Annotated in this window: 53 protein-coding genes, 1 tRNA gene and 2 pseudogenes (2 of these 56 only partly in view); 30 read left to right on the top strand and 26 right to left on the bottom strand. The window is 66.6% G+C overall.

Annotated features, from left to right (window positions below):
- The 6 genes from miaB to A3OM_RS0103540 all read left to right on the top strand — a co-directional run.
- Positions 1-534, top strand: the end of a protein-coding gene (miaB, locus tag A3OM_RS0103565) for a tRNA (N6-isopentenyl adenosine(37)-C2)-methylthiotransferase MiaB (RefSeq protein WP_018042349.1). The gene continues 807 nt to the left of window position 1, outside the view; only the last 534 of its 1,341 coding nucleotides appear in the window; its start codon lies beyond the left edge, outside the window; it ends in the stop codon at positions 532-534.
- 150 nt (positions 535-684) lie between these two features.
- Positions 685-1,755, top strand: coding sequence for a PhoH family protein (locus tag A3OM_RS0103560; RefSeq protein ID WP_085984207.1), 1,071 nt, complete (start codon positions 685-687; stop codon positions 1,753-1,755).
- A gap of 5 nt (positions 1,756-1,760) precedes the next feature.
- On the top strand, positions 1,761-2,252 hold the full coding sequence (gene ybeY / locus A3OM_RS0103555; protein WP_018042347.1) for an rRNA maturation RNase YbeY: 492 nt from the start codon (positions 1,761-1,763) through the stop codon (positions 2,250-2,252).
- A gap of 36 nt (positions 2,253-2,288) precedes the next feature.
- Positions 2,289-3,413, top strand: a complete 1,125-nt coding sequence (locus A3OM_RS0103550) for a hemolysin family protein (RefSeq protein ID WP_018042346.1) — start codon at positions 2,289-2,291, stop codon at positions 3,411-3,413.
- Positions 3,414-3,530: 117 nt separating this feature from the next.
- Entirely contained in the window at positions 3,531-5,222 is a 1,692-nt protein-coding gene (gene lnt / locus A3OM_RS0103545) for an apolipoprotein N-acyltransferase (protein WP_018042345.1), read from the top strand.
- On the top strand, positions 5,219-6,406 hold the full coding sequence (locus A3OM_RS0103540; protein WP_043764295.1) for an MFS transporter: 1,188 nt from the start codon (positions 5,219-5,221) through the stop codon (positions 6,404-6,406). The genes lnt and A3OM_RS0103540 overlap by 4 nt, the downstream gene beginning before the upstream one ends.
- A gap of 68 nt (positions 6,407-6,474) precedes the next feature.
- Here A3OM_RS0103540 and A3OM_RS0103535 read toward each other — a convergent pair whose 3' ends face one another.
- A complete protein-coding gene (locus A3OM_RS0103535; protein WP_018042343.1) occupies positions 6,475-8,064 on the bottom strand; it encodes a catalase in 1,590 nt (529 codons plus the stop codon).
- A gap of 148 nt (positions 8,065-8,212) precedes the next feature.
- Between A3OM_RS0103535 and A3OM_RS0103530 the strand changes: the two genes are divergently transcribed.
- From A3OM_RS0103530 to A3OM_RS0103480, 11 genes are all read left to right on the top strand, one after another.
- Entirely contained in the window at positions 8,213-9,172 is a 960-nt protein-coding gene (locus A3OM_RS0103530) for a LysR substrate-binding domain-containing protein (protein WP_018042342.1), read from the top strand.
- Between the two features lie 30 nt (positions 9,173-9,202).
- A complete protein-coding gene (locus A3OM_RS0103525) occupies positions 9,203-10,252 on the top strand; it encodes an AbrB family transcriptional regulator (RefSeq protein WP_018042341.1) in 1,050 nt (349 codons plus the stop codon).
- Between the two features lie 4 nt (positions 10,253-10,256).
- Positions 10,257-10,604, top strand: coding sequence for a diacylglycerol kinase (locus tag A3OM_RS0103520; protein WP_018042340.1), 348 nt, complete (start codon positions 10,257-10,259; stop codon positions 10,602-10,604).
- 145 nt (positions 10,605-10,749) lie between these two features.
- Positions 10,750-12,315 carry a threonine ammonia-lyase, biosynthetic gene (gene ilvA / locus A3OM_RS0103515; protein ID WP_018042339.1) on the top strand — a complete coding sequence of 522 codons (1,566 nt, stop codon included), beginning with the start codon at positions 10,750-10,752 and terminating at the stop codon, positions 12,313-12,315.
- A 163-nt stretch (positions 12,316-12,478) separates the two neighbouring features.
- A complete protein-coding gene (locus tag A3OM_RS0103510; RefSeq protein WP_026175677.1) occupies positions 12,479-14,629 on the top strand; it encodes a methyl-accepting chemotaxis protein in 2,151 nt (716 codons plus the stop codon).
- An 86-nt stretch (positions 14,630-14,715) separates the two neighbouring features.
- Positions 14,716-15,600 carry a prolipoprotein diacylglyceryl transferase gene (gene lgt, locus A3OM_RS0103505; RefSeq protein ID WP_018042337.1) on the top strand — a complete coding sequence of 295 codons (885 nt, stop codon included), beginning with the start codon at positions 14,716-14,718 and terminating at the stop codon, positions 15,598-15,600.
- Complete coding sequence (locus A3OM_RS0103500; protein ID WP_018042336.1) at positions 15,597-16,673, top strand: SAM-dependent methyltransferase; 1,077 nt, start codon at positions 15,597-15,599, stop codon at positions 16,671-16,673. The genes lgt and A3OM_RS0103500 overlap by 4 nt, the downstream gene beginning before the upstream one ends.
- 304 nt (positions 16,674-16,977) lie before the next feature.
- A complete protein-coding gene (locus A3OM_RS0103495) occupies positions 16,978-17,301 on the top strand; it encodes a rhodanese-like domain-containing protein (protein WP_018042335.1) in 324 nt (107 codons plus the stop codon).
- A gap of 101 nt (positions 17,302-17,402) precedes the next feature.
- Complete coding sequence (locus A3OM_RS0103490; protein ID WP_018042334.1) at positions 17,403-18,551, top strand: efflux RND transporter periplasmic adaptor subunit; 1,149 nt, start codon at positions 17,403-17,405, stop codon at positions 18,549-18,551.
- Between the two features lie 141 nt (positions 18,552-18,692).
- Complete coding sequence (locus tag A3OM_RS0103485) at positions 18,693-21,902, top strand: multidrug efflux RND transporter permease subunit (protein WP_018042333.1); 3,210 nt, start codon at positions 18,693-18,695, stop codon at positions 21,900-21,902.
- A gap of 195 nt (positions 21,903-22,097) precedes the next feature.
- A tRNA-Pro gene (locus A3OM_RS0103480) sits at positions 22,098-22,174 on the top strand.
- 139 nt (positions 22,175-22,313) lie between these two features.
- On the opposite strand, the gene A3OM_RS0103475 is transcribed toward A3OM_RS0103480, so the two are convergent.
- From A3OM_RS0103475 to A3OM_RS0103420, 11 genes are all read right to left on the bottom strand, one after another.
- On the bottom strand, positions 22,314-22,568 hold the full coding sequence (locus A3OM_RS0103475) for a PilZ domain-containing protein (protein ID WP_018042332.1): 255 nt from the start codon (positions 22,566-22,568) through the stop codon (positions 22,314-22,316).
- 112 nt (positions 22,569-22,680) lie between these two features.
- Positions 22,681-24,255, bottom strand: coding sequence for a SpoVR family protein (locus A3OM_RS0103470; protein ID WP_018042331.1), 1,575 nt, complete (start codon positions 24,253-24,255; stop codon positions 22,681-22,683).
- 126 nt (positions 24,256-24,381) lie between these two features.
- Positions 24,382-25,683: a YeaH/YhbH family protein gene (locus A3OM_RS0103460; RefSeq protein ID WP_018042330.1), complete on the bottom strand. Its 1,302-nt coding sequence runs from the start codon at positions 25,681-25,683 to the stop codon at positions 24,382-24,384.
- A gap of 224 nt (positions 25,684-25,907) precedes the next feature.
- Positions 25,908-27,860, bottom strand: coding sequence for a PrkA family serine protein kinase (locus A3OM_RS0103455; RefSeq protein WP_026175676.1), 1,953 nt, complete (start codon positions 27,858-27,860; stop codon positions 25,908-25,910).
- A gap of 182 nt (positions 27,861-28,042) precedes the next feature.
- Positions 28,043-28,492 carry a hypothetical protein gene (locus A3OM_RS0103450; protein ID WP_018042328.1) on the bottom strand — a complete coding sequence of 150 codons (450 nt, stop codon included), beginning with the start codon at positions 28,490-28,492 and terminating at the stop codon, positions 28,043-28,045.
- Positions 28,493-28,635: 143 nt separating this feature from the next.
- Positions 28,636-29,112 carry a MerR family transcriptional regulator gene (locus tag A3OM_RS0103445; protein ID WP_043764437.1) on the bottom strand — a complete coding sequence of 159 codons (477 nt, stop codon included), beginning with the start codon at positions 29,110-29,112 and terminating at the stop codon, positions 28,636-28,638.
- Between the two features lie 104 nt (positions 29,113-29,216).
- Positions 29,217-29,537: an integration host factor subunit alpha gene (locus A3OM_RS0103440; RefSeq protein WP_018042326.1), complete on the bottom strand. Its 321-nt coding sequence runs from the start codon at positions 29,535-29,537 to the stop codon at positions 29,217-29,219.
- A 130-nt stretch (positions 29,538-29,667) separates the two neighbouring features.
- Entirely contained in the window at positions 29,668-30,645 is a 978-nt protein-coding gene (locus A3OM_RS0103435) for a beta-ketoacyl-ACP synthase III (protein ID WP_026175674.1), read from the bottom strand.
- A 27-nt stretch (positions 30,646-30,672) separates the two neighbouring features.
- Entirely contained in the window at positions 30,673-31,707 is a 1,035-nt protein-coding gene (gene plsX / locus A3OM_RS0103430; RefSeq protein ID WP_026175673.1) for a phosphate acyltransferase PlsX, read from the bottom strand.
- 240 nt (positions 31,708-31,947) lie between these two features.
- Complete coding sequence (locus A3OM_RS0103425) at positions 31,948-32,454, bottom strand: DUF177 domain-containing protein (protein WP_018042323.1); 507 nt, start codon at positions 32,452-32,454, stop codon at positions 31,948-31,950.
- A gap of 1 nt (position 32,455) precedes the next feature.
- Entirely contained in the window at positions 32,456-33,010 is a 555-nt protein-coding gene (locus A3OM_RS0103420; protein ID WP_026175672.1) for a ubiquinol-cytochrome C chaperone family protein, read from the bottom strand.
- Between the two features lie 173 nt (positions 33,011-33,183).
- Between A3OM_RS0103420 and A3OM_RS0103415 the strand changes: the two genes are divergently transcribed.
- Entirely contained in the window at positions 33,184-33,681 is a 498-nt protein-coding gene (locus A3OM_RS0103415; RefSeq protein ID WP_018042321.1) for an outer membrane protein assembly factor BamE, read from the top strand.
- Positions 33,682-33,786: 105 nt separating this feature from the next.
- Here A3OM_RS0103415 and hisA read toward each other — a convergent pair whose 3' ends face one another.
- The 10 genes from hisA to A3OM_RS0103365 form a co-directional block, all read right to left on the bottom strand.
- Entirely contained in the window at positions 33,787-34,524 is a 738-nt protein-coding gene (gene hisA / locus A3OM_RS0103410; protein ID WP_018042320.1) for a 1-(5-phosphoribosyl)-5-[(5-phosphoribosylamino)methylideneamino]imidazole-4-carboxamide isomerase, read from the bottom strand.
- A gap of 42 nt (positions 34,525-34,566) precedes the next feature.
- The gene (hisH, locus tag A3OM_RS0103405; RefSeq protein ID WP_018042319.1) at positions 34,567-35,229 is read right to left on the bottom strand and encodes an imidazole glycerol phosphate synthase subunit HisH; all 663 of its coding nucleotides are present in this window, start codon (positions 35,227-35,229) and stop codon (positions 34,567-34,569) included.
- Positions 35,226-35,714 (bottom strand): DUF2628 domain-containing protein, encoded by a 489-nt coding sequence (locus tag A3OM_RS0103400; RefSeq protein ID WP_018042318.1) that lies wholly within the window; start codon positions 35,712-35,714, stop codon positions 35,226-35,228. Before A3OM_RS0103400 ends, hisH begins: the two co-directional genes overlap by 4 nt.
- Positions 35,715-35,747: 33 nt before the next feature.
- Positions 35,748-36,335, bottom strand: coding sequence for an imidazoleglycerol-phosphate dehydratase HisB (gene hisB / locus A3OM_RS0103395; protein WP_018042317.1), 588 nt, complete (start codon positions 36,333-36,335; stop codon positions 35,748-35,750).
- Between the two features lie 197 nt (positions 36,336-36,532).
- Entirely contained in the window at positions 36,533-37,408 is an 876-nt protein-coding gene (locus tag A3OM_RS0103390; RefSeq protein ID WP_018042316.1) for an S-methyl-5'-thioadenosine phosphorylase, read from the bottom strand.
- 110 nt (positions 37,409-37,518) lie between these two features.
- Entirely contained in the window at positions 37,519-38,418 is a 900-nt protein-coding gene (locus tag A3OM_RS0103385) for a cytochrome c1 (protein ID WP_026175671.1), read from the bottom strand.
- Positions 38,419-38,437: 19 nt separating this feature from the next.
- Positions 38,438-39,721 carry a cytochrome b N-terminal domain-containing protein gene (locus A3OM_RS0103380; RefSeq protein ID WP_018042314.1) on the bottom strand — a complete coding sequence of 428 codons (1,284 nt, stop codon included), beginning with the start codon at positions 39,719-39,721 and terminating at the stop codon, positions 38,438-38,440.
- A gap of 97 nt (positions 39,722-39,818) precedes the next feature.
- Positions 39,819-40,379 carry a ubiquinol-cytochrome c reductase iron-sulfur subunit gene (gene petA / locus A3OM_RS0103375; RefSeq protein ID WP_026175670.1) on the bottom strand — a complete coding sequence of 187 codons (561 nt, stop codon included), beginning with the start codon at positions 40,377-40,379 and terminating at the stop codon, positions 39,819-39,821.
- A gap of 240 nt (positions 40,380-40,619) precedes the next feature.
- Positions 40,620-42,032: an MATE family efflux transporter gene (locus A3OM_RS0103370; protein WP_018042312.1), complete on the bottom strand. Its 1,413-nt coding sequence runs from the start codon at positions 42,030-42,032 to the stop codon at positions 40,620-40,622.
- Positions 42,029-43,897, bottom strand: coding sequence for an ABC transporter ATP-binding protein (locus A3OM_RS0103365; protein WP_018042311.1), 1,869 nt, complete (start codon positions 43,895-43,897; stop codon positions 42,029-42,031). The genes A3OM_RS0103370 and A3OM_RS0103365 overlap by 4 nt, the downstream gene beginning before the upstream one ends.
- Before the next feature lie 98 nt (positions 43,898-43,995).
- Between A3OM_RS0103365 and A3OM_RS0103360 the strand changes: the two genes are divergently transcribed.
- The 8 genes from A3OM_RS0103360 to hslU all read left to right on the top strand — a co-directional run bounded on the left by A3OM_RS0103360 (position 43,996) and on the right by hslU (position 51,830).
- Complete coding sequence (locus tag A3OM_RS0103360; RefSeq protein WP_026175669.1) at positions 43,996-44,454, top strand: tRNA (cytidine(34)-2'-O)-methyltransferase; 459 nt, start codon at positions 43,996-43,998, stop codon at positions 44,452-44,454.
- 96 nt (positions 44,455-44,550) lie between these two features.
- Positions 44,551-45,231, top strand: coding sequence for a PspA/IM30 family protein (locus A3OM_RS0103355; protein ID WP_018042309.1), 681 nt, complete (start codon positions 44,551-44,553; stop codon positions 45,229-45,231).
- 312 nt (positions 45,232-45,543) lie between these two features.
- A complete protein-coding gene (locus tag A3OM_RS0103350; RefSeq protein WP_018042308.1) occupies positions 45,544-45,816 on the top strand; it encodes a YiaA/YiaB family inner membrane protein in 273 nt (90 codons plus the stop codon).
- 54 nt (positions 45,817-45,870) lie between these two features.
- Entirely contained in the window at positions 45,871-46,791 is a 921-nt protein-coding gene (hemF, locus tag A3OM_RS0103345) for an oxygen-dependent coproporphyrinogen oxidase (RefSeq protein ID WP_026175668.1), read from the top strand.
- Positions 46,788-47,906, top strand: coding sequence for an AAA family ATPase (locus A3OM_RS0103340; protein WP_018042306.1), 1,119 nt, complete (start codon positions 46,788-46,790; stop codon positions 47,904-47,906). The genes hemF and A3OM_RS0103340 overlap by 4 nt, the downstream gene beginning before the upstream one ends.
- A 111-nt stretch (positions 47,907-48,017) precedes the next feature.
- Positions 48,018-48,554 carry an ATP-dependent protease subunit HslV gene (gene hslV, locus A3OM_RS0103335; protein WP_018042305.1) on the top strand — a complete coding sequence of 179 codons (537 nt, stop codon included), beginning with the start codon at positions 48,018-48,020 and terminating at the stop codon, positions 48,552-48,554.
- A gap of 131 nt (positions 48,555-48,685) precedes the next feature.
- Complete coding sequence (locus A3OM_RS0103330; protein ID WP_018042304.1) at positions 48,686-50,311, top strand: methyl-accepting chemotaxis protein; 1,626 nt, start codon at positions 48,686-48,688, stop codon at positions 50,309-50,311.
- Positions 50,312-50,516: 205 nt separating this feature from the next.
- Positions 50,517-51,830 carry an ATP-dependent protease ATPase subunit HslU gene (gene hslU / locus A3OM_RS0103325; RefSeq protein ID WP_018042303.1) on the top strand — a complete coding sequence of 438 codons (1,314 nt, stop codon included), beginning with the start codon at positions 50,517-50,519 and terminating at the stop codon, positions 51,828-51,830.
- Positions 51,831-51,850: 20 nt separating this feature from the next.
- Here hslU and A3OM_RS0103320 read toward each other — a convergent pair whose 3' ends face one another.
- The 3 genes from A3OM_RS0103320 to A3OM_RS0103310 all read right to left on the bottom strand — a co-directional run bounded on the left by A3OM_RS0103320 (position 51,851) and on the right by A3OM_RS0103310 (position 54,338).
- The gene (locus A3OM_RS0103320; protein WP_018042302.1) at positions 51,851-52,915 is read right to left on the bottom strand and encodes an MBL fold metallo-hydrolase; all 1,065 of its coding nucleotides are present in this window, start codon (positions 52,913-52,915) and stop codon (positions 51,851-51,853) included.
- A 45-nt stretch (positions 52,916-52,960) separates the two neighbouring features.
- The gene (locus tag A3OM_RS25685) at positions 52,961-53,161 is read right to left on the bottom strand and encodes a hypothetical protein (RefSeq protein ID WP_147833033.1); all 201 of its coding nucleotides are present in this window, start codon (positions 53,159-53,161) and stop codon (positions 52,961-52,963) included.
- 67 nt (positions 53,162-53,228) lie between these two features.
- Complete coding sequence (locus A3OM_RS0103310; protein ID WP_018042300.1) at positions 53,229-54,338, bottom strand: aromatic ring-hydroxylating dioxygenase subunit alpha; 1,110 nt, start codon at positions 54,336-54,338, stop codon at positions 53,229-53,231.
- 285 nt (positions 54,339-54,623) lie between these two features.
- Here A3OM_RS0103310 and A3OM_RS23415 point away from each other — a divergent pair.
- The 3 genes and pseudogenes from A3OM_RS23415 to A3OM_RS25680 all read left to right on the top strand — a co-directional run bounded on the left by A3OM_RS23415 (position 54,624) and on the right by A3OM_RS25680 (position 56,458).
- Positions 54,624-55,831 (top strand): annotated as a pseudogene (locus A3OM_RS23415) (IS3 family transposase).
- A gap of 41 nt (positions 55,832-55,872) precedes the next feature.
- Positions 55,873-56,010: pseudogene (locus A3OM_RS25000) on the top strand (DUF4113 domain-containing protein); the annotation flags it as partial.
- A 154-nt stretch (positions 56,011-56,164) separates the two neighbouring features.
- A complete protein-coding gene (locus A3OM_RS25680; RefSeq protein ID WP_156465739.1) occupies positions 56,165-56,458 on the top strand; it encodes a hypothetical protein in 294 nt (97 codons plus the stop codon).
- A 121-nt stretch (positions 56,459-56,579) separates the two neighbouring features.
- Here A3OM_RS25680 and A3OM_RS0103295 read toward each other — a convergent pair whose 3' ends face one another.
- Positions 56,580-56,882 (bottom strand): hypothetical protein, encoded by a 303-nt coding sequence (locus tag A3OM_RS0103295; protein WP_018042297.1) that lies wholly within the window; start codon positions 56,880-56,882, stop codon positions 56,580-56,582.
- Between the two features lie 98 nt (positions 56,883-56,980).
- Between A3OM_RS0103295 and A3OM_RS25675 the strand changes: the two genes are divergently transcribed.
- Positions 56,981-57,158, top strand: the 5' portion of a protein-coding gene (locus A3OM_RS25675) for a hypothetical protein (protein WP_157196428.1). Its footprint extends 260 nt past the window's final position; only the first 178 of its 438 coding nucleotides appear in the window; it begins with the start codon at positions 56,981-56,983; its stop codon lies beyond the right edge, outside the window.

Raw genomic sequence — 57,158 nt, 5'->3', positions numbered from 1 at the left:
TCCACCCGCGTACTGCAGGCGATGAACCGCAAGCATACGGGCGACGAGTATCGCCGGCTCATCGAGCGCGTGCGCCGGGTCCGGCCGGATATCGCCCTGTCCTCCGACTTCATCGTCGGGTTTCCCGGTGAGACCGACGTGGAGTTCGACGAGACGATGCGCCTCGTGGCCGAGATCGGCTTCGCGTCGGCCTATTCGTTCAAGTACAGCCCGCGCCCCGGTACGCCGGCCGCCGAGCGCGAGGACGCCGTGCCCGAGGCCGTGAAGTCCGAGCGCCTCGCAGCCCTCCAGGCCTTGCTCGATGACCAGCGCCACGCCTTCAACGCGTCCGCCGTGGGCCATGTCGTCGAGGTGCTGGTGGAGAAGGCCGGCCGCCATCCGGGGCAGGTGGCCGGCAAGACGCCGCATCTTCTGCCCGTCCAATTCGATGCTCCGGCCGCTACCATCGGTACGGTCGTGCCCGTGCGCGTGGTCCGGGCCGGGTCGAACAGCCTGTTCGGCGAAGCCGTCACCGACGAGGCGGCGGCCGCTTGAAAGCGCGCATGCCACGGAAACGCACCTCCGCCCCGGGCGACGGGCCGGCCGCGTCATGCCGTTCTCAATTCACTCGCAACACTCGCGAGACCCACAGCAAGGAGACTCTGCGTGCCGGCATCTGACGGTCTGAGTGGACGGGGGGCGCCCTTGCGGGGGCGTGGGCCAGCGGCGCGGATAGGTGAGATCGTGGAGACGGTGGACGTATCGCTGACCTTCGACGACAACCGGCTCGCGAGCCTCGTCTTCGGCCAGTACGATCAGAACGTGGCCCATATCGAGCGGCGCCTCGCCGTCACCGCCACGGCCCTGGGCAACCACCTCGTGGTGAAGGGGCCGCCGGATTCCGCCGAGAAGGCGCGCAAAGTCTTCGAGCGGCTCTATGCCCGCGTGACGGCGAGCGGCACCGCTCTGACCCTCGGCGATGTCGACGGCGCGATCCAGGAGACGACGCTTCAGGGCAACCTCTTCCCCACCGCCGAAGTGAGTGCCGAGCCGGACCGTCCGCATTTCGACCAGATCGCCACGCGCAAGCGCGGCGCCGTGCGAGCCAGGAACGCGGCGCAGGACACCTACATCAAGCTCCTTCGCAACCACGAACTCGTCTTCGCCGAAGGCCCCGCCGGCACCGGCAAGACCTGGCTCGCGGTGGGCTACGCGGTGTCCCTGCTGGAACAGGGCCATGTGGAACGGCTGATTCTGTCCCGCCCCGCCGTCGAGGCCGGTGAGCGCCTCGGTTTCCTGCCCGGCGACATGCGCGAGAAGGTCGATCCCTACCTGCGCCCGATCTACGACGCTCTCTACGACTTCATGGAGGCACGGCACGTGGACCGGAGCCTGCAGACCGGCGTCATCGAGATCGCGCCCCTGGCCTTCATGCGCGGCCGGACCCTGACGAACGCGGTGGTCCTGCTCGACGAGGCCCAGAACACCACCTCGATGCAGATGAAGATGTTCCTCACGCGTCTCGGCGAGAACTCGCGCATGATCATCACCGGTGATCCGAGCCAGGTCGATCTCCCACCCGGCCAGAAATCCGGCCTCGTCGAGGCCGTGAACATCCTCGACGGCGTCGAGGGGATCGGCCGGGTCATCTTCCGCGACGTCGACGTGGTGCGCCATGACCTCGTTCGCCGCATCGTGACGGCCTATGAGACCGCCGCCCATGGCGAAGGCGGCGCGGATCGCTCGCCCACGTCCCGCCGCCGTCCCCTGGCCTGACGCCGATGCCCGAGATCGAATCCGAGATCGACGTCGCCGTCGAAGACCCGCGCTGGGAATCCGTGGTGCCGGACCTCGAAGCCTTCGTCGTCCGTGCGGTCGAGGCGGGGATCGCCATCGCCCCGGACGCGCCGGATCATCCGGTGGAGGTGAGCGTGCTCCTCACCACCGACGCCGTGGTCCAGGACCTGAACCGCACCTGGCGCGGCAAGGACAAGCCCACCAACGTCCTGTCCTTTCCTGCCCCGCCGCAACCCGCCCATGCCGGTGTCGCGGTGCCCCTCGGCGATGTCGTTCTTGCGTATGACACGATGCTGCGCGAGAGTGCCGAGCAGGGAAAACCGCTTCAAGATCACCTCGCGCACCTTCTGATCCATGGCACTCTTCATCTTCTCGGCCAGGACCACGAGACCGGCGACGCGGATGCGAACGCCATGGAGGCCTTGGAGACCGAAGCCCTGCACGGCCTCGGTATTCCCGACCCTTATGCCGACTGAGGGGCGATTCCGCCCGCAATCCCAGATCAGAGAGACATGACGAACGATCGAAGTCGCGGCGCGGCTCTGGCTGCGCCCAGTAGCGGTGACGGTGAGGCGCAGGCGCGCGAGCCCTGGTACGACCGCCTGCTGCACGCCTTCCATCTCCGGCCGCGCGATTCGTTGCGCGACGACATCGAGGATGCACTGGCCGAACCCGATTCGGGAGAGAAAGTGTTCTCCCCCCTCGAGCGGGCCATGCTCAAGAACGTCCTCGGGCTGCACAAGGTGCGGGTGGACGACGTAATGATTCCGCGTGCGGACATCGTCGCCGTCTCCATGGAGACGAGCCTCGGCGATCTGCTCAAGCTCTTCCGTACCGCCGGCCATTCGCGCCTGCCGGTCTACGGCGAGACCCTCGACGACCCGCGCGGCATGGTCCACATCCGCGACTTCGTCGATCACATCGCCGCCAAGGCCGAAGCGACCCCCCGTCGTCCGAGCGCCGCCGTCGCCAGTGCCCTCCCCGACACGTCGGGCGATGTCGTCGCCGTCGTGCCCCCGCGCCCGCGCCGGAGCACCCGCGCGTTGAAGGCGCTCAACCTCGGCAATGTCGATCTCTCGGCGACCCTGGCTTCGACCCGGATCCAGCGTCCCGTCCTGTTCGTTCCGCCGTCCATGCCCGCCATCGACCTCCTGGTGCGAATGCAGGCGACGCGCACGCATATGGCCCTGGTCATCGACGAATATGGCGGGACCGACGGGCTCATCTCCATCGAAGACCTCATCGAGATGGTGGTCGGCGATATCGAGGACGAGCACGACGTGGCCGAAGGCCATCTGGTTCAGCGCGTCGAGGGCGATGCCGACGTGTTCATCGCCGATGCCCGCGCCGGACTCGCCGAGGTATCCGAGGTGAGCGGCGTCGATCTCGTCGCCGCGGTGGGCGAGATGGCCGAGGAGATCGACACGATCGGCGGCCTCATCGTCACGCTCGCCGGACGCGTACCCTCGCGGGGCGAACTCATCACCGGGCCGGGCGACCTCGAATTCGAGGTGCTCGACGCCGACCCGCGCCGGGTGAAGCGGCTGCGGCTGCATCGCGGCCCGATGAAGATCGCTCCGCTGATACCCCTGGCCCTTCCGCCGCCGAGCAGCGGTCCGATCGCCGAAGCCTCGTAGCGCCTCGTTCCGGATCGAGCGCCCCGGATCCTGCGCCAGGCTTTCGTCTCACATCAGCTTTTCCCGAAACGTGACGGTCACGTCTCGGGCTGATGCTTCAGCCGGGATGACCCGAAGATGAGCTACGCCTTCGACGGTGCCGGGTCGCCCCAAGCGCCCCTGCGCGGAAGCGCGACGGGGCCGCTCGCTCACCTCGCGCAATGGATCATGCTCACCTCCGGCTGGCGCCGCCTGCTCGTTGCGGCCGCCGCGGGCGCCGTCGGCGCATTGGCGATGCCGCCTTTCGGTGCCTTGCCCGCCCTCGTCGTTTCGCTGAGCATCGCCGTCTGGCTGATCGACGGGGCGGCGACGGGGCGGCGGGGCAATCGCGGTGCCGTCCTCGCCTGCGCCTTCATCGGCTGGGCCTGGGGCTTCGGCTATCTCACCGCAGGCCTGTGGTGGCTTGGCTCCGCCTTCCTGGTGGAAGCCGACGAATTCCTGTGGGCCCTGCCCCTCGGTGTCATCGGTCTGCCCGCCGTACTGGCGCTGTTCTATGCGGTGGGGTTCGCGCTGGCGCGGCTGCTCTGGTCGCCTGGATTTTCGCGCATCGCCGCCCTCGCCATCGGTCTTTCCGCTTGCGAATGGTTGCGCGGCCACCTCTTCACCGGGTTTCCCTGGAACACGCTCGGCATGGCGCTCGGGCAGAACCTGTGGCTGATGCAATCCGCATCGGCGATCGGGCTCTATGGACTCACGCTTCTGGCCGTCCTGATCGGAGCCGCGCCCGCCACCCTCGCCACGGGCGAGACGGCGCGCGGGCGCTACGGTCCGGCCCTGGTCGCCTGTGCCGGACTGGCGGTGATGGCCCTCATCGGCGCCGCGCGCCTGCCCGCGACCCCTACGGCCACGGTGCCGGGGGTGCGTCTGCGGCTGGTGCAGCCGAACCTCAACCAGGACGCCAAGTTCCGGCCCGAGAACCGGGCGGACATCATCGACTGGTACATCGGCCTCAGTGATCGCGCCGCCGCCCCGGACCGGAGCGGCATCGCCGACGTCACCCATGTGATCTGGCCGGAATCGGCGTTTCCGTTCCTAATCCAGCGCGACCCGGAATCCCTGGCAAGAATCGCCGCCGCCTTTCCGGCCGGGCGGCAACTCATCACCGGCGCGGCCCGCGCCGAGGAGCCGTTGCCCAACGAGCGCCCGCGCTTCTTCAACTCTATCCTGACGATCTCGTCCGGTCCGAAGCTCGGCGACATCTACGACAAGGTTCATCTCGTCCCGTTCGGCGAGTATCTGCCGGGTCCCCTCGACGCCGCCCTGAGGGCAGTGGGCCTGCGCCAGTTCGTAGCGATCCCCGGCGGATTCACGCCCGGCAGCCGCTCCGGCCAGCGTCTCCTCGACGTGACCGGCCTTCCCCCCGTCGTCGCCACCATCTGCTACGAGGCGATCTTTCCGGGCGAGATACTGCCCGGACACGCGCCCGACGGTCCGGCGCCCGTGCCGGGGCTGATCCTGAACCTCACCAACGACGCCTGGTTCGGTGATACGCCGGGTCCGCGCCAGCACTTCGCACAGGCGCGGTTGCGGGCCGTGGAGGAAGGATTGCCCCTGGTGCGCGACGCCAATACCGGCATCTCGGCGGTGGTCGACCCGTATGGACGCATCACCGCGAGCCTGCCCGTGGGTGTCGAAGGCATCCTCGACGCGGACCTTCCCGTCCGATTGCCCGGCCGCACAGTCTACGCCGTTCTGCGTGACCTGCCCTTCACCGGGATGCTTGCCGGCCTCGGCCTCATCGCCCTCCTGGTAAGGCGCCGCATCGCGTGACCGAACCCACATTCCGAAACGCCCGCCCGGTCCTCGTCGGGCTCGGGATGATGCTGGTCGCGTTCAACATGCGCCCTGCCCTCACCAGCGTCGGCCCCCTGCTCGATTCCATCCGCGCCGAGACTGGCCTGACCGCCGCGGGGGCGGCGTTCCTGACGACCCTGCCGGTCCTGTGCCTCGGCCTCGCCTGCGTGCTCGGCCCGGTCGTGGTGCGGCGGACGGGGGCGGAGCGTGGTGTACTGGTCGCGATCCTGGTCATCGCCCTCGGCTCGGCCCTGCGCGGGCTCGGAGGGCTCCCTCCCCTCTTTGCCGGGGCCTGTATCGCGGCCGTCGGAATCGGCCTTGCCGGCGTCCTGTTGCCCGGTTTGGTGAAGCGCGACTTCTCCGGGCAGGCCGGGTTGATGACCGGACTCTACACGATGGTCCTCTGTCTCGGTGCGGCGACGGGCGCCGGATCGGCGGTGCCCCTGGCCGATGCCTTCGGAGGCTGGACGCGGGCGATGGCGGTCTGGGCCGTGCCGGCCGTGGCGGCGGCCATCGCCTGGATCGTCTTCGTGCCGCACCGCGAGAAGGGGCCACCGCCCGCCCGCCGCCGCCCGCTCTGGCACGATTCCCTCGCCTGGCAGGTCACCGGCTTCATGGGCCTGCAATCGTCCCTCGCCTACATCACCTTCGGCTGGCTTCCGGTCGTGCTGCAGAGCCGTGGCCTGTCGGCGGTGGAGGCCGGATTCGTCTCCTCCATCATGAGCATCGGGCAGGCGCCGAGTGCCCTAATCGTGCCGGCTTTCGCCGCACGGCTGCGGGACCAGCGCGGTATCGCGATCGCCCTTCTCATCCTGTCGGCGGCGAGCTTCCTGGCTCTGGTCGATGGACCAGTCGCACTCGTTCTCCCGTTCGGCATCGGCCTCGGTCTCGGGATCGGAGGCTTGTTCGGCCTCGCCCTCACCATCGTGGTGTTGCGCGCCCGTGACGCCGTCGGCGCGGCCGACCTCTCGGCGATGTCCCAGGCGGTGGGCTATTCCATCGCCGCCCTCGGCCCTCTGGGATTCGGCTTGGCGCACGACCTGTTCGGCGGCTGGGGCGTCTCGGCCGGTCTGTTTTGCGCCATTGCCCTGGCGTCCGGAATCTTCGCCCTCGGCGCGGGCCGCGACCGGAAGGTCGGAGCGCCTCCCGCCGCGGAATGACCCCATAAAAAATCCCCGCGATCACGGAGATCGCGGGGAGGTCATGGCTCAGTCCTAGCGCGCTGAGCTTACTCGGCTGCGACGCGGTGGGCGTGGCTGCCGTCCGTGTAGGTCTCGGCCTGGAGACGCTTGCCCGGAGCCGCGCGGCCCGGAAGCGGCGGCAGGGCCTTGGCCTTCTCCAGATCGATGCCGGCACCTTCGGCGACGCGACGGCCGTAATCCTCGTCGGCATGCCAGAAGTGCCAGACCATCCGCAGCTGGATGGGCTCCGGGCACTGCTTCATGTCGCCGACGAGATTGGCGATCAGGTCGTCACGCTCCCAATCCTGGAAAGAACGGTAGCGGATGCCGGCCTGGGTGTAATCGTCCTCGGTGCGCGAGGTCTGGTAGCGGCCGAGCTGGCCCTGGACCGGCTGGTGATAGTCCTTGGCGGGCTTCGGAGCTTCGCGCAGGCCCTCGGCCAGGGTCGAGGGCTCGTAGTTGATGTGCCGGTTCGGGCCGGTGCCGTCGACCGAATAGGTCATCTGGCCGTCACGCTGGTTCGAATAGACCTTCACGCCGGGCTGCGGCGCATTGATCGGCAGCTGCAGGTAGTTGGCGCCGACGCGGTAACGCTGGGTGTCCGAGTAGGACAGCGTCCGGCCCTGGAGCATCTTGTCGTCCGAGAAGTCGATGCCGTCCACGAGCACGCCGGTGCCGAAGGCCGACTGCTCGACTTCCGCGAAGAAGTTGTCCGGCACGCGGTCCAGCACCATGCGGCCCACGGGCAGAAGCGGGAAGTCCTCGACCGGCCACAGCTTGGTGTCGTCGAGGGGATCGAACGACAGGTGGTCGTTCGGGCCGTCCGGCATGATTTGCACGCAGAATTCCCACTCGGGGAAGTTACCCTTGGAGATGTTGTCGTAGAGGTCGCGGGTCGCGTGACCGACATCCTTGGCCTGGATCTCGGAGGCCTGGGCCGAGGTCAGGTTGCGGATGCCCTGCTTGGGCTCCCAATGGAACTTGCAGAGCACGGCTTCGCCCTGGTCGTTGACCAGCTTGTAGGTGTTGACGCCCGAGCCCTCCATCTCGCGATAGTTGGCGGGAATGCCCCAGGGCGACTTCAGATGCGTCACCATGTGGATGGCTTCGGGATGCTGAGACACGAAGTCGAAGAAGCGCCATGGCTCCTGACGGTTCGTCACCGGGTCCGGCTTGAACGCATGGATCATGTCGGGGAACTTGATCGCGTCGCGGATGAAGAAGACCTTGAGGTTGTTGCCCACGAGATCCCAATTGCCGTCGACGGTCTTGAACTTCACCGCGAAGCCGCGCGGGTCGCGCTCGGTCTCGGGGCTCTCCTTGGCGCCGGCCACGGTGGAGAAGCGCACGAACATCGGCGTCTTCACGCCGGTCTCGTTCAGCACGCGGGCACGGGTATACTTGGAAGCCGGCTCGTTGCCGATCTTGCCGTAGGCTTCGAAATAGCCATGGGCGCCGGCGCCGCGGGCATGGACGACGCGCTCGGGAATACGCTCACGGTCGAAATGAGTGATCTTCTCGATGAACTGATAGTTCTCGAGGGTCGCCGGTCCCCGCTCGCCGACCGTGCGCGTGCTCTGGTTGTCACGGACCGGATGGCCCTGGCGGGTGGTCAGTATCGGGCGTTGATCGCTCATGCGGGACTCTCTCCTGAAATGTCGGGACGATCCGGATCGGGCATGCGGCGCCGCTACGCCATCCTGGAATCGTTCTGAGACACCCTTATGAACCGCGCCGGATCGTTTGGCTAATGCATCGTCGCAAAGGCTGCGATAGATAGAGCCTATGAACGTATCGGGTCTGTCCCTCCGGGATCTGGAATATGCCGTGGCCGTGGCCGACGAGAGCCACTTCGGCCGGGCGGCCGAACGCTGCAACGTCAGTCAGCCCACGTTGAGTGTGCAGGTGCGCAAGCTCGAAGAGGCCCTGGGCGTCGTCCTGTTCGAACGCGGCAACCGGCGGGTCATGCTGACACCGGCGGGACAGAGCATCGTCCGGCAGGCGCGCACGGTTCTGGCGGAGGCGCAACGCCTGCTGGCCCTGGCGAGCGAAGGGCGCGGCGCGCCGCTCACCGGCCGCCTCGTCCTCGCGGCGATCCAGACCCTCGGCCCCTACCTGTTCCCGCTCGTGCTTCGGACGTTGAGGCAGGAATTTCCCGTCCTGTCCCTGGCGCTGAGCGAGGCCAGGACCGCGGAGATCCTGGAAGGCCTGCGTGACGGGCGGATCGATGCCGCGTTGATCTCCCTGCCGGTACCGACCTCCGGTCTCACCGTCTCGCCTCTGTTCATCGAGCCGTTCCTGCTGGCCTGCCCCGCCGACCATGCCCTCGCCCAGGGGGGAGCGTTGCGGGCGACGGATATCGCCGGGCCGGACCTGCTTCTCCTCGACGAAGGCAACTGCCTGCGCGATCAGGCGGTCGCCGCGTGCGGCGCCGGCTCGGTGGCGGGCCGCCACGCCACCTCTCTCGAGACCCTGCGCTCGATGGTGGCCGCCGGCGCAGGCTACACCCTCCTCCCCGCCCTCGCCGTGCCGGCCGGGGCCGATGCCAGCGGCCTCACCGTGACGCGCAGCTTCGATGTGGATGGACCGGGCCGCACCATCGCGCTCGCCTGGCGGTCCAGCGATCCCCGCGCCGCCGGCCTGTCGCATCTGGCGGGCTTCTTCAGGGCGCATGCCCCCGCCGGGACCGCGGCGTTTCGCGACGATGCCGGGGCGAACCGTGACAGTGGCGCCGATCCGGTGTAACGGCGGGCACTTCCCAACTATCGGTTTCCCGTGCTCAGCCCGCGCTCCCTCGGCCTCTGGACGGCGCTCGTCGCCGCCTCGGCCGCCATCGCCTACGGCCTCACGCTGGCACAGTTCCCGGCGGCGCTCCTCCTGGGGCCGATGCTCGTGGCCATCGCCTTCGGGGTCGGCGGGGCGAGCCTGTCACTGGCGCGGCCCGGGTTCCAGGCGGCGCAGGCCATCATCGGCTGCCTCGTCGCCAAGGCGGTCACCGCCGACATCGTCGGGACGCTCCTTGATGACGGATTGCTGATCCTCGCCGTGGTGCTCGTCACCGTGATGGCCGGCGCCCTCGTGGGCTGGGCATTGACCCGCCTGCGGATCCTTCCCGGCAGCACCGCCGCCTGGGGCTCCTCCCCCGGTGGGGCCGCCGCCATGACGGCCATGGCCGAGGAATACGGCGCGGACCCGCGCCTCGTGGCCTTCATGCAATACGTCCGCGTCGCCGCCGTCGTCCTCTCGGCCTCCGTGGTCGCCCGCATCCTCACCGATACGTCGACCACCGCGAAGGCCGCGTCCCTGGCCGATACCGGCATCCTGCCGGTTCTCGCCACTCTCGCGGTCGCTGGGATCGGCGTCGCGCTTGCCCGGCTCCTGCGCCTGCCGGCGAGCGCCCTCGTCGGGCCGATGATCCTGGGCGCCGTCCTCCATGCCACGGGCCTCGTCTCGATGGCCCTGCCTGAACCGCTCCTCGACCTCGCCTATGCCTGTATCGGCTGGTATGTCGGTCTGCGCTTCACGGCGCAGACCTTGCGCGAGACATTCGCCGCCCTGCCGGGCATCCTCGTCGCCACCTTCGCCGTCATCGCCCTGTGCGGCGGCTGGGCCTACGGCCTTACCTTCCTGCTGCCGGTGGACTTCCTCACGGCGTTTCTCGCCACCAGTCCGGGCGGGCTCGATTCCGTGGCAATCATCGCGGTGGGCTCCAAGGCCGACGTGTCCTTCGTCCTGGCCGTGCAGACCCTGCGCCTGTTCGTGGTGCTCCTCACCGGCCCCCTTCTCGCGAAATGGATCGCCCGCGGCGCTCCCGCGGACCGCTGACCCCATGCACGCGCTCTATCTCGCCTTCCTCAATTCCTGGCGCGGCCTCGTCTTCGGCGCCCGGACCGAACGGGCCCTGCGCCTGGAACTCGTCCTGCTGGTGATCGGAATTCCCGCCGCGTTGCTGATGGGGGCGACGCTCTGGGTTCGCGTGGCGCTGCTGGCGAGCCTGCTCGTGATGCTGGCGGCGGAGTTTCTGAATACGGCGATCGAGAAGCTCTGCGACCACCTCCACCCCAATCGCCATGTCAGGATCGGCGTCGTGAAGGACCTCGCCTCCGCGGGCGCCTTCATGGCGCAGGCTCTGGTGGCCCTGGTGTGGCTGGCGGCCGCCATCGACAGATTCTTCTAAAGCCGTCGCTCCCTCGCCATCTCCGCGATGGGCGGCGCCTTGTCCCACCGGGCCGGGGGATCGCCCCTCGCTTCTTCCGTCCCACGGGCGTATCCCGAGGCTCATCCGACACCGATTCCAGACCTGCGACGGAGCACGCGTCTCCTTGACCGACTACATCCGCAAGATCCTCACCGCCCGCGTCTACGACGTCGCCATCGAGAGCCCGCTCGATCCCATGCCGCGCATGTCCGCGCGCCTGGGGCGCCCGGTCCTGCTCAAGCGCGAGGACCTGCAGCCGGTCTTCTCGTTCAAGCTGCGCGGCGCCTACAACAAGATGTCGGGTCTCTCGTCCGAGGTGCTGGCGCGCGGGGTCGTCTGCGCCTCGGCCGGAAACCATGCCCAGGGCGTTGCTCTCGCCGCGGCTCGGCTCACCGTGCGTGCCGTCATCGTGATGCCGCGCACGACCCCCGTCATCAAGGTCGATGCCTGCCGCGCGCGCGGGGCCGAGGTCGTGCTGTTCGGCGATACGTTCGACGAGGCGCTCGGCCATGCCCGCCAGTTGGAAGGCGAGCAGGGGCTCACCTTCCTCCACCCGTTCGACGATCCCGATGTGATCGCCGGCCAGGGCACCATCGGCATGGAGATCCTCACCCAGCATTCCGGGCCGATCGAGGCGATCTTCGTCCCGGTCGGCGGCGGCGGTCTCGCCGCCGGCATCGCCACCTTCGTGAAATACCTGCGGCCCGAGACCAAGGTCATCGGCGTCGAGCCGGACGATGCCGCCTGCATGGCGGCGGCCCTGGCCGCCGACGAGCGTGTCGTGCTGCCGACTGTGGGATTGTTCGCCGACGGCGTCGCCGTGCGCCAGGCCGGCGAGGAGACCTTCCGCCTCTGCCGCGAGCATCTCGACGGGGTCATCACCGTGGATACCGACGCCATGTGCGCGGCGGTCAAGGACATCTTCGACGATACCCGCGCGGTCTCCGAGCCCTCCGGCGCGCTGGCTCTGGCCGGTGCGAAGGTCTACGCGGCGCGCGAGGGCGGCTCGGCCGGGACGCTGGTGGCGATCTCGTCGGGAGCCAACCTCAACTTCGATCGTCTGCGCCACATCGCCGAGCGTGCCGAGATCGGCGAGCAGCGCGAGGCGCTCCTCGGCGTTACGATCCCCGAGCGCGCGGGCGCCTATCGCGCGTTCATCCGCCATCTCGGCCCGCGTGCGATCACCGAGTTCAACTACCGCTACGCGCCCTCCGCCGAGGCGCAGATCTTCGTGGGCATCAACCTGCCCGGCGGGATCCCGGAAAAGCGCGACCTCATCGCCGGCCTTCGGGCCGACGGCTACAGCGTGGTCGATCTCAGCGACAACGAGATGGCCAAGGTTCACATCCGCTACATGGTCGGCGGCCGTTCGGCCGAACTCGCCGACGAGCGCATCTACCGGTTCCAGTTTCCGGAGCGGCCGGGCGCCCTCCTGCGATTCCTCGACGGCCTCGCGGACGGGTTCAACATCACCCTGTTCCACTACCGTAACCACGGAGCCGATTACGGCCGGGTGCTCGCCGGGATCAGCGTGCCCGCCGAAGAGCGCCAGCGTTTCGACGCCGCCCTGGACGCTCTCGGATACCCATGCGTCGATGAGACGGACAATCTCGCGTACCGCCTGTTCCTGGCGACAGGAGAGGTCGCCCGGCCGGAAATCGCTGCCTCCGAGGCCGCTTCCGCCCATTGAGCATTGTCGGTGATGCTCGTCCCGGCCTTCCCTCATGGAGGCCGGGCAATGCCGAAACAGCATTTTTCGAGCATGAAAAGTACGCAGCCCCGCCCCCGAGGAACGTTTTCTAAATTTGTCATAGGATAATTTGCACCCCAGTTTCTCGGGGGCTTCCGTTCGTATGTCTATCGTCAGCAGTCTCAATGTCCGCCTGCCCGTCATCATCGTAGGGTTGGCGATGGTCAGCACCGCCGTCATGGGCAGCCTGAGCTGGTACTCAGCCAAGTCCGGCTTGATCTCCGCCGTGCAGGAACGACTGGAATTCGCCGCCACGGCCCGCAAGACCGGCCTGGAACTGATCGCCGATCGGGCTCGCGGCGATCTGGCGGCCACCGCCGGCAACAATCAGGTTTCGAGCAATGTCGGCGATCTGGTCGAGTCCCTCGATCCGGCGAAGGCCGATTATGCCGGCCTCGTGCAGGCCTTCACCAGCCCGACGACCGCGCAGGAACGCATGGCGGTCGAGGGCACCGGCACCATGTATGGCCGTCGCCACGCCAAGGTGCAGGAAGTGGCCCGCAAGCTCGTGGAGCGTCCCGGCTATGCCGACCTTCTCTTCGTCGATGAGGAAGGGCGCATCGTCTACACCACCACGAAGGGCGCGGATTTCACCCACAACCTGTCGGAGCCGGAGCTTCAGAAGACCGGTCTCGCCACACTCATCGAGCGCCTGAAGGCCGCCGAGCCCGATACGGTCCTGACCCAGGATTTCGCCGCCTATCCCGCCGATTCCGGTCCCTCCGCCTTCCTGGGCCGTGGCATCTACCGTCGCGCCAACGTCGCCATGGGAACCGGCCAGGCCGCCTCGCGGATCGGATTCCTCGTGCTGCGCGTGACGCCCGCCCTCTTCGACGCCTCGCTGTCCGAACGGAACGGCCTGGGCGATACGGGACAGGTCATGGCAGTCGGTTCCGATGGGCTACTGCGCGGTAATCCGCCCCTGAACTCCGCCGTGAAGGCGGGCATGCCCGTCTCGACGACGGGCCTTGATGCCGAGAACCTGAAATCCGGCAAGCCCTTCGTCTACGGCAGCGGCGACAAAGCTCGCCTGGCCGCCACCGCCTCGATCTCGATGCTGGGTTCGCCCTGGACGATCGTCGCCGAGCAGGCCCAGAGCGAGGCGCTGCATTCCGTGAGCAGCCTGACGAAATCGCTGCTCATGTCGGCTATCGCGGTTCTCGCAGCCACCGCCCTTATCGGCCTGCTCTTCGCCCGCAGCATCGTCCGGCCCCTCGGTGCCCTGGCTCGTGCCCTCCAGGCCTTGGCCCGCCGCGAGATCCTCGAAGAGGTTCCCGGCAGCCGTCGTGCCGACGAGATTGGCGACATCGCCCGCGCCGTCGTCACCATCCGCGACATTTCGCTGGAAGATGCGGCTCAGCAGCTTCGCACCACCGAGGCCTCCCGCATGCGCGCGGAGATCGAGCGCCGCGCCCTGCTCAACGAACTCGCCGACAATTTCGAGCGCTCCGTCGGCCGCATCGTCGATGGCGTGTCGTCCGCCTCGGCGAGCCTGCACGATGCGTCGAACAGCATGACCACAACGGTGGACGGCACGGTCAGCCGTTCGACGTCTGTCGCCGCCACCGCCCACCAGACCGCCGGCAACGTCAACGCGGTGGCCGCCGCCGCCGAGGAGCTCGGCGCGACGGTGCAGGAGATCGGACGTCAGGTCGAGCAGGCCGCCGACATGTCCCGCTCCGCCGTCGAGGAAGCGAGCCGTACCGCGGACACCATGCGCACGCTGTCGGTCGCCGCGACGCGCATCGGTGACGTGGTCGGCATGGTCCAGCAGATCGCATCGCAGACGAACCTGCTGGCCCTCAACGCGACCATCGAAGCCGCGCGTGCGGGCGAAGCAGGACGCGGGTTCGCCGTCGTGGCGGCCGAGGTGAAGAGCCTCGCCGAGCAGACCTCCCGCGCCACGGCCGAAATCCACCAGCAGGTGGAGGCGATCCAGGGCGCGACCAACGGCGCGTCGGGCGCGATCCAGGGCATCGTTTCGCGGATCGAGAGCATGAGCATGGTCACCAGCAGCATCGCCGCGGCCGTGGAGGAGCAGAGCCTCACGACGCAGGAGATCGTCCGCAACATGGGGCAGGCTTCGGCCGGTACCGGCGCCATGACCACGGATATCGAGGAGGTCGCCCGCTCGGCGGCCGAGGCCGGCACCTCCGCCGGCCGGGTCCTGACGGCCTCGGAAGATCTGTCGACCCAGTCCGACAGCCTGCGTTCGGAAGTCGGTCAATTCCTCGCGACGGTGCGGGCCGCCTGACCCGTCATGGGCCTCCCGCGTCGCCCGAGGGTTGACGCGGGAGGCCCGGCACGTCCAAAGCCGGCGCCATTCCTGGAGGCCAGCCGATGCCGCCGTTGCTCGCCCTGCCCTTTCCCGCCATCGATCCGGTGGCGGTGGCGATCGGCCCGATCACGATCAAGTGGTACGCCCTGTCCTACATCGCCGGCCTCGTCGGCGGTTGGTTCTATGCCCGCCGGCTGGTGGCGGCGGACCGGTTCTGGGGTGTCGTGCGGCGGCCGAGCCTCAACGATATCGACGACCTCATCGTCTGGGTCGCCCTCGGCGTCGTCCTCGGCGGCCGCATCGGCTACGTCTTGTTCTACAATTTGCCGCTCTATCTCGACGATCCCCTCGAGATCCTGGCGATCCGCAACGGCGGCATGTCCTTCCACGGCGGCTTTCTCGGTGCCGTCCTGGCCATGGTGCTGTTCGCCCGCTCGCGAAAACTGTCTCCCTATACCCTTCTCGATCTCGCCGCCGTCGTCGTTCCCATCGGCCTGTTCTTCGGTCGCATCGCCAATTTCGTGAACGGCGAGCTGTGGGGGCGGATCGCCCCGGATTTCGCCTACGCGGTGGTGTTTCCCTCGGGCGGCCCGCTGGCGCGGCACCCGAGCCAGCTCTACGAGGCGGCCACGGAGGGGGCTCTCCTGTTCGTGGTGATGGCCATCGCCGTCCGCGCCTTCGGCTTCCGCAAGCCGGGCCTCCTCGGCGGACTCTTCGTCCTCGGCTACGCGCTCGCTCGCACGTTCTGCGAGTTTTTTCGTGAACCCGACCGGCAGCTTGGATACCTCTTCGGTACCGGGGACTGGCGCTATGGCGGCATCACCATGGGGATGCTGCTCTGCGTGCCGATGGCCTTGATCGGCATCGCCTATATCGTCCTCGCCGCCCGCGGCGTGACGCAGCCGCGCCCTGAACAGGCGGAGACCGTACGGGCCGACGCAGCGTGACCACGCCGCTCTTCGCCGAGATCCGCGACGAGATCGTCGAGACCGGCCCCATCGGCATCGCCCGTTACATGGCGCTCTGCCTCGGACATCCGGTCCACGGCTATTACCGCAGCCGCGATCCCCTCGGCGCCCGTGGCGATTTCGTCACCGCGCCCGAGATCAGCCAGATGTTCGGCGAGCTGATCGGTATCTGGATCGCCCTGACATGGGCTGCCATGGGCGGACCGAGCCACCTCGTCCTGGCGGAACTCGGACCCGGTCGCGGCACGCTGATGGCCGACGCCCTGCGGGCCTTGAACCGCGCGGCACCAGATTGGAAGCCCGCCATTCACCTCGTCGAGACCAGCCCCGTTCTTCGGGCGGCGCAGGCGTCCCGCCTCGCCGTCGTTTCACCCAAGTGGCACAATAGCATAGAGACCCTGCCCGATGGGCCGATGATCGTCATCGCCAACGAGTTCTTCGACGCCCTCCCCGTTCACCAGTTCCTGAGGACGCAGCGCGGCTGGTGCGAACGCCTCGTCGGACTCTCTCCGGATGGCGGCCGCCTCGCCTTCGGTCTCGCGGCGGAGCCCGACCGGGAAATCGCGGTCCAGGCGCCGGTCGGGGCGCTGATGACCGTTCCGGGACCGGCCCTCGACATCGTGCGGAGCTTGAGCCGCCGGATCGTCACTCAGGGCGGCGCGCTCCTGGCCATCGATTACGGCCATGTCCGGTCTGGATTCGGCGACACGCTCCAGGCGGTATCCGCCCATCGCTTCACCGATCCGCTGCTGGCTCCCGGCGAGGCGGATCTGACGACCCATGTCGATTTCGCCGCCCTCGGGAGGGCCGCGATCGGCGAGGGAGCCCGAGTCGATGGTCCCTTGGACCAGCGGGGGTTCCTCCTGAACCTGGGCCTGCGTGAGCGCGCGGATCGCCTGAAGGGCGTGGCGAGCCAAGCACAGGCCGAAGCGGTCGACGCCGCCTTCCGTCGCCTGACGGCGTCGCAGAAAAGAGGAATGGGCAGCCTGTTCCAGGCCATCGGGATCGCTGATCCAAGACTGGCCGCTCTCAGCGGTTTCGCCTCGGCCTAGGACCGCGGTCTTCATGGAGTAGCCGCCGGGATCGAGGCGCCGAACAGGGCGCTCGGGTAGATCGCGCGCCCTGTCCCATAAGGCTGTTCAAGGTACGCAGTCGATCGGCGGGAGGTCGAGGTGATCATCGCGCCTAACCGTCCCGCTCGAACGGCTTCGCTCTATCGCGCCGAACCTCCTCCGGCCCGTATTGCCGAACGCTCGCGATGGCATTTGTCCGACAGGGAATTTGCCGTGATGACGCCTGACGCATAAGAACATTCGCCACGAGTCTCCGTGTGGCGACGAAGCGAGGGCCAAGCGCATGAAGGTTGTCGATCTCGACCGGGAGACGATCAAGCGGGGACTCGAGGATCGCTCGATCCTGCTCATCGACGTGCGGGAGCCTCACGAATACGCGGCCGGGCACATTCCGGGTTCCGTCACCCACCCCCTGTCGACCTTCGACACGCGCGCCCTGTCGGCGCTGATCGCCGAGGACGGTCGTCGCCCGGTCTTCTCCTGCGCGGCCGGTGTCCGTTCGGTCCACGCCCTGGCCGCCGCTCAATCGGCCGGGATTCCGGTGGAGGAGCATTATGTCGGTGGGTTCAAGGACTGGTACCTGGCCGGGGGAACGGTCGAATCCTGAACATTCCACGTCTCAATCCCATAGCTCCACGGGCTATGTGCGGCAGCGCACGACATCACGGGAACGGTGCCTTTAGCTCGCAGGGCGCAGGGAAAAGCAACATGATCAAGCGTCCGCTCTCCGGATGGTCGTCCGCGATCCTCCTGTCCGCCGTATTTCTGGCCTTCGCCTCTCCGGTTTCCGCCCAGGCCCCCGGTGGTCCGCCTCCGAAGGTGACCACGGCCAAGCCGGTGGTGCGCGAGATCGTCGAGACCGATGTCTATACGGGCCGGTTCGATCCCGTTGAGATCGTCGATGTCCGGGCGCGGGTCACGGGCTATCTCGAGAAGGTCAATTTCGTGGACGGCGCCACGGTGAAGAAGGGCGACCTGCTCTTCGTGATCGACCGTCGCCCCTACAAGGCCGCCCTCGATCAGGCCAAGGCCGCCCTCACCTCCGCCCAGGCCGGACTGACCTTTTCCCAGACCGACCTCGAACGCGCTCAGACGCTGAGCCGTTCCGGCAACATCTCCGAGCAGGTGACGGACCAGCGCCGGCAGGCGTCGCAGACGGCTCAGGCCAATGTCGACAGCGCCGATGCGCAGTTGCGCCAGGCACAGCTCAATTACGACTTCACCGAAGTCCGCGCGCCGATCTCGGGCCGTATCAGCCAGCGCCTCGTCACCGAGGGCAACATCGTCATCACCGATCAGACCCAGCTGACCACGATCGTCTCCCTCGACCCGATCTACTTCGGTTTCACGGTGGATGAGCGCTCCTTTCTGAAATATCAGGGCAGCCTCGGCATCGGCATGGGGCAGACCCAGAAGGGCAAGGGCGTTCCGATCCTGATCGCCCTGACCAACGAGACCAAGCCGACCCGCAAGGGCACCCTCGACTTCGTGGACAACCGCGTCGACAACGCCACCGGTACGGTGCTGCTGCGCGCCACCGTCGAGAACCCGGACGGCTTCATCAAGCCGGGCTTGTTCGGCATCGTCTCGCTGCCGGCGACGAAGCCCTTCCAGGGTATCCTCCTGCCCGACGAGGCCATCTCCGCGAACCAGGACAAGCGCATCGTCTACATCGTCGCCGACGATGGCTCGGTGAGCACCCGCGACGTGAAGCTCGGGCCGAAGGTCGATGGTTACCGCGTGATCCGCGAAGGACTGAAGGGTGACGAGAACGTCGTCGTCAACGGCCTGTCCCGCGTCCGCCCGGGCGCCAAAGTGACGGCAGAGGCGAGCACGCTGCCGCCGAGCCGCAGCTGACGCGCAACCCATTCTAGACCGGACCCGCCGGTTTCCGCCTTCCGTTTCAGGGGCGTGACATCCGGTGGGTTCGTGACGGCGAACGAAGAAACATTCCCGCAAAGGTGGCCCAGGGCGCCTTTGTGGCGAGAGGTTTGACCGATGCGCTTTGCCCACTTCTTCGTCGATCGGCCGATCTTCGCGTCGGTGACGTCGATCATCTTCCTGATCCTCGGCTACGTCTCCTACGAGTCGCTGCCCGTCGCCCAATATCCGGAGATCGTTCCGCCGACCGTCGTCGTGCGCGCCTCCTATCCGGGCGCCAATGCCGAGACGGTGGCGGCAACGATCGCGACGCCGATCGAGCAGGAGGTGAACGGCGTCGACAACATGCTCTACATGACGTCGTTGTCGACCAACGACGGCAACATGCAGCTGACCGTCACCTTCAAGGTCGGCACCAACCTCGATATCGCCAACGTGCTGGTGCAGAATCGTCTTTCGGTGGCGCAGCCGCGCCTGCCGCCGGACGTGCGCAACCTCGGCGTCACCGTCCGCAAGTCGTCGCCCGACCTGATGATGGTCGTGCACCTGCTGTCCCCGGACAACACCTACGACCAGAACTACCTCTCGAACTACATCTACCTGCGTATCCGCGACGAGCTGCTGCGCCTCGATGGCGTCGGCGACATCACGGTGTTCGGCGGCAGCGAATACGCGCTCCGTATCTGGCTCGATCCGAACAAGCTGTCCGCCTACGGACTCTCGACCACCGACGTGATCTCGGCCCTCCAGGAGCAGAACGTCCAGGTCGCCTCGGGCGCCCTCGGCGCGCCGCCTGCGCCGAAGGACAATGCCTTCCAGCTCGTCGTCCAGTCGCAGGGTCGCTTCCAGACCCCGGAAGAGTTCACCGAGGTCATCGTCAAGGCCAGCGACGGCCGCCTCGTGCGCGTGAAGGACATTGCCCGCACCGAAATGGGCCAGAAGGACTACACCACGCAGTCCTTCCTGAACGGGACCCCCGCCGTCGGCGTCGGCGTGTTCCAGCGTCCGGGCACCAACGCCCTCGAAGCCGCCACGCAGGTGCGGGCGACGATGGAGACGATCAAGAAAAGCTTCCCGCCGGGGGTCCAGTACAGGATCGCCTACAACCCCACCGAGTTCATCGAGGAATCGGTCCACGAGGTCTATAAGACCCTGTTCGAAGCCGTGGCCCTCGTGGTCATCGTGGTCATCGTCTTCCTGCAGAGCTGGCGCACGGCGCTGATCCCGGTGATCGCGATCCCGGTCTCGCTGATCGGCACCTTCGCGGCCATGCAGGCCTTCGGCTTCTCCATCAACAATCTCACCCTGTTCGGGCTCGTCCTCGCCATCGGCATCGTCGTCGACGACGCGATCGTGGTGGTGGAGAATGTCGAGCGGAACATGGCCGAGGGGCTCTCTCCCGGAGACGCCGCGCACAAGACCATGGACGAGGTGGGCGGCGCAGTGCTCGCCATCGCCCTCGTCCTGTCGGCGGTGTTCATCCCCACCGCCTTCATCCCCGGCATTTCGGGGCAGTTCTACAAGCAGTTCGCGCTCACCATCGCGGCCTCGACCATCATCTCGATGTTCAACTCGCTGACGCTGTCACCGGCGCTCTGCAAGCTGCTGCTCAAGCCCCACCACGAACACGCCAAGCCTAAGTTCTTCCTGACCCGGTTCGTCGCCTGGCTCGCCGACTTGTTCAATCGGGGCTTCGACAAGCTGTCGCATGGCTACGCCGCCACGATCCAATTCCTGACCGGCCGCACGATCGGCCTGCTCGGCATGATGGTGGTCTATGCCGCGATCATCGCCGGCACGCTGCATGTGGCCACGACGACGCCCACGGGCTTCATCCCGCAGCAGGACCAGGGTTACCTCATCGGCGTCGTCCAGCTGCCGGCGGGCTCGGCCCTGGAGCGCACCACCGCCGTGGTGAGGCGGGCCGCCGACATGGCCTTGAAGGTCGACGGCGTCAGCGATGCCGTCATCATCTCGGGCTTCGACGGGGCGACCTTCACCAACACCACCAACGGTGCCGTGATGTTCCTGGTCCTGAAGGGGGCAAAGGAGCGCGCGACGACGGGCAGAACGGCGGCTGCGATCACCGGCGATGTGTTCAAGGCCACCGCCTCGATTCAGGAGGCCCGCGTCCTGTTCATCCCACCACCACCGGTCCGCGGTCTCGGCACCGGCGGTGGCTTCAAGATGCAGATCGAGAACCGCCAGAGCTCCGCCATCGCTCCGCTGCTGGCCGCCACGAACGAGATCCTCGGTCAGGCGAACCAGAGCAGCGACGTCCAGCGGGTGTTCACGACCTTCGGCAACGACACGCCTCAGCTCTTCATCGACATCGATCGCACGATGGCGCGGATGCTGAACGTGCCGCTGGCTTCGGTCTTCGCCACCCTGCAGACCAATCTCGGCGGCGCCTACATCAACGACTTCAACACGTTCGGCCGCATCTACCAGGTGCGCGCGCAGGCCGATGCCGCCTTCCGCCTGGAGAAGCGCGATATCGAACAGCTCAAGGTCCGTTCCTCCACCGGCGCTCTGGTGCCCATGGGGACACTGGCCTCGATCCGCGAGATCAGCGGGCCGCAGATCGTGCAGCGGTTCAACCTGTTCTATTCGGTGCCGATCCAGGGCGATGCCAAGCCCGGCGTGTCGACCGGCCAGGCGCTCGCGGCGATGGAGAAGATCGCCCAGTCCCTGCCGGAGGGCTACGCCTACGATTGGACCGAGATCGCCTTCCAGCAGAAGGCGACGGGCAACACTGCGATCTACGTCTTCGGTCTCGGCGTGCTCCTCGTCTTCCTGGTGCTGGCGGCGCAGTACGAATCCTGGGCGCTGCCGCTGGCGATCATCCTCGTCGTCCCGACGGGCGTGCTCTCGGCCCTGGGCGCGGTCCAGTTCAGGGGGCAGGACAACAACATCCTGACCCAGATCGGACTGATCGTGCTCATCGGTCTGGCGGCGAAGAACGCGATCCTGATCGTGGAGTTCGCTCACCAGCTCGAAGAGACGGAGAGGAAGGGGCCGGTCGCCGCCGCTGTGGAAGCCTGTCGCCTTCGCCTGCGCCCCATCCTGATGACGGCCTTCGCCTTCATCCTCGGTACGGTGCCCCTCGTCATCGCCACCGGTCCCGGCGCGGAGATGCGTCAGGCTCTGGGCACCGCGGTCTGTTTCGGCATGATCGGCGCGACCTTCTTCGGCCTGTTCCTGACCCCGGTCTTCTACGTGGCGATCCGCAACATCCTAATCTGGTTCGCCAAGAAGCGCGGCAAGGATCCGCATGGCGGCACACCCGACAAGCACGATCCCCACGCGACGCCGACGCACGCGTGACGACGACAGGCTCCGGCGCGAGATGTCCGCGCCGGAGCCACGGAAAAGGGGTTGCACATGGGGGACCGTGAAGCTAAGACCCCTCAGCCCTTCACGGGGCGTCGAGGCGTAGCGCGGCCCGGTCAGCGCATCGGTCTCAGGACCGGTAACCGGAGCGGCATCCTACGTGATCGACGAGTTCAGAGCGGTTCTTGACGGAGTATAGCGCAGCCCGGTAGCGCACCTGTCTGGGGGACAGGGGGTCGCAGGTTCAAGTCCTGCTACTCCGACCATTAAAACGCGGTGACATCGGCATATCAGCAGATGTCCTCCGCTCTGACGTTCAAGGCCGGGGCGCGCTGTCCCCGGCCTTTTTCTTTTTTACGGGCTGACCTCGGTGCAGTCGGAGACCGTACGGCTCCGAGGCGTGTGTCAGGCCGCCGTCCTGCTGAAGGTCGCGCCGATGGTCTCGTCGCTCCGCCAGACGACGCGGCAGACCTCGATGCCTTCGATACACGCCGAATGCAGGATGAAGGTGTCGGGGACCAGGGCTGTTTCCGGAAGGATGAGCCGAACGCCGGAGGCGGAGATATCGTAGACGATGCAGGGAAGCGTCGTGTGTTCGTCTATGGCGATGAGGCCGGCCTCGTCCTTACGCCGCCGCTCATCGATCCGACGTTCATTCATGACCACCTCGCATCTTCCGTTATCCCGAGAATGGTCAGGGGTCTGCGAAAGAACCGGGAGTGAGATCCGTCAAATGCAACGGATCGGGCTTCGAATCGGCATATCCGCGGCTTCAGAAGAAGATCGGCCGCGCTGCCGCGTGATGTTCCGCCAGGATCGAATCCGTGGCCGGATCGATCTCCATGAGCACCGCGTCGTAGCCCCAGAGATCGGCCAGATGCTGCAGGACGTGGCGGGCATCCTCCGCCTGAAGCGTGATCCGGTTCAGCGCCTTGTGGTGGACGATGAGGCGGCGATCGCCTTCCAGATCGACGTCGACCACCTCGATATCGGGATCGAGCCAGGCGACGTCGTACTGCCTCGCGAATGAGCGGCGCAGCTTCCGATAGCCGCGCTCGTCATGGATCGCCTCTACGCGCAATTCAGCCTCGTCGGGATTGTCCACCACGTGGAAGAGCCGCATGTCGCGCATGAGCTTGGGGCTGAGGAACTGGGCGATGAAGCTCTCGTCGCGGTAGTTCGCCCAGATGTCGCGCAGGGTCGCCATGGCGTCGCCCGTGCCGGCGATCTCCGGGAACCACGCGCGATCCTCCTGCGTCGGCTGCTCCACGATGCGGGCGATGTCCTGCATCATGGCGAAGCCGATGGCATAGGGATTGTGCCCGCCATAGCCGCGCTCGTTGTAGTTCGGCTGGCGAACGACATTGGTGTGCGACTGCAGGAATTCGAGATAGGCCGCCTCGCCGATCAGCCCCTTCTCCGAGAGCGAGTTCATGATCCGGTAGTGGCAATAGGTGGCGCAGCCTTCGTTCATCACCTTGGTCTGGCGCTGGGGATAGAAATACTGCGCCACGAGGCGGACGATCCGCAGGATCTCGCGCTGCCACGGACGCAGGCGCGGGGCTGCCTTTTCGAGGAAGTAGAGCAGGTTCTCCTGGGGCAGTTCGAGCAGGGCCTTGCGCCGCTCCAGGGCGGCGTCCGGCCGGAGTCCCGCACTCTTCTGCGGCAGGGTGCGCCACAGGTCGTTGTAGATCTGCTCGCCATGCTCGGCCCGCTCGCGTTCGCGCCGCTGCTCCGAGGCGAGGTCCGGCCGCTTCTTGCGCGGATAGCGGTGGACGCCCTGGCTCATCAGGGCGTGGGCGGCGTCGAGCACCTGCTCCACCGCCTGATGACCGTAGCGTTCCTCGCAGCGGGTGATGAAACCCTTGGCGAAATCGAGGTAATCGAGGATGCCCTCGGCATCGGTCCATTGCTTGAACAGGTAGTTGTTCTTGAAGAAATGGTTGTGACCGAAGGCGGCGTGCGCGATCACCAGGGTCTGCATCGTCGCCGTGTTCTCCTCCATGATGTAGGAGATGCACGGATCCGAGTTGATGACGATCTCGTAGGCGAGGCCCATCATGCCGCGGCGATAGCCGGCCTCGTGCTGCGCGAAGTGCTTGCCGAACGACCAGTGCTTGTAGAACAGCGGCATGCCGATGGAGGCATAGGCGTCGAGCATCTGCTCCGCCGTGATGATCTCGATCTGGTTCGGATACCAAGACAGGCCGAGCTCCTCGCCGGCGATCTTTTCGCAGGCATCGTGGATGCGGCGGATCGTGTCGAAATCCCAGTCGTTGCCGGAAAACAGAGGTGTCTGGCCGCCCGACATCGTCGGCGATGCGGGGAAATGGAGGTTCGTGACCATCGTCGTCCTTCTCTCCGAGCGTTGCGGCTCTCCTCCCCTCCCCCTCGCGCGCGGGAGGAAGGGTTCACCTCATCGTGCCAACTCGTCCCAAAACCTGCTCCCCGGCTTCGGGCCTATGCCCGAGCGTCACGCCCCCGCTTCGGCGCGCGCGTCCTTGCGCCCGAACAATTCGCGGAAGACCGGGTAGATGTCGCGCCGATGGTTGACCTTGCGCATGGCGATGGCGCCGCCGGATTTGGCCAGAGCCTCGTAGGTGCGCCACAGGGTGGTGCGGTGCTCGACGAAGCCGGCGCGGGGGCCGTTCTCGTCGCCGACTTCGAGATAGGCGAAGTGCTGGCAGGCGGGCAGGATATGGGCGCGCAGGAGCTCGGTGGAGGTCGGGCCGTCGCTCGACACGTTGTCCCCGTCCGAGGCCTGGGCCGCGTAGATGTTCCAGTCGTTGGGGTCGTAGCGCTCGGTGATGACGCGCTTCATCTCCACCAGCGCTGACGAGACCAGGGTGCCGCCGGTCTCGCGCGAGCCGAAGAACGTCTCCTCGTCCACCTCCGTCGCCTTGTCGGTGTGGCGGATGAAGACGATCTCAACGTGCCGGTAGCGCCGCGTCAGGAAGATGTGGAGCAGGATGTAGAAGCGCTTGGCTAGATCCTTCATGTGCTCGGTCATCGAGCCCGACACATCCATGAGGCAGAACATCACGGCCTGGGCGATGGGGCGCGGATAGGGCTCGAAGCGGCGATAGCGCAGGTCGATCGGATCTACATAGGGGATCCGCTTGGTGCGTTCCCGCAAGGCCTCCAGGGCGAGCCTCATGTCGGGGAGCCGGGGGTCGCTGCCGTCGGCCTCGGCGATGCGGCCTTCGAGCTCCGCGATCTCCTCCGGCTTCGGGCGCTTGAGCGCGATGCGCCGCGACATGGAATTGCGCAGGGTGCGGGTGAGCGCGAGGTTGGCGGGCGAGCCGGACACTGTGTAGCCGGCGCGCCGCAGGCCTTCGGTCTCCACGATCGAGAGGCGGCGCTTGGCCAGATCCGGCAGTTCGAGGTCTTCGAGGAACAGTTCGAGGAACTCGTCCCGCGTCAGCACGAAGTGGAACGCATCCTCGCTGTTCTCGGAGCCCTCCCCGCCCTGGCCGGATCCCTTGCCCCCGCCGCCGCCCTGCGGGCGCTCGATGCGGTCCCCTTCCACATAGGTCTTGTTGCCGGGCAGGATGTAGTCCTGCAGGCCGGTGCCGGATTGGCGGCTGAAGCGGGGCTCGCGCACGCCGTCTCCGGGAACCGTGACGCGCCCGTCCTTGCCGAGGTCCTTGATGTCCTTCTCGCGAGCGGATTCGCGCACGGCGCGCTGGGCCATGTCCTTAACCCGGCGCAGGAAGCGCTGGCGATTTGGAAGGCTCTTGCCTCCGGGATTCAACCGACGGTCAACGATGTGCATCCGGTGCTTTCGTCCTCGCCCTCAAGACCCTGGCCCCTGAGACCCTGGCAGGTTCGACGGTCGTGTCCGGCAGGCACCGCGATGCCCGCCGGCCCTAAGCAGGTTTCGCAGAAGTGGCCCCGGTTCTGCGATCAAAACCTGCGACACATCAAAGAGCTGAGCAGGGCGAAGCGTTGGCTTGCCAACGCGAACCTGCTTAGCCCGCGACCGGACGTGTCGCCGTCCTAACCCGCCTGCTTCACCCGCATGTACCATTCCACCAGACGGCGAACCTGCCGCTCGGTATAGCCTCGCGCGATCATGCGATCGACGAACTCACCGTGCTTCTTCTCCGTCTCGCCGTCCTTCTTGGAACCAAAGGAAATGACCGGAAGCAGTTCCTCCACCTGGCTGAACATCCGCCGCTCGATCACCTCGCGTAGCTTCTCGTAGGACGTCCAGGACGGGTTGCGCCCGCCATGCTGAGCCCGCGAGCGAAGGGCGAACTTGACGACCTCGTTGCGGAAATCCTTCGGGTTGGCGATGCCGGCCGGCTTCTCGATCTTGGTGAGCTCCTGGTTCAGGAGTTCACGGTTGAGGAGCTGCCCGGTCTCGGAATCCTTGAAGTCCTGATCCTCGATCCAGGCATCGGCGTAGTCGATGTAACGGTCGAACAGGTTCTGGCCGTAATCGTGATAGGATTCGAGATAGGCTTTCTGGATTTCATGGCCGATGAACTCGGCATAGCGCGGCGCGAGTTCGGTCTTGATGAACTCGAGATAGCGCTTCTCGGTCTCCGGCGGCAGCTGCTCGCGGCGCAGGGACTGTTCCAACGTGTACATGAGATGGACGGGGTCGGCCGAGACTTCCGTCGTGTCGTGGTTGAACGTGGCCGCCATCACCTTGAAGGCGAAGCGGGTGGAGATGCCGTCCATCCCCTCGTCGACGCCGGCCGCATCCTTGTATTCCTGCATGGAACGGGCGCGGGGATCGACCTCGCGTAGGGATTCGCCGTCATAGACGCGCATCTTCGAGAAGGCGTTGGAATTGGCGTGCTCGCGCAGGCGGGAGAGCACGGAGAACCGGGCCAGCATTTCCAGCGTGCCGGGGGCGCAGGCCGCGTCCGCAAGTTCGGAGCCCGAGACCAGCTTCTCGTAGATCCGCTGTTCTTCGGTCACCCGCAGGCAGTAGGGCACCTTGATGACGTAGATACGGTCGATGAAGGCTTCGTTGTTCTTGTTGGTCTTGAAGGTCTGCCACTCGGACTCGTTCGAGTGCGCCAGAATGATGCCGGTGAACGGGATCGCACCGATATTCTCGGTCCCGACGTAATTGCCCTCCTGCGTCGCCGTGAGCAGCGGGTGCAGCATCTTGATCGGCGCCTTGAACATCTCGACGAATTCGAGGACGCCCTGGTTCGCCCGGTTGAGACCACCGGAATAGGAGTAGGCGTCCGGGTCCGCCTGGGACAGGGTCTCAAGACGGCGGATGTCCACCTTGCCGACGAGGGACGAGATGTCCTGGTTGTTCTCGTCGCCGGGCTCGGTCTTGGCGATGCCGATCTGGCGCAGGCGCGAGGGCCGTACCTTGATCACCTTGAACTGCGAGATGTCACCGTTGAACTCGTCGAGGCGCTTCAAGGCCCAGGGGCTCATCAGGCCGGTGAGGCGACGGCGCGGAATGCCGTAGCGCTCCTGGATCTCGGCGCCCATCACCTCGGGGTCGAACAGGCCCAGCGGGCTCTCGAAGACCGGCGAGACCTCGTTGCCGGCCTTCAGGACGTAGATGGGGTGGACCTCCATCAGGGCCTTGAGGCGTTCGGCGAGGGACGACTTGCCGCCGCCGACGGGGCCGAGGAGGTAGAGGATCTGCTTGCGCTCCTCCAAGCCCTGCGCGGCGTGGCGGAAGAACGAGACGATCCGTTCGATCGTCTCCTCCATGCCGTAGAACTCGGAGAAGGCGGGATAGACCCGGATCGTCCGGTTCATGAACACCCGGCCGAGACGGGCGTCCTTGGCGGTGTCCACGAATTCCGGCTTGCCGATCGCGTCGAGGATACGCTCGGCCGCGGTGGCGTACATGAGGGGCTCGTCCCGGCACGCCTCCATGAACTCGGAAAGGCTCATCTCCGTATCGCGGCGGGCCTCGTAACCGCGGGCAAAGCTCTGGAACAGGTCGTTCGTCGATGGCATTGGCATCCCGATCCCTTCACGACTGACGCAGCTTCATCCTGTCTCGGCTCGGATGCAACTGACAGGCCCAGTTTTGTCGCAGTGCGGTCGCAACGGCAATCGAGCGTGGGAAGCTTGCCACAGTACGGTGCCCGGCGGTGAGAATCGCAGCCGCCGGACCCGTGACGTGGAAGGGGCTCAGGGCCGGATCACAGGTCCGTGGCACTCTTCTTCGTGTCGTCCCCGCCCTTCACTGCCGAGCCGCCGACGGTGATGGTGATGGTCTGGGTGCTGGTTTTCCCGTCGGCTTTCTTGACCTCGACCACCACCTCGTCCGTGCCGGTGAAGCCGTCCTTGCTCTGATAGAAGACGCCCGTCGCGGCGGTCTTCTTGTTGGGGCATTTGTGGCTCGACGGGGTGGTGACGCTGCCGGTCTTGGTGATGAGCGAGCCGTTCTTGGGCGAGGTGCTGATGCGGATCTCCGGCATCGAGCCCGGCTTGCAATCGTCCTTCAGGTTCGAGGCGATGAGGATGCGGACGCTCTTTCCGGGGGCCGCGGTCTCGGTGCGGGTCGCCGTGTCCTGGGCCATGGCCGGGGCGCTGGCGAGCGCGAGAAACAGGCCGGCTGCGAGAAAGGCATTCGATTTGGCGGCGTACATCGGGCGGTCTCCGGTGATGCCTGGCGACCTTATGGGCTGACGTGTGTAAGACCGCCGTGGCCCGCTGCATGTGGGAAGGGGGGAGCCCGCCGTCGAGGGTATCGCGGCGTTTCCTTCGACACCCGAGCCGCGCGATCGTCCTATCAGGAGCGGATTGCGAGATCCGACGGGTCGCTCAGGGTCTGCAACGCATCGCGGCATGCATGGAGGTCGTCGAGGACGGCCTGCAGGGCCAGCCGGTCGTCACCGAGCCGGTCGTCGTCGCTTGCCGCGCCGGGAGCGACCTCTTCGTCGGCCTCGTATTCCCCGGTGTCCAGATCCCGCTGGGTTGGGGCCGCCACTTCGGCCTCGCCGCGCCCCACCGACTGGACGAAGCGGATGCCGTTCTCCTTCAGAACGCGCTGAGCACCGCGAATGGTGTAGCCCTGCTCATGGAGCAGGCGTCGGATGCCCCTGATCAGGTCTACGTCTTCCGGCCGGTAATAGCGCCGACCACCCGCGCGCTTCACCGGCCTGACCTGGGCGAACTTCGTCTCCCAGAACCGGAGAACGTGCTGCGGCACGTCGAGCTCGTCGGCCACTTCGCTGATCGTGCGAAATGCCCCGGGGCGTTTTTCCATCGTGTCGCGATTGTCCACGGAGCCGGGACCACTCCCCTCGAAGGAGCCGTCCCCGCCCCGCGCCCTATCGGCAGGAACCTTGACTGCCAGCGACATGGAAGACCTCAATCGTCGTCTTGTTCCGCGACGCCGTTGACGCCGTTGATCCGGGACTTGAGCACGTTGGACGGCTTGAACACCATGACCTGGCGCGGCTCGATGGCCACTTCGACGCCGGTCTTCGGGTTGCGGCCCACGCGCCGGCCCTTGCCGCGAACGACGAAGGACCCGAACGACGACAGCTTCACCGTTTCACCGGAAGCGAGGCAGGTGCAGATCTCGGACAGCACGGTTTCGACGAGCGCTGCCGATTCCGTCCGCGACAGCCCGACCTGCTGATAGACGGCCTCGCTCAGATCGGCGCGTGTGACCGTCTTCCCTGCCATGCGTCATTCCCCAAAACGAATCGTATTTTCTGACGTATCTCTATGATTGGACACGCTAATCTGCGTTAAGCCGCAGGTCAACAGGACTTGATGGTCAAGCCTCGGCAGCGTGCTCGACCCCGGGCTCGCCTCACCAGCGGATCAGGGCGGCACCCCAGGTGAAACCGCCGCCGATGGCCTCGATCATGACGAGGTCGCGGCGCTTGATCCGACCGTCCTTGCGGGCCGCATCGAGGGCGAGCGGGATGGACGCCGCCGAGGTGTTGCCGTGCCGGTCGACGGTGAGGACGACCTTGCTGCGGTCTATACCGAGCTTGTCGGCGGAGGCCTCGATGATGCGACGGTTCGCCTGATGCGGCACGAACCATGTCAGGTCGTCGGCGCTCGTCCCCGTGGCCGCGAAAGCGTCGGCGATCACATCCGTCACCGAGCCCACGGCGAAGCGGAAGACCTCCTTGCCCTCCATCCGCAGATGACCGGTCGTGCCGGTGGAGCCGGGTCCGCCATCGACGTAGAGTTTCTCACGGTGCCGTCCGTCGGACCGCAGATGGCTGGTGAGCACGCCGCGATCCTCGCTCGTCCCCTCCCCATCCTGGGCTTCGAGGACGATCGCCCCGGCGCCGTCGCCGAACAGCACGCAGGTCGTGCGGTCCTCCCAGTCGAGGATGCGCGAGAACGTCTCGGCGCCGACCACGAGGGCGCGCCGCACGCTTCCGCTCGCGATGAACTTGTCGGCGGTGGAGACGCCGTAGACGAAGCCCGCGCAGACCGCCTGAATATCGAAGGCGAAGCCGGAGCGGATGCCCAGCCCCGCCTGGATCTGGGTCGCCACCGACGGGAAGGTATGATCCGGCGTCGAGGTGGCGCAGAGGACGAGGTCGATATCCTCCGGCCCGAGCCCCGCATCGTCCAGGGCGGCCTTGGCGGCCGCGATCCCCAAGGTCGAGGTGGTCTCGCCGGCACCCGCGAGGTAGCGCTGGCGGATGCCCGTGCGCTGTACGATCCATTCGTCGGACGTGTCGACGGTCTTCGTCAACTCGTCGTTCGTCACGAGACGTGCGGGCAGGGCCGAGCCCGTTCCCACCACTACGGAGCGTGTAACCGCCATGTCAGATCCGATCCGGCATCGACCACCTCATGCGGAGGTGGCCATGGGCGTGAGTTCGAGCATGTCGCGAATGGTCCGCATCAGGTCGTGCCGCGCCATATCGTGCGCGAGATCGACGGCGGCCGCGAAGCCATGGGCGTCTTCCGAGCCATGGCTCTTGATGACGATGCCCTCAAGGCCGAGGAACACGCCGCCATTGGCCCGGCTCGGGTTCATTTTGTCGCGCAACGCCTTGAAGGCCTGCCGGGCGAAGAAGTAGCCGATCTTGGCCGAGAGGGTCCGGCTCATGGCAGCGCGCAGGTAGCTGCCGATCTGCTTGGCCGTGCCTTCCGCGGTCTTCAGCGCGATATTGCCGGTGAAGCCTTCGGTGACCACCACGTCCACGGTGCCCTTGCCGAGGTCGTTGCCTTCCACGAAGCCGTGATAGATCAGGTTCGGTAGATCGCTTTCGCGCAGGCGCCGGGCGGCTTCCTTCACCGCCTCGTTGCCCTTCATCTCCTCGGTCCCGACATTGAGCAGGCCCACCGTCGGCTTATCCAGATCGAACACGATCCTGGCCATGGCGGCGCCCATCAGCGCCATCTCCACGAGATGCTCCGCGTCCGTGCCGATGGTGGCGCCCACATCCAGGACGACGCTCTCGCCGCGCACGGTGGGCCAGAGGCAGGCGATGGCAGGGCGCTCGATGCCGGCCAAGGTCTTCAGGCAGATCTTCGACATCGCCATGAGTGCGCCGGTATTGCCGGCGGAGACGGCCGCATCGGCTTCCCCGTCCTTGACCGCCTGGATCGCGCGCCACATTGAGGACTTGCCTCGGCCCGAACGCACGGCCTGGCTCGGCTTCTCGTCCATGGAGATCGCCACGGAGGTGTGCCTGATCTCCACCGCCCCCTTCAGGCGCGGCTCGGCCGCCACCAGCGGGGCGAGGATGGCCTCGTCCCCGAACATCAGGAACGTCATCTCGGGATGGCGCTCGCGCGCGATGGCGGCGCCCGGCACCACGGTCGTGGGACCGTGGTCGCCGCCCATGGCGTCGAGCGAGATGCACACTCTTTGGGACATGAGGTTCGGCCGGAGGCCTCTTTCAGGATGGACAGACCCTTCTCGAGCGAAGGATCGACGGAACGCCCTTCGGCGAGACGGGATCGACGAGAGGCCTGAACCCGCAATGGGTGGACCCCTCCTCGGCGCGGCGGAAAATAGCGGTTCGAGCCCGGTGGGCAAACGAAATCTCAGCTTTTGCGGAATCCGTGGTTCGCCCCCGGCTCCGTCACTCCGCAAATCCGTTGCCGGGGCCGGAATTCACGCGTCGTCCTGCTTCAGCGCCTTGAGGATGGCCAGCGGCGATTCCCGCTCCTCGGCCACCGGCTCGAAGGCGATGCCGGGCTTGCGCGGATAGGGATCGAGGCCGAGCGCCAGGAATTCGGCGGTGACCTGTCCGAGGTCGATCGTACCGTTGACGATCGGATCCGGGATGTCGGTCTCCTCGTCGCCGGTCTCCTTCTCCGGCTCGCGATCGCTGAACACGATCTCGACGGGCTCGGAAACCTCCGCCTCGAACGGCTCCAGGCTGATCGTGCAGACCTGCGTGACGACGGCCGAGACCGTCCCGGTGATGACGAGATGCGCGGACGTTCCGCTCCATTGCAGCTGGCCCAAAAGGTCACGGATGGCCGGGATTCGGAAATCCGCCGCCAGGGCCGCCTCCTCCTCCGGTGTCGCCTTGATGACGATTCCGGCCCTGTCCCTGGGAAGGCGGTCGACCCGGAAGGGCCGCGACAAGGGCGCAACCGCCGACTTTGCCGTCATGTCAGATATCTCCCGATTGGTTGAGGTTCAGCGGGGATGGGAAGCCCGGCCCGTGCGATATGAGGTGATCGAGGTCGCGTCCATCGAGCAGGTCGACGCTTCTCAGCACGTAGCGCGCGAGGCCGGCACCGGCCTCCGGCGTCTCGGTACCGATGACGTTGCGCGCCAGGGCGGCCTTCAGGCCGTCCTCCTCCCTCGCATCCAGGGCGCCATCGTAACCCGCCGCACGACCGTAGAAGGCCGCACCCAGTTTCTTCATGCGCTTGGGCACGCCGAAATCGCCGACACCGAGTTCGCGCAGCGAGGAATCCAGCTGCAGGAAGACCGCGTTGACCAGATCCTGGGCGATGTCCGCCGCGGGCTGCGGCAACTGGTTCATCCGCCGCAGGACCAGGATGACGTGGAGCGTCAGGCATTCGAAACGGCCCTCCACGGTGTCGGGGACGCCGAGATGGGTATAGAGGGCCGGCTCCCGCGAGGCTTCGTTGATCCGCAGATGCAACGCCTCGACGACGCTGGCGCGCGCGGAGCTTCGCTTGAAGAATCGCGAAATCATGCCGTCCACCGGAGGCGGGAGGGGTGTGGCCGAGCTTGCCTTGTCAAAACCATAACCTCGCGGTACGGCAACCGACAGCCAGGGCGCAAGCTCCACCGGAACGTCCAGGTGGAGATCGGCACCGAGCTATGACGTTCAAACGTCGTGTTGTCTCAACGGATCAAGGGTGGCTGATGTCGCGCCGTTTCGTCTCGTCGATCAGCCGTCTCGCCGTCATCGGCCTTGTCGGCGTGGGAATCTCCGGCTGCATCGGTGAGGATCTCCGGCACGGATACCAGATCGATCAAGCCGCCCTCGCCACGGTGAAGCCGGGCATGAGCGCGGAGCAGGTCCTCCAGATCCTCGGCTCTCCGTCCACGGTCTCCACCGTCGGCAACAAGACGTGGTATTACATCACCCAGAACTCGCGCCGCACGGTGCTGTTCCTCGGGGAGCAGGTGGAGGACCAGAAGGTCACCACCATCTATTTCAACGCCGGCTTCAAGGTGGAGCGTATCGCTCTCTACGGCCTGCAGGACGGCAAGGTGTTCGACTTCATCGAGCGCACCACGCCGACCAGCGGCGCGGATCGCGCCTTCCTCGGCCAGCTGTTCCGCGGCCTCACCAAGTACGAGCCGTTCGGCAGCGGCTCGGGCACGAGCATCGTGCCGGGTGCCAAGAATGGCCTCTGACAAGAGCGGCCTTTCGCGCCGCCATCCGCGGTAAACGAAAAAGCCGCGCGCCCCATGGGACGCGCGGCTTTTTCATATCTCTTGCGAACGAGGAACGACGAAGGCCTACGCCGCCGCCTTGCGGGCGATGGCGGCGAGCGCCTCTCGCGGGTCGATGCGACCGTCATAGAGCGCCCGCCCGGTGATCGCGCCGGCCAGCATCGCGCAATCCGGCTCTAGCAGACGATGGACGTCCTCGATGGAGGCCAAGCCGCCCGAGGCGATGACCGGGATCGTCACGGCCTCGGCGAGGGCGAGGGTCATCTCGATGTTGAGCCCCTTGAGGATGCCGTCGCGGGCGATGTCGGTGTAGATGATCGCGGCCACGCCCGCGTCCTCGAACCGGCGCCCCAATTCCTCGGCCGTGGTGCTGGAGGTCTTGGCCCAGCCTTCCACCGCCACGCGACCGTCCTTGGCATCGACACCGACGGCGATCTTGCCCGGATACAGGCGGGCCGCCTCGCGCACGAAGGCCGGATCGCGCACGGCGGCCGTGCCGATGATGACCCGACTGACACCCTTCTCGATCCAGGCCTCGACGGTGCGCATCTCGCGGATACCGCCGCCGAGCTGGACCGGAAGGTTCGTGCGGGCGAGGATGGCATCGACGGCGGAGGCGTTCATCGGAGCGCCGGCGAAGGCGCCGTCGAGATCGACCACGTGAAGCCAGGAGAAGCCCTGCTCCTCGAACACGCTCGCCTGGGCGGCCGGATCGTCGCTGAAGACGATGGCTTGCGCCATGTCCCCCTGGACGAGGCGAACGCAACGCCCTTCCTTGAGATCGATCGCCGGAAACAGGATCACGGTGAATGTCGCTTTCTGAATGTCGATGAGCCGATGGGCCGTCTACGGGCGCCAACGCAGGAAGTTCGCGAGCAGTGCCAGACCGAGATGCTGGCTCTTCTCAGGGTGGAACTGGGTGCCGGCGACGTTGTCCCGGGCCACGAGGGCGGTGACCGGTCCGCCATACTCGCTCTCCGCGACGACATCCGTCCGGTCCGTCGGGTCGAGGGCGTAGCTGTGCACGAAATAGGCGTGCAGCCCATCCTCCCCCGTGGGGATGCCGTCGAGAAGCGCGTGCGGGCGCTCGGGCCGCAGGGTGTTCCACCCCATATGCGGGATCTTGAGGTCGGGATCGGACGGGCGGATCGGGCGGACGTCGCCGGCGATCCAGCCGAGCCCCGGCGTGATCTCGTATTCGAGACCCCGGCTTGCGAGGAGTTGCATGCCGACGCAGATGCCGAGGAACGGGCGGCCCCGGTCATGCGCCGCATGCGTCATCGCCTCGACCATGCCGTCGACGGAATCGAGGCCCTTGCGGCAATCGGCATAGGCACCGACACCGGGGAGAACCACGCGGTCGGCGGACGACACCGTGTCGGGATCGCTGGTGACGACGATGCGGGTCGCGCCAAGTCCCGCCTCGCGGGCGGCGCGCTCGAACGCCTTGGCGGCCGAATGCAGGTTGCCCGACCCGTAATCGATGATCGCGACGGTCTCGGACATCATGACCGACGGGGCTCGGCGAAGGGGAACATACCGAGGGCGGTATCGACCGAACGCAGAGATGCCGCGGGATAGGCGCTCGAACCCGAGCGGACCACGGGGGGAGCCGTCAGCCAGCGGTTCACGGCCTTGATCTCGGCCTCTTCGGCGGAATGAGCGACCACGGCATCGCGGGCGGGACGACCACGCCTGGCATAGGTCCAGCGGCGCAGGCTGGACGCCTCCATCCCCACGAGGAGGAGGAGCAGGACCGTGATCAGGAAGCCCGCGAAGGTGCCGAGCCCCAGGAAACGGCCGGCGAAACCGGCTGCCACGAGCAGGGCCAGCACACCGAGACCGGCCAGCCAGAGCCGATGGAAGAAGAACCACAGCGGACCGAACACGAACGCCCGCAGCGAGAAGCCGTCCGGAACCAGGACGGCACTCTCGAGGCCGTGGGATTCGCCGGCGATGGTGTCCGATGGCAGATGGAACGTGTAGGTGCGCATGCGTGTGTCCGCCTCTTCCCGCCCGTGAAAGCCCTACAGAGAACCCTTCGTCGAGGGGATGCGACCTTCCTCACGCGGATCGACCGCAACGGCTTTCCGCAAGGCGCGGGCCAAACCCTTGAAGCAGCTCTCCGCGATATGGTGAGCGTTGTCACCGTACAAGGTCTCGACGTGCAGGGTGATCCCGGCATTCATGGCGAAGGCCTGGAACCACTCGCGAACCAGCTCGGTGTCGAACTGCCCGATCTTCTCCGCCTTGAACGCGGTGCGGAAGACGAGGAACGGCCGCCCGGAAATGTCGATGGAGACCCGTGTCAGCGCTTCGTCCATGGGCAGGTGGATGTCCGCGTAGCGGGCGATGCCCCGCTTGTCGCCCAGTGCCTGGGCAAAGGCCTGACCGAGGGCGATTCCGGTATCCTCGACGGTGTGGTGGTGATCCACATGGAGGTCGCCGGTGACCTTGGCCTCCACGTCGAACAGCCCGTGCCGGGCGAAGAGCTCCAGCATATGGTCGAAGAACCCGACCCCCGTCGAAATCGCCGCCTTGCCGGTTCCATCGAGCCCGATGGACACGTGGACGTCGGTCTCCGCCGTGCGGCGGCTGATGCTCGCGGAACGCATCGTCGAAGGGTCGCTCATGGTTTGACCGTCACGTGAAGGGCCGTCTTCTGAAGCATCGGCGTGGATGATCGATGCAACGTCTCGGCTCGATGCCGAACGCATACACCGGATCATCGATCCGGATGGGATATCGGGATCAACGCTCTAGAGGCAAATGCCTTCTCGTGGGAAGGCCTTGCCATCGAATGCCTGCATGGTCAGGCGGCGAGGACCCGGCCAGCCACCGCGTCGAGCTTGGCCAGCAGCTCGGGATCGCGGTGGGACGGAGCCGTCATGATCGCGCCGTCGAGGGCGCGATGCGAGCCCGCGGGGCATTCCTCCCGCTCCGTGGGGAAATCGCGGGCGATCCGCGAGACGAGGCGGGCGGCCTTGTCCGCATTCGCGCGGGCGACGGCGACGACGGAGGCCACGTCCACATCGGCATGGCCCGGATGCCAGCAATCGAAATCCGTCACCATGGCGATGGTGGCGAAGGTGATCTCCGCCTCACGGGCGAGCTTGGCCTCCGGCATGTTGGTCATGCCGATCACGTCGTAGCCCAGACCCTTGTAGGTGCGGGACTCGGCGAAGGACGAGAATTGCGGGCCTTCCATGCAGACATAAGTGCCGCCGCGATGGATCGGCAGATCCTCGGCCGCTGCCGCTGCGGCGATGCGAGCCTGGAGGGCCGGCCCGACGGGGTGGGCGAAGGGCACGTGGGCGACGCAGCCATTGCCGAAGAACGAGGATTCCCGGCCATGGGTGCGGTCGACGAACTGGTCGACGAGGACGAACAGGCCCGGATGCAGCTCGCTCCTGAACGACCCACAGGCCGAGATCGACACGAGGTCGGTGACGCCGGCCCGTTTCATGACGTCGATATTGGCGCGGTAGTTGATGCCGGACGGAGAAAGACGGTGGCCGCGTCCGTGACGGGCGAGGAAGACCACCTTGGTCGCGCCGATCCGGCCGATCCGCAGCGAATCGGAGGGCTCCCCCCAGGGAGAACGGATCGCCTCCTCGCGAATGTCTTCGAGGCCCGGCAGATCGTAGACACCGGATCCGCCCATCACGCCGAGCACTGCTGCGGTCATGCCGAATCTCCTGTCGTCGTCGCGATGGCGCGTCGGGCGCGCCGTCATGGTGGAAACGAAAACGGGCTCGCGACAGCGAGCCCGTTCGTCGTGATCCGCCTTTAAGGGGCTCAGCTCGTCTTGTGAAGCTCCGGCTGCATGCCATGAGCTTCGCCGCCCACATCCGCCCAGACCTTCTTCTTCACGTAGTAGAGAAGGCCCGACAGGACGAGCAGGAACAGGATGACGCGGAAGCCCAGGGCCTTGCGGGCCTCCATGTGCGGCTCGGCCGCCCAGGACATGAACGCCGCAACGTCGTGCGAGTATTGCTCCGCCGTCTCGGGAACGACGGGGTTGCCGTCGGCGCCCTTGGCATAGGTCACCTGGCCGTCGCTCAGGGGCTTGGCCATCGCGATGAGGTGGCCGGGATAGTACTTGTTGTAGTTCGTGCCCGCCGGGACATCCATTCCCTTCGGGGCGTCCTCGTAGCCGTTCAGGAGAGCATGGATGTAATCCACTCCCTGTTCCGAATAGCCGATGAAGGGCATCGCATCGAAGATGAAGTAGGGGAAGCCGCGCTCGTAGGTGCGGGCCTTGGCCAGCACCGAGAAGTCGGGCGGGGCCTTGCCGCCATTGGCGGCGGCGGCGGCTTTCTCGTTCGGGAAGGGCGACGGGAAGGCGTCGGCCGGGCGACCGGGCCGCTCGAACATGTCGCCGGAATCGTTCGGCCCGTCCTTGATCTTGTACTCGGCCGAAAGAGCCTTGACCTGACCCGCCGTGAAGCCCGGCCCGCCCTTCTCGGCGAGGTTGCGGAACTTTACGAGGTTCATGCTGTGGCAGTTGGAGCAGACCTCCCGATAGATCTGAAAGCCGCGCTGCAGCTGGGCCTCGTCGAACTTGCCGAACACGCCGGCGAAGCTCCACTTCTCGCGGGGCGGGTTCGGGGTCGAGTGACTGTCCTCGGCGCCGGCCGAAGCCGAGCCGAGAAGGATCGCGATGAGCGTGGCGGCGAGGACGCGCGATGTGTTCATGCTGTTCACGATCCGCACCTCAACCCTTCGACGATGGCGCGGCGGCCGCACCGGCTGGCATACCCGAACCGCCATATTGCGGATGAGGTCCGGTCACGCTCTCCAGGATCGATCCCGGCATGGCCTTCGGCGTCTCGAACAGCCCCACCAGCGGCATCACGATGAGGAAATGCGCGAAGTAGTAGGCAGTGCAGATCCGCGAGGCGAGGACGTAGCCGCCTTCCGGTGGCTTGGCGCCGAGCCATCCGAGAATCACGCAGACGGCCACGAACAGCCAGAAGAACTGGCGGTAGATCGGGCGGTAGTTGGCCGAGCGGACCCGCGACGTGTCGAGCCAGGGCGCGAAGGCCAGGATGATCACGGCGCTGAACATCAGGATGACGCCGCCGAGCTTGTCCGGCACCGCGCGGAGAATCGCGTAGAACGGCAGGAAGTACCATTCCGGCACGATGTGGGCGGGTGTCACCGAGGCGTTGGCGGGGACGTAATTGTCCGCGTGGCCCAGGTAGTTCGGCTGGTAGAAGATCCAGTAGGCGAAGAACACGAAGAACACGACGACGGCGAAGACGTCCTTGATCGTCGCGTAGGGCGTGAACGGCACCGCGTCCTTGCCGCTCTTGATCGGGATGCCGGTCGGGTTGTTCTGACCGGTGACGTGCAGTGCCCAGACGTGGAGGACCACGACGCCGAGGATCATGAAGGGCAGCAGGTAGTGAAGCGAGAAGAAGCGGTTGATCGTCGGGTTGCCGACGGAATAGCCGCCCCAGAGCAGGCTCTGGATCGTGTCGCCGACGATCGGGATCGCGGCCAGGATGTTGGTGATGACGGTGGCGCCCCAGAAGCTCATCTGGCCCCACGGCAGGGTGTAGCCGAGGAAGGCGGTGGCCATCATCAGAAGGTAGATGATGACGCCCAGGATGTAGAGCACCTCGCGTGGGGCCTTGTACGACCCGTAATAGAGCGCGCGGAAGATGTGGACGTAGACCGCCACGAAGAACATCGAGGCGCCGTTGGCGTGCATGTAGCGCAGCAACCAGCCGTAATTCACGTCGCGCATGATGTGCTCGACGGAGTTGAAGGCGTTGCCGGCGGAGGGATCGTAATGCATCGCCAGCCAGATGCCGGTGACGATCTGCGACATCAGCATCGCCATCAGGATGGCGCCGAAGGTCCAGAAATAGTTGAGGTTCCGCGGGACCGGGAAGGCGATGAACGACGAATGGACCAGCCCGACGATGGGCAGCCGCGATTCGAACCACTTGGCGATCCGACTCTTGGGGACGTAGGTGGCGTGACCGCTCATGTGGTTACCCGCTTCCAAGTCTGTTTCGCTCTGATCCGTCGCGTGCCCTCGCGCGTCGGACCCCCTCCCTCACCGCCCATGGGCGATGGTCCCGAGATCAGGCGACGGCCTTACCGCCGTCTTCACCGATCCGGATCTTGGTGTCGTTCAGGAACGCGTAGGGGGGAACCGGCAGGTTGGTCGGCGCCGGTCCACGGCGCACGCGGCCGGACGTGTCGTAGAGCGAGCCGTGGCAGGGGCAGGACCAGCCTTCGTACTGGCCCTGATGCCCGATCGGGACGCAGCCGAGATGGGTGCAGTTGCCGTAGACCACGAGCCATTTGGCGTGGCCTTCCTTGACGCGTGCGGAATCGGGCTGAGGGTCGATGAGCTCGCTGAGCTTTACAGCCTCCGATTCCTTGATCTCCTTCTCGGAACGGTTCCGCACGAAGATCAGCTTGCCGCGCCAGAACACGTTGACGATCTGGCCCTCTTGGATCGGCGTGAGATCCACTTCGAGGGGGGCGCCGGCCGCGATCACTTCCGCGTCGGGCGCCATCGACGCCACGAAGGGCCAGGCCAGGGCACCGGCGCCCACGGCGAGGCCCGCACCGGTCGCCAGGAACAGGAAGTCGCGGCGGGAGCCGTCGGGACCTGATGTGGGAGGGGTGTTCGCCAAGATGGACACTCCGGTCAGGATGGCGCCGGCTCGGGCCGCCCGCAGATCGAGGACGCGCCGCTTCCGTTCGCCGACAATTAGAGGCGCTCGAAAGAAGCACGCAGGCAGACGCAGACACGATTGTACCGGGCGGTGCAATGCGACCGGGCGTCACCCGAGACAAGCCTTCTGAGGCACGTTTGTCTGGCACGCCAGATGCGAATTTGTCCAGAGTAGGTCCGTGACGGGACGCGGCATTCGTCACGGGCGCACAATGACGCTGCCACTGAGGGACAGCCAGCGCCGCACCAGCATCACGGCGACCACGGCCAGACCGGCGCAGAAGCCCATCCAGATCCCCGAGCCGCCGTATCCGAGCCCCCAGGCGGCAAGGATGCCGGCCGGAATGCCGACGATCCAGTAGCCGAACAGGGCGATGGCCATGGGAATGCGCGTGTCCTGCATCCCCCGCAGGGCGCCGAGCGCCACCGACTGGATGCCGTCCGCCATGGCGAAGAGTGCGGCAAAGCCGATGAAGGTGATCGCATAGGGGATCACTTCGGCATTGCCGGGAGCCTCCAGATCGAGGAACAGCCCGATCAGCGGGCGCGGCAGGGTCACCTGCGCGAGGGCGCATGCGCTCATGAAGCCGAAGCCCAGGAGGATCGCGATGGTGCCGGCCCGGCGCATGGCCATGCGATCCCCCGCCCCGAAGGCGCGGCCGACCCTCACCGTGGCCGCCTGACCGATGCCGTTGGGCACCATGAAGCAGATCGCGGCGATCTGGATCGTCACCGCATGGGCCGCAAGCGGCGCCGTACCGAACAGGCCCATGCCGAGGACGGCGGCCTCGAACAGGCTCGCCTCGGCCAGACCCGTCGCCGCCATGGGCAGGCCGAGCCGGAACATGGTCGCGAGGCGCGCGGCATTGGGGCGCCAGACACCGAGGAAGAGCCGTCGCCGGCGAAGGGACGGCGCCAGCATCATCACGCCGACGAGGGCGGCCAGGGACAGAAACGCGGCCAGCGTCGTGGCGAGGCCGACACCGACCATGCCGAGGCCGAGCAGCCCCGGCCCCTCGAAGGCGAGCCAGATCGCGAGCCCGACATTCACCGGCAACGCCGCGATGCTGATGGCAAGGGGCCAGCCGGGCCGCTCCAGGGCGGAGAGGCTGGCGCGCAGAGCCATGAACGCCAAAGCCGGCCACATCGACCATTGCAGGGCGCGCATGTAGAGGCCGGCATCCTCGGCGAGCTTCGGCTGCTGTCCCATCGCGAGAAGCAGGGGCTCGGTGTGCCAGAGCGCCAGCATCACCGGGATGATCGCGATGGTGACGGCCCATAGCCCGGCCCCCACGATGCGGCGCACGTCGTCATCGGCAGAATCGCCACGACCAATTGCGACCGCGATCAGGGGGGAGACCGCCGAGGCGAGGCCGATCCCGCAGATGAACAGGATGAAGTAGAGGCTCGTCGCCAGGGCGCCGGCCGCGAGCGGCTCCGCGCCGAGACGCCCGAGGAGCACCACATCAGCCGTGACGAGGCCATGCTGCGCGAGATTGGTCAGGATCAGCGGGGCGGCCAGAACCAGCGTCGCCCGCAGCTCCGTGAGCCACGGACCGCGCGAGGGCCGCCGCCGCTCAGCTGCCCCAGCCGAAACGTCGAGAGCGATCATTCCGCTGCGTCCTCGTAGACGGTCGGCGTGACGTCACCGAGAAAGCCGCCGGACTGGCGCTCCCACAGGCGCGCATAGAGCCCACCGGTGCGGATCAGTTCCGCATGGGTCCCCTCCTCCACGATACGCCCGGCATCGATCACGATCAGCCGGTCGAGGGCTGCGATTGTGGAAAGCCGGTGCGCGATGGCGAGCACGGTCTTGCCCTGCATGAGGGTGTCGAGACTGTCCTGGATCGCCGCCTCGACCTGGCTGTCGAGGGCCGAGGTGGCCTCGTCGAGGATCAGGATCGGCGCGTTCTTCAGGATGACGCGCGCGATGGCGATGCGCTGGCGCTGGCCGCCGGAGAGCTTCACGCCCCGCTCGCCGACCTGGGCGTCGTAGCCTGTTCGTCCCTTGTTATCGACGAGGCCGGCAATGAACCCGTCAGCCTCCGCCAGACGCGCCGCCCGCTGGATCTCCTCCAGAGTCGCGTCCGGTCTGCCATAGGCGATGTTGTCGCGGATCGACCGGTGCAAGAGGGAGGTGTCCTGCGTCACCATGGCGATCGCTCCGCGCAGCGATTCCTGCGTGACGCCGGCGATGTCCTGGCCGTCGATGAGGATCCGGCCGTTCTGGATGTCGTGCAGCCGAAGCAGAAGCGCGGTCAGCGTGGTCTTGCCCGCGCCGCTGATTCCGACGAGGCCGACCTTCTCACCCGGGTGGATATGCAGGCTGAAATCCTGGATGACGGACGGTGTGCCGTCGCCGTAGCGGAAGCCGACCCGATCGAAACGGATGTCGCCGCCGCTCACTGCGAGGGTCCGGGCGTCGGGCCGGTCGACGATCCCGTGAGGCCGCGAGATCGTCTGCATGCTCTCTTGGATCACGCCGACATTCTCGAAAATGCCGCGCACCGTCTGCATGACCCAGCCGGACATCGCCATCAGGCGCAGGACGAGGGCCAGACCCGCCGCCGCCTCGCCGGTGGTCATGCCGCCCCGCCGCCACAGGACGAAGCAGGCCGTGGCGGTGGCGACGATGAGCGTGCTGTTGAGCAGGCCCAGCAGCGTCGTGGTGGTGGTGACGAGCCGGAACTGGTGGAGATGGGCGACCGTATGCACGTCGATGGCGTCGCGCACGGCCGCGCGCTCCTCGCGGTCGCGGGCGAAGAGCTTCACCGTGAGGATGTTGGTATAGCTGTCGACGATCCGACCGATGAGGAGGGAGCGCGTATCGGCCGTCACGAGGGAGCGCGCACGGGCACGGGGCACGAACCACCAAGTCAGCACCGAATAGGCCGCGACCCAGACGACCACCGGCAGGGCCATCCAGAGGGAGATGGAGCCGAACAGGCCCACCGCCGTGACGGCGTAGATCGCCACGTAGAGCAGCGTATCGATGAAGACCACGGCCAGCTCGCGCACGGCCGGGCCGACCTGGACGACCCGGTTGGCGAGCCGGCCGGCGAAATCCGCCTGGAAATACGAGAGCGAGTGACCGAGGGTGTAGAGATGCGTGCGCCAGCGGACCTGGTTGGTCGCCTGCGGCACGAGGAGCTGGTTCGACATCACCTCGTGCAGCCAGACCGTGAAGGGTCGCACCACGAGAAGCAGCATCGCCGCGAGGCCGATCTTGAAGCCGTGCTCCTCCAGTACCGTCGCGCGGTCGGCCGTATTCAGGAGATCGATGAACCAGCCCATGAGCAGGTAGAGCGACGCTTCCACCGTTCCGGCCGCGATGGCCACGAGGAAGAGCAACACCAGGGCGACCCGCATCGGCTTCAGGTAGAAGGCAGCGAAGCCCGTCACCGTCTTGGGAGGCATCCGGCCGTCTTCGAAGGACGCGAACGGGTCGATGCGGCGCTCGAGCCAATCGAGAAACATAATCTGGTCCGGTGTTGGAGACTTGCCTGAGGTAGTGGGCCTTGACGACGTGCCAACCGCGAGGCGATGCCGCAGACGCAATGCAGCCGCCCGGTCCGATGCTCCGTCTCGCCCTCTATCAGCCCGACATTCCCCAGAATACGGGGACGATCCTGCGGATGGCAGCGTGCCTCGACGTGGCCGTCGACATCATCGAGCCGGCAGGATTCGATGTGTCCGACCGGCATCTGCGCCGTTCGGGCCTCGATTATCTCGACCATGTGGCGATCACGAGGCATCACTCCTGGGCAACCTTCTCGCAGTGGCGGGAAAAGACCGGCACGAGGCTCGTCCTCGCCACGACCGCCGGCGCCCTCCCCTACACCGCCTTCGCCTTCCTCCCCGGCGACTGCATCCTGCTGGGTCGGGAATCGGCGGGCGTCCCCGCATCCGTCCACGAGGCGGCCGATGCCCGGATCGTCATTCCCATCCGCGAGGGCATGCGCTCGCTCAACATCGCCGTGGCGGCGGCGATGATCCTCGGCGAGGGGCTGAGACAGATCGGGTCGAGCGCGTGACATGATTTTGAACGGCGTGCAGTTCAGCACTTGAACGGCGTGCAAATATCGGCGAGACCATGAGTGTGAACAGCGTTCAAACGCCGGAGGCACACCATGCTCAAGTTGTTTCGGCTCCTCGCCCGCGGCGCAGCCGCCCGGGCCGAGGAAGAGGTGATCGATCGCCACGCCCTGCTCATCCTCGATCAGCAGATCCGGGAGACGCGGGTCTCCCTGGAGCGCAGCCGCCAGGCCCTCGCCGCCGCAATGGCGGGTGACAAGGCGGAAGGCCGGCGTTTCGCCGAGGTGGAAGCCCGCGCGGCAGATCTCGAAGAGCTCGCCCTGGCGGCCTTGGCGGCGGGACGCGAGGAGCTGGCGGCCGAAGCGGCGGAGGCCATCGCGGAGCTCGAAGCCGAACGCGATGCCGTCGGTGAGGCACGCCTGAGATTCGCCCGCGAGGTCGCCCGCATCCGCTCTGTCGTCGCCGACGCCACCCGCCGGCAGAGCGAGCTCGAACGCGGACGCCGCATCGCCGCCGCGGCGGAGGCGGCACGGCGCCTCGGCGTTCAGGCCAACCCGGGCGAGCGGGCGACACTCAAGGAAGCCGAGGCGACCTTGAGCCGACTGCGCGCCCTCCAGACCGAGGCCGCCGACACGGAAGCGGCGCTCGCCGAGACCGAGCCGGGCCTTTCCATCGCCGAACGGCTCGAGCGCGAGGGTTTCGGCGCCTGCACCCGCCCGAGCGGCGGCGCCGTCCTCGACCGCCTCCGGCGCAAGGTCGAGGCGCGCGCTGCATGAAGGTTGGTGTGACGCGGACTCGATGAGTCTGGGCCGGTCATGGGAACATCAAGACATGGGGAACACCATTCTCCCACCCGCCACCTCATCCTGAGGCGCCGGAGCGCAGCGGAGGCCTCGAAGGAGCCCTCCAGCAAGCTCGCTCTAACTGGAGGCCTCCTTCGAGGCTGCTTCGCAGCACCTCAGGATGAGGTCGAGGTGAGGAATAACCTTCAGAACCACCAAATCCGGGGCGATCGACCTTCAAAAATATCGCCGATGACTTGAACAGAAATCACGCAACCCAACTATCTCACATCGAGGATTACGACCATGAACAACGAGACCACTCAGCATTCCGGCGCCTGGGTCACCTTCACCTACGCGTCCTTCATCGGCTCGGCGGCGATGGTCGGGCTCGGCATCCTGTTCATGCCCATGGATATCTGGATCAAGGGCTACCTCGCCATGGGCACGATCATGCTGGTCCAGTCCTGCATCACCGCCACCAAGACCATCCGCGACGTCCATGAGGGCCGCCGCATGGTCAACCGGATCGAGGACGCCAAGACCGAGCGGCTGCTGATGTCGGTGGGCAAAGATTGAGCGTACCTCGATTGACGATGGACGGGAGGGATGGGACATCCCTCCCCCATGACGATGTCCGACACGACCCCGCCACCGCCCCCGGCCGCCGAACTCGCCCTCCTGAAGGATGAGGTCACCACCTGGTTCGCGAGCCTGCGCGACCGGATCGTGGCGGAACTGGAGGCGATCGAGGCGGAGGCCCAAGGGCCGTTCCATCCCGATGCCCCGGCCGAGGCTGGACTCTTCGTGAAGACCCCCTGGCAGCGCACCGACCATAGCGGCACGCCCGGCGGCGGCGGCACCATGGCGATGCTGCATGGCCGCGTGTTCGAGAAAGCCGGTGTCCACGTCTCGCAGGTCTTCGGCGAGTTCGCCCCGGAGTTCCGTGCGCAGATGCCGGGCGCGGCGGAGGACCCGCGATTCTACGCCACGGGCATCTCGCTCATCGTCCATCCCTGGAATCCGAACGTGCCGACCGTGCACATGAACACCCGCTTCGTCTCCACGACGAAGACGTGGTTCGGCGGCGGGGCCGACCTGACCCCCGTCCTCGACCGGCGCCGGAGCCAGGACGATCCCGACACGCTGCGATTTCACGCGGCGATGAAGGCGGCCTGCGACGCCCATGCGCCGGCGGCGGATTACGACCGCTACAAGGCTTGGTGCGAGGAATACTTCTTCCTCAAGCACCGCAACGAGCCCCGCGGCATCGGCGGCATCTTCTACGATTATCACTGGACCGGCGATCCGAAGGCGGATCTCGCCTTCACCAAGGATGTCGGCCTCGCCTTCCTCGATGCCTATCCGGCCATAGTGCGCGCGAATCTCGCGAGCGCCTGGACCGAAGCCGACCGGCTCGAGCAGCAGGTGCGGCGCGGGCGTTACGTCGAGTTCAACCTGCTCTACGACCGGGGCACCATCTTCGGCCTGAAGACCGGCGGCAACGTCGCCTCGATCCTGTCCTCGCTGCCGCCCACCGTGCGCTGGCCGTGAGCGACGACCTACCGACCCGCTACGCGCCGCAGCAGGATGCGGCGCTGAAAGCCATTGCCGAATGGCGCAAGGCCGGTGGCCCGCAGGTGTTCCGCCTGTTCGGCTATGCCGGCACCGGCAAGACTACCCTGGCGCGCCGCATCGCCGACGATGTGGAGGGCACGGTCGTCTTCGGCGCCTTCACGGGCAAGGCCGCCTCGGTGATGCGGTCGAAGGGCTGCCACGATGCCGCGACGATCCACAGCCTGATCTATCGCAGCAAGGAGACCGAGGAGGGAGGACCGGCCTTCACCCTCAACCGCACCGGGCCGGTCTCGAAGGCGGAGCTCGTCGTCATCGACGAGTGCTCCATGGTCGATTCGGATCTCGGCAACGACCTGCTCTCCTTCGACAAGCCGGTCCTCGTTCTCGGCGACCCCGCCCAATTGCCGCCGGTGCGCGGCGGCGGCTTCTTCACCGAGGCCGAGCCCGACGTGATGTTGACCGATGTCCACCGGCAGGCCGCCGACGACCCGATCGTGCGTATGGCCATGACGATCCGTGAGGGCGGCCGGCTCAGCATCGGCGAGTATGGCGAGAGCCGCGTGGTCTCACGCCGCTCCCTCGATCCGTCGAGCGTGCTGGAATGTGACCAGGTCCTCGTCGGCATGAACAAGACGCGGCGCCTCTACAACAACCGCCTGCGGGAACTCGCGGGCCATACCGACCCGATGCCTGCGGTGGGCGAGAAGCTGGTCTGTCTGCGCAACGACCGGACGAAGGGGCTGCTCAACGGTTCGACCTGGACGGTCCATGCCCTGCGAGCGGCGCCCCGCGCCGATACGGTCCGCCTTGATGTCGTACCCGACGACGACCCGGCCCTGAGGCGGCGGCCCATCGACATCAAGGTCCTGCGGGCGGTGATGTCGGGCTCCGAGGAGGAGATCCCGGCCTTCCTCAAGCGCGAGACCGACGAATTCACCTATGGCTACGCGCTGACTGTCCATAAGGCGCAGGGCTCGCAATGGGACAACGTCGTCCTGTTCGACGAATCTTTCGCCTTCCGCGAGCACCGGGCCCGCTGGCTCTACACCGGGCTGACCCGTGCCGCCCGCGCCATCACCGTGGTGGTGTAGCCCCGCGTCTGCTTGCGAAAGGAGTGGCATCCGGGCGACCCGCCACCCACCTGAGCGCCAGACAATCTTTGGAGAGACGCCTTGTCCCACGACCGATCCGGCCCGCCGCAAATGCACGCCACCACGATCCTGATGGTCCGCAAGGGCGGCAAGGTGGTCATCGGCGGCGACGGGCAGGTCAGCCTCGGCCAGACCATCGTGAAGGGCAACGCCCGCAAGGTGCGCCGCCTTGCCAAGGGCGCCGTCATCGGCGGATTCGCCGGGGCGACGGCCGATGCCTTCACCCTGTTCGAGCGGCTTGAAGCCAAGCTCGATCAGTATCCGGGGCAGCTCACCCGCGCCTGCGTCGAGCTCACCAAGGATTGGCGCACCGACCGCTACCTGCGCCGCCTCGAAGCGATGATGCTGGTGGCGGACAAGGATGTCAGCCTGCTTCTTTCCGGCGCCGGTGACGTGCTCGAGCCGGAAGGCGGCGTCATGGCGATCGGATCGGGGGGGAATTACGCCTTGGCCGCTGCCCGCGCACTCGAGGATGGTGAGCACGACGCGGAGGCGATCGTCCTTAAGGCACTGGGCATCGCGGCGGAAATCTGCGTCTACACGAACGGCAATCTCGTCATCGAGCAGCTCGAAATTTCTGCATCTTAATGCCGGATTGATGGCCGGATTAACTCAACCTTGTCGATATTCCCCTAGCGCTGAGACCTGACTTCCTTCAGATCTGGTCGACGGCAATGCGCATCAGGGCAAAACTTCTCGCTTTCGTAGGGATCTGCTCGATGGTGACGCTCGTCGTTGCCACGATCAGCATCCTGTCGCTGCAAACGTTCAATACCGCCCTGACGGATGCCAAACTCGCGTCCCAGCGGGCGCTCGACGCGGCCAACCTCAACCAGATCGTGACCAGTGTCGTCGTCGAGTCTCGCGGCATCTATGCTGCCAAGGACACTCAGGACGCCAAGAAATACGAAGTTCGCCTCAAGAAGAATCTCGACGCCATGAATGCCTTGCTCAAAAGCTGGGCCCCGCGCGTGCCGGCGAGCGAACGTGCGGCGTTCGACAAGATTCTGGCCGATGCTGCGAGCTTCACGATCCTGCGCAACGAGTTGGGGCGGCTCGGCACCGAAGTTTCGCCGAAGGCCGCGGCCGATCAGGGTTTCAACGAGGCCAATCGGGCCAACCGCCAGGCCTTCCAGGACAGCATCGACAGACTCGTTGGCACTGCTGCCGCGGAGGTCGAGGCGATCGATCGATCGACCGACTCCCTCTATGCGGAGCGTTTCCAGCTCCTGCTGTTCCTGGCCGTGGGCGGTACCCTCGGCGGCCTGCTGATCGGCGGCTTCGTGGGCAATCGCGAGATCGCCCGTCCCCTGGCCGGCGTCTCCCAGGCGATCCGCCGGCTGTCCGAAGGGGACCTGGCCTTGCCGGCGATGAAACCCCGGCGCGACGAGATCGGCGAGATCTGGACCAGCATGCAGGTCTTCTCGGCGACGATGAAAGAGGCGGCGGACCTGCGCGCCAGCCAGGACCAAGCCGCCGGTATCGCGTCCCAGCGTCGCCGTGGCGAGAGAAACGAACTCGCGGATCGCTTCCAGGGCAGCGTCGGAAACCTGGTCGAGACCCTGGCCGGTTCGGCCGCCGAAATGGAGCTCACCGCCCGCTCGATGGCGGCCAATGCCGACCAGACCAACCGTCAATCCACCGCCGTGATGAACGCCGCCAACGAGACGGCCATGAACGTTCAGGCCGTCGCGGCGGCCACCGAGGAACTCGCCGCCACCGCCAACGAGATCGGCGCCCAGGTGTCCCAGACATCCGCCGCCGCCGCCGGCGCAGTCGAGAGCGCGCGCCGGACCTCCGAGCGCGTCCGGGTCCTCGCCGACAGCGCGTCGCGCATCGGTGACGTGGTCGCCTTGATCTCCGACATCGCCAGCCAGACCAACCTGCTCGCCCTCAACGCCACCATCGAGGCGGCCCGCGCCGGCGAGGCCGGTCGCGGCTTCGCGGTGGTCGCGGCCGAGGTGAAGGGGCTCGCCGCCCAGACCGCGAAGGCGACGGACGAGATCACCGCGCAGATCGCGACGATCCAGGAGGCCACCCGCGATACGGTGGGCGCCATCGAGGAGATCGGCTCCACCATCGGCAGCGTCCATACGATCGCGATGGGCGTCGCGGCGGCGGTGGAACAGCAACAGGTGGCCACGCAGGAGATCGCCCGCAGCGTCAACGATGCCGCGCGCGGAACCCAGGCCGTCACCGAAACCATCGCGGATGTTCAGGTCGCGGCGGTTCAGACCGGAGCCGGCGCATCCCAGGTGCTGGCCGCCGCCGAGCATCTGACGCGCCAGTCCCTCAGCCTCGGACACGAGGTCGATGGCTTTGTCGGCGGCATCCGGGCCGCCTGAACGCCGTCCCCATGCATCTGGAAAGGAAGGCCGCCGACGCTTAGATCGAGACCGTGCACGATCTCGATCCCATGCCGACCCGCCCACATGGTTCCGCCTTCGGCTCGCCCCATCCGCGTTCCGGCGGGTGGCGCATCCGTGCGGATCGAAAGCGCGCCCTCCCCTCTTCTCGGGCAGCGCTGCTGCCGCATCCGACCGGAGCGTGATGACAACCTTCTCCCCCCGCGAAATCGTCTCCGAGCTCGATCGGTTCATCGTCGGCCAGCACGATGCCAAGCGCGCTGTCGCCATCGCCCTGCGCAACCGCTGGCGCCGGCAGCAGCTCGTCGGTCCCCTGCGGGAGGAGGTGGCGCCCAAGAACATTCTCATGATCGGCCCCACGGGCTGCGGGAAGACCGAGATCGCCCGCCGGCTGGCCAAGCTCGCCGGCGCGCCGTTCCTCAAGATCGAGGCGACGAAGTTCACGGAGGTCGGCTATGTCGGCCGCGACGTCGAGCAGATCGTGCGCGATCTCGTGGAGGTCGGCATCGGCCTCAAGCGCGAGGAGAAGCGACGCTCGGTCCAGGCGAAGGCCGAGGCGGCGGCGGAGTCGCGTATCCTCGATGCCCTGGTCGGGCCGACATCCGGCCAGGCCACCCGCGACAGTTTCCGCAAGAAGCTGAGGGCCAGCGAACTCGACGACAAGGAGGTCGAGATCGAGCTGTCGGGCGGATCGCCCTCCGGCCTGCCTATGTTCGAGATCCCGGGGATGCCTGGCGCGTCCATGGGAGCGGTCAATCTCGGCGACATGCTCGGCAAGGCGCTCGGCGGCCAGAAGGGCAAGCCGAAGCGGATGACGGTGCGCGAGGCCTACGCCCCCCTCCTCGCCGAGGAATCCGACAAGCTGGTGGATACGGAATCGCTGACGCAGGAGGCGATCCGCGAGGTCGAGAACAACGGCATCGTCTTCCTCGACGAGATCGACAAGATCTGCGCCAAGGAAGGCCGCTCATCGGCCGACGTGTCCCGCGAGGGCGTGCAACGCGATCTGCTGCCCCTGATCGAGGGAACCACGGTGGCGACGAAGCACGGTCCGGTGAAGACCGACCATATCCTGTTCATCGCCAGCGGCGCCTTCCACGTCTCTAAACCGTCCGATCTCCTGCCGGAACTGCAGGGCCGCCTGCCGATCCGGGTCGAGTTGCAGCCCCTCACCGTGGAGGATTTCAAGCAGATCCTCACCACCACCGAGGCGAGCCTGCTGAAACAGACCGTGGCGCTGATGGCGACGGAAGGCGTGACCCTCGATTTCACCGACGATGCCGTGGACGCGCTCGCGCGGGTCGCCGTCGAGGTGAACAATTCGGTGGAGAATATCGGCGCGCGCCGGCTCCAGACCGTGCTGGAGCGGGTGATCGACGACATCTCCTTCACCGCCACCGACCGGTCGGGAGAGACCGTCGCGATCGACGCCGCCTATGTCCGCGAACGGGTGGAGAGCCTCGCCGCGAACGCGGATCTCAGCCGGTTCATCCTGTAGTCGGAGGCTGCGTCGGTCCGTCAGACCGACCAGACTTGGCCGGGTCGCAGCGGAATGAAGCGGGCCGGGTCGATCCCTTCCGCTTCGCAGGCCGCCAGCAGCGCCTCCACCGGCTGCTCGATCCCCTCGTCGGTGAGACGGAACGTACCCCAATGGTGGCCGAGGATCTGGTCCGCCCCGAGCAGTCCGGCCGCGACGACGGCATCGGCCGGGTTCATGTGCTGGCCCTTCATGAACCAGCGCGGCTCGTAGGCCCCGATCGGCAGGGTAGCGAGGCGCGGGGGACCGAAGCGGTCGCGGGCATCGCGGAAGATCGCGCCATCGGCGAGACCGGTATCCCCCGAATGATAGATGACGCCGGACGGGCTGGTCAGGACGTAGGAGCACCACAGCGCCATGCGCTTGTCGTTGAGGCCCCTGGCCGACCAGTGATTGGCGGGGGTCATGTGTAATGTGAGCCCGCCGCCGAGATCGACGGACTGGCCCCAGTCGCATGTCTCCACATGCATCGTATCGTCGAAGGACCGCAGGATGCTGTCGTTGCCCAGCGGCGCCACGATCAGGGGCTGATGCCGTTGCCAGAGCCGGGCCACCGTCGGTCCGTCGAGATGGTCGTAATGGTTGTGGGTGATCAGCACGACGTCGATGGGCGGAAGCGCATCGAAGGCGATGCCCGGCGGATTGACCCGTTTCGGACCCGCCACGGAGAGGGGGCTGGCGCGCTGGGCGTAGACCGGGTCGACGAGGATGTTGCGGCGGCCGACCTGGAACAGGTAGCTCGCATGGCCGATGAACGACACGCGTAAGCCCTCCACCCGTTCCGGCGGCCTATCGTCGAAGGGGCTCGGAAACGAAGCCGGCCAAGCGACCCCGGCCCGCTCCCGCTTCCAGCGCAGGATGTCTCCCAGCACCTTGTCCGCCGGCTGATCGACGCCGTGGAACTGCAGCCCGTCGAAATGATCGGTCACCGGGCCGCTGTAATACGGGTTATGGCCCTTGCTGCGCCGGTGCGCCGCGTAGCCGACGCCGCCGAGCGTCATGACGGTGAGCGCGGAGAGGGTCGCGAGAAGGCTTTGCCGTTTCATCGTTTCGAGATGGCAGTGGCCGCCGCGCAATCAAGGCGCCTTCCGTCAGGCTTCGCAGTCCTTCGGCATCACGGCCACCAATTCCCCGGCGAGCGCGCGGATCTTCCGATGGGCCTCGACCTCGACTTCCTCGCGAGTCTTGTTCTCGGTCGGAATGGCGACGACGCCGGTGATCCGCCCATGCGCACCGATGAGGGTGAAGTTGAATCGCCCCATGCGACTGCGGCGAACGACGAAATGCGGCAACGGTCTCGCTCCTTCCCGAAAGCATCGGTCTGAAAGGTCGAGCTACGGGGCGGAGAGCCGAAAAGTTTCAGGACCGCCAGCGCAATTCCTGCTGCACCAACGGATTGCGGAAGGATCGCGCCTCACGCGCCGCCTGGAGCGCTTCGCGCTTGAGGCGAAAATACCATTGCGACGGCAGATCGCTCTGGCCGAACAGCACCATCGTCGGCTTGCGGTCGAGACCGGCCTGGGCGTGCTGGAGCACCTGCTGGTCCTGGGTCAGGAACTGCCGCATCAGCGGGCGCGCCAGGGGCTTCAGCAGGTTGAGGACCGGCATGTTCCAGTAGAGCGCGTTCGTCAGCATGGTACGGTTGTGGGTGAGTGGTGTCGCGAAGGTGTAGTTCGCCACGCGCTTCAGCCCGGCCTCGATCCGCTCCAGCCGCACGCCGGGCAGGCGGAACTCGATCTCCACCTCCGGCACGCCGCCGAGCAGCTTGTAGACCGGCGAACTCGTCGTCGTGGCATGGCTGGACATGGTGAAGCCGTGCGGCGTCGGCGTGAAGGTCTTCACCTTCTCGCGCAGCTCCTTCGACGGGCGGAACCACCAGGAATCGTGGACGAAGGCGACATGGCCGGGGTCCACGAGGCTCAATGTGGTGAGGTCGAACGAGGCCTCCACCACGAGTTCGACCACCAGGGAGCCCGCCGCCTCGAACCCGAGTTCCGGCAGGGGCGGCAGGTCGCCGCCCGGCGGCCCGAGATAGGGGTTCACCCAGACGAAGCCGGCGCTCTCGCGGATGGGAAAGCGCTGGACCGTGATCCGGGTGAAATCCGCCGCATCCGCCGAGGACAGGGTGGGCACGTCGCGGCAGCGCCCGTCGGTGCCGAAGCGCCAGCCATGGAAGGGACAGGTCACGGCGTCGCCATCGAAGCGTCCCTTCGACAGGGCCATGCCCCGGTGAGGGCAGCGGTCGCGCATGGCGAAGGCGGCTCCGGCCTTGTCGCGGCCGAGGACGATCTGCTCGCCATTGAGTTCGACCGCACGCAGGCTGCCTGGTTTCAGCGTGTCGGCGCGGCCGACGCAGTAGAACGCGTCGGGCAGGGGCTGGCGCATGGCGTCCGGGTCGAGGGCCGCTTCGTCGGTCGCCGGGTTCTTTGCCGTATCGGCCTTCGCCTGGGGCGGCGGGGATGAGAGCATGATGGGCCGCGATTGTCCTGAGGCGAACGCGTCTCCGGCGATGCCCTGGCCGGTCGGGCGCGGGACGATACGTGGCGGAGGGCGCCTCGTCTTACGCCTCGGCGACGGCGGTGGCCACAAGTGTAAGGGACCAGTCGAATTATACCAATCGGCACGGGTGAGGACTGACGGGTTTGCGCGGTCGGGAGCGATGTGATTCGCTTTGGCAAGCCGGAGGTTTGCCTGACCCTCCCCCGGTTTCGCGAACACCTCTGATACGCTCGTTATGGGCGGGGAAGGTGTTTGATGGCCAAGACGAGACGCGAGTTTGCTTCGCTGCACCTTTGGTGTCACGCCAGAGTTCAAACGCGAGGCGGTGGCCCTGCTGGAAAGCAGCGGGCGGCCGCAGATGCAGATCGCGGCCGAACTCGGGATCCAACCCTCGATGCTGAGGCAGTGGCGCTCGGCACTGATGGGAGGCTCCCCACCACCGCGGACAGCAGCGTTACCGGGCGCCGTGCCTGCGAGCCCGGTGGCTTCCCCCTCCGACCAAGCGGCCGAGATTGCCCGCCTGCGGCGTGAACTCGACCGGACGCGCATGGAGCGCGACGTCCTAAAAAAAGCGATCGGCATCTTCGCGGAGATGCCCAAGTGACGTTCGCTTTCATCGAGCAGCATGCGGGCGACCCAAGCCGGTGCGTCTCATGTGCCGCGTGCTCGAAGTCTCCCCGAGCGGCTATTACGGCTGGCGATCACGCCCCGAGAGTGCCCGGTCGGCGTCGAACCGTCAGCTCTTGGCCGACGTCCAGCGTATCCATGCCGGGCATCTCAGGCGCTACGGCGCGCCTCGCGTGCATGCCGCGCTGCGGGCAGAGGGCCGAACGGCCAGTCGCGGGCGGGTGGAACGCCTGATGCGCCGTCACGGCATCAGGGCTTTGGCAGGACGTCAGTTCCGGCCCTGCACGACCGACAGCCGTCATGACCTGCCGATCCCACCGAACCTCCTGAAGCAGCTCTTCTCGGCCGCGCTGCCCAATACGGTCTGGCTGGCCGATATCACCTACCTGCCCACCGGCGAGGGCTGGCTCTACCTGGCCGCCGTCCTCGATCTCGCCACTCGCAAGATCGTCGGCTGGTCCATGCGCGAGCACATGCGGACCGAACTGACGTCGGCGGCTTTGATGATGGCCACCCAACGGCAAAGACCGGGGGCTGGCCTCATCTGCCACTCGGATCGCGGCAGCCAATACGCCGCCGAGGCCTACCGAGCGCAGCTCGTCGGCATGAAGGCGATACCCTCCATGAGCCGGACGGGCTGCTGCTACGACAACGCCCCGATGGAAAGCTTCTTCCACACCCTCAAGGTCGAACTCGTCCACCAACGACGATGGACGACCCGGGACGAGGCTCGCCGCGACCTATTCGCCTAAATCGAGGGCTACTATAATCGGCAGCGCATCCATTCGGCTCTCGGCTACATCACCCCCGAGCAAGCCGAGCGGAACGCGAGCTAACCACCGTGTCCGCAAAATCGGGAGAGGATCAGGACGAGTCCAATCACCGCTTCGGACGCGGCGCTGTCGTGCCAGCCCAGGCGGGCTTAAAGAAAAAGCGAACGTGGTCGACGAAATTCGAGATGCGCAGCCTGCGCTACACGACACCGGTATCGGAACTGTCGACGGCGCATGCGTGATTGAGGGTTAAACGAAAAATCCGCCGCGGCATGAGCCGGGCGGGTCGAGGGTCCATGCCCGTCAGGCAGCATTCATCGAGTTGGTGTAGGTTCTTCCAGGCGACAGCTTGGGCACACCGAACTGCCCGGCCAAAGGCCTTTACGGAGAGAAACGATGACGTTCAGAATGCTCTCAGCAATTGCAGTCGTGGCCAGCGCCATTGGCTTCGGCAGTGTTGCTCAGTCCGCTCCAATCGCCGCCGCGGCACCGGTTGCGGGCGCGTCGGAGGACGGGCTTGTTGCCAAGGCGGCCGGCTATTGTGGGCTCGGCTATTACCCGGATCGGTTCACCGGTCGGTGCCGCGGCAACGGCTCTATCAATCACGGCGGCCGCCGCTTCTACGGCCCAGGTGGCTATGGTAGGCCTTACGCTCGCCCCTATGGCCGTCCGTTTTATCGCGGCTACTGATTAGCAGACACTGCCGAGCAACGGCGCATCAAGAAAACCCCGCTTCGGTTTTCACCGGGCGGGGGCTGAAAGTTTGAAAGTTGAAGAGGGTAGGATCGCCCGCGCACGAGGCGTACCAAAGCTAAGTATGCGCATCGCTGCCGTGCTTTCGGTCCTCAATTGCCGACTCACGCTCGATTGCGGCCAACAGCGCGCTTTGGCGCTTGGCCTCTTCCCGAATGATCCGCACGGCGGAGAAGAGAACGAGCGCCTGCGAAACTCGTCCGTAGAAATTACCAAGCTCGTCGGAGATATGCATCCGCTGGCCTTTACTGGCGATCCCGGAGAGATAGGCCTCTCTACCGCTCGCGTGGTCGATGCCCTCGGCGGCATGTTCGCCCTGCTCCGCAAGCGCGCCCCGAAGGAGGCCCCCGGCCCAGGCCATGAAGCCGATGGTGGAGGGCGCTCTATGCTTTGCCAGCGAGGCGCAGACGGCAGCCGACGGATTGCGCGGTCAGGTATAAACCCGCCTGGTCTTCGCCCGTGACCGCGCTCCTCCGCCCTGACGGCGGCCTGACTCGAGGAGAAGACGGATGGACACCCGGTGAACCCGTTCGTGCCTGCGATCATGATCTGGATCACCGTGATTTACATCGGCTGTTAACCTTCGCGTTTTTCTATGACTTCCCCTCGGCTACTCACGATGCTGGCAATACTTGCC

Source organism: Methylobacterium sp. 88A, from assembly GCF_000376345.1.
Taxonomy (GTDB): Bacteria; Pseudomonadota; Alphaproteobacteria; order Rhizobiales; family Beijerinckiaceae; genus Methylobacterium; species Methylobacterium bullatum.
The sequence above is the reverse complement of the archived record's forward strand: the minus strand, read 5'-3'. Positions and strand labels throughout refer to the sequence as shown.

Bases quoted from the DNA above. Each gene is read 5' to 3' on its own strand.
- ybeY (WP_018042347.1), top strand. From the start codon at position 1,761: ATGCCCGAGATCGAATCCGAGATCGACGTCGCCGTCGAAGACCCGCGC.
- A3OM_RS0103550 (WP_018042346.1), top strand. From the start codon at position 2,289: ATGACGAACGATCGAAGTCGCGGCGCGGCTCTGGCTGCGCCCAGTAGC.
- lnt (WP_018042345.1), top strand. From the start codon at position 3,531: ATGAGCTACGCCTTCGACGGTGCCGGGTCGCCCCAAGCGCCCCTGCGC.
- A3OM_RS0103535 (WP_018042343.1), bottom strand. From the start codon at position 8,064: ATGAGCGATCAACGCCCGATACTGACCACCCGCCAGGGCCATCCGGTC.
- A3OM_RS0103530 (WP_018042342.1), top strand. From the start codon at position 8,213: ATGAACGTATCGGGTCTGTCCCTCCGGGATCTGGAATATGCCGTGGCC.
- A3OM_RS0103520 (WP_018042340.1), top strand. From the start codon at position 10,257: ATGCACGCGCTCTATCTCGCCTTCCTCAATTCCTGGCGCGGCCTCGTC.
- A3OM_RS0103510 (WP_026175677.1), top strand. From the start codon at position 12,479: ATGTCTATCGTCAGCAGTCTCAATGTCCGCCTGCCCGTCATCATCGTA.
- lgt (WP_018042337.1), top strand. From the start codon at position 14,716: ATGCCGCCGTTGCTCGCCCTGCCCTTTCCCGCCATCGATCCGGTGGCG.
- A3OM_RS0103495 (WP_018042335.1), top strand. From the start codon at position 16,978: ATGAAGGTTGTCGATCTCGACCGGGAGACGATCAAGCGGGGACTCGAG.
- A3OM_RS0103490 (WP_018042334.1), top strand. From the start codon at position 17,403: ATGATCAAGCGTCCGCTCTCCGGATGGTCGTCCGCGATCCTCCTGTCC.
- A3OM_RS0103485 (WP_018042333.1), top strand. From the start codon at position 18,693: ATGCGCTTTGCCCACTTCTTCGTCGATCGGCCGATCTTCGCGTCGGTG.
- A3OM_RS0103475 (WP_018042332.1), bottom strand. From the start codon at position 22,568: ATGAATGAACGTCGGATCGATGAGCGGCGGCGTAAGGACGAGGCCGGC.
- A3OM_RS0103470 (WP_018042331.1), bottom strand. From the start codon at position 24,255: ATGGTCACGAACCTCCATTTCCCCGCATCGCCGACGATGTCGGGCGGC.
- A3OM_RS0103460 (WP_018042330.1), bottom strand. From the start codon at position 25,683: ATGCACATCGTTGACCGTCGGTTGAATCCCGGAGGCAAGAGCCTTCCA.
- A3OM_RS0103455 (WP_026175676.1), bottom strand. From the start codon at position 27,860: ATGCCAATGCCATCGACGAACGACCTGTTCCAGAGCTTTGCCCGCGGT.
- A3OM_RS0103450 (WP_018042328.1), bottom strand. From the start codon at position 28,492: ATGTACGCCGCCAAATCGAATGCCTTTCTCGCAGCCGGCCTGTTTCTC.
- A3OM_RS0103445 (WP_043764437.1), bottom strand. From the start codon at position 29,112: ATGGAAAAACGCCCCGGGGCATTTCGCACGATCAGCGAAGTGGCCGAC.
- A3OM_RS0103440 (WP_018042326.1), bottom strand. From the start codon at position 29,537: ATGGCAGGGAAGACGGTCACACGCGCCGATCTGAGCGAGGCCGTCTAT.
- A3OM_RS0103435 (WP_026175674.1), bottom strand. From the start codon at position 30,645: ATGGCGGTTACACGCTCCGTAGTGGTGGGAACGGGCTCGGCCCTGCCC.
- plsX (WP_026175673.1), bottom strand. From the start codon at position 31,707: ATGTCCCAAAGAGTGTGCATCTCGCTCGACGCCATGGGCGGCGACCAC.
- A3OM_RS0103425 (WP_018042323.1), bottom strand. From the start codon at position 32,454: ATGACGGCAAAGTCGGCGGTTGCGCCCTTGTCGCGGCCCTTCCGGGTC.
- A3OM_RS0103420 (WP_026175672.1), bottom strand. From the start codon at position 33,010: ATGATTTCGCGATTCTTCAAGCGAAGCTCCGCGCGCGCCAGCGTCGTC.
- A3OM_RS0103415 (WP_018042321.1), top strand. From the start codon at position 33,184: ATGTCGCGCCGTTTCGTCTCGTCGATCAGCCGTCTCGCCGTCATCGGC.
- hisH (WP_018042319.1), bottom strand. From the start codon at position 35,229: ATGATGTCCGAGACCGTCGCGATCATCGATTACGGGTCGGGCAACCTG.
- A3OM_RS0103400 (WP_018042318.1), bottom strand. From the start codon at position 35,714: ATGCGCACCTACACGTTCCATCTGCCATCGGACACCATCGCCGGCGAA.
- hisB (WP_018042317.1), bottom strand. From the start codon at position 36,335: ATGCGTTCCGCGAGCATCAGCCGCCGCACGGCGGAGACCGACGTCCAC.
- A3OM_RS0103390 (WP_018042316.1), bottom strand. From the start codon at position 37,408: ATGACCGCAGCAGTGCTCGGCGTGATGGGCGGATCCGGTGTCTACGAT.
- A3OM_RS0103385 (WP_026175671.1), bottom strand. From the start codon at position 38,418: ATGAACACATCGCGCGTCCTCGCCGCCACGCTCATCGCGATCCTTCTC.
- A3OM_RS0103380 (WP_018042314.1), bottom strand. From the start codon at position 39,721: ATGAGCGGTCACGCCACCTACGTCCCCAAGAGTCGGATCGCCAAGTGG.
- A3OM_RS0103370 (WP_018042312.1), bottom strand. From the start codon at position 42,032: ATGATCGCTCTCGACGTTTCGGCTGGGGCAGCTGAGCGGCGGCGGCCC.
- A3OM_RS0103365 (WP_018042311.1), bottom strand. From the start codon at position 43,897: ATGTTTCTCGATTGGCTCGAGCGCCGCATCGACCCGTTCGCGTCCTTC.
- A3OM_RS0103360 (WP_026175669.1), top strand. From the start codon at position 43,996: ATGCTCCGTCTCGCCCTCTATCAGCCCGACATTCCCCAGAATACGGGG.
- A3OM_RS0103355 (WP_018042309.1), top strand. From the start codon at position 44,551: ATGCTCAAGTTGTTTCGGCTCCTCGCCCGCGGCGCAGCCGCCCGGGCC.
- A3OM_RS0103350 (WP_018042308.1), top strand. From the start codon at position 45,544: ATGAACAACGAGACCACTCAGCATTCCGGCGCCTGGGTCACCTTCACC.
- hemF (WP_026175668.1), top strand. From the start codon at position 45,871: ATGTCCGACACGACCCCGCCACCGCCCCCGGCCGCCGAACTCGCCCTC.
- hslV (WP_018042305.1), top strand. From the start codon at position 48,018: ATGCACGCCACCACGATCCTGATGGTCCGCAAGGGCGGCAAGGTGGTC.
- A3OM_RS0103330 (WP_018042304.1), top strand. From the start codon at position 48,686: ATGGTGACGCTCGTCGTTGCCACGATCAGCATCCTGTCGCTGCAAACG.
- hslU (WP_018042303.1), top strand. From the start codon at position 50,517: ATGACAACCTTCTCCCCCCGCGAAATCGTCTCCGAGCTCGATCGGTTC.
- A3OM_RS0103320 (WP_018042302.1), bottom strand. From the start codon at position 52,915: ATGAAACGGCAAAGCCTTCTCGCGACCCTCTCCGCGCTCACCGTCATG.
- A3OM_RS0103310 (WP_018042300.1), bottom strand. From the start codon at position 54,338: ATGCTCTCATCCCCGCCGCCCCAGGCGAAGGCCGATACGGCAAAGAAC.
- A3OM_RS25680 (WP_156465739.1), top strand. From the start codon at position 56,165: ATGACGTTCAGAATGCTCTCAGCAATTGCAGTCGTGGCCAGCGCCATT.
- A3OM_RS0103295 (WP_018042297.1), bottom strand. From the start codon at position 56,882: ATGGCCTGGGCCGGGGGCCTCCTTCGGGGCGCGCTTGCGGAGCAGGGC.